Below are 56,780 nucleotides of genomic sequence, written 5' to 3'. Positions count from 1 at the left end.
GGCGGACGCCGACACCGTTCTCGCCCGCCCGGCCGGGGCCGACACCCTGATCTCCGACGTCCGGGCGCCCGGGCAGCCCGGGCCTGCGGCCGGCGCACGGGCCCGGGCCGCCGAGGCTCGCTTTGCGTTCCGGCTGCCGAACGGGGAGGAGATCCCGCTGGACCTTCCCTGCCGGCTCGGTCGCCGACCGCGAGCGCCGCGCATCAGTGCCACCGCGCCGGTGCGGCTGATCGAGGTTGCCTCGCCCACCTCCGCCGTCTCCGGAACCCACGTGGAAATACGACAGGAGGGCGGCTCTGTCGTTGTCACCGACCTCGGTTCCACGAACGGCACCGTGGTGGCTCCGCCACGCGGGCGCAGGCAACGGCTCCATTCCGGCCAATCGCTCGCAGTGCTGCCCGGTACGACGGTGCACTTAGGGGACGGTAATATCATCGAGATCCTCCCCGCAGCCGGCAACACGCCCGGTCAGTAATCGCACGGCAATTTCGGAAGGCACAACCGTGACCCAGATTGGTCAAGGCTCAACCGGTTCCATCGTCGTACTTCCATCGGTGCAGAAAACCGTGACGCTGGCCTGGGCGGCGATCACCGACACCGGGCACCGCCGCCAGATCAACGAAGACAGCCTCGTCGCCGAAATTCCCGTCTTCGCGGTCGCCGACGGCATGGGCGGTCACTCCGCCGGCGACGTCGCCAGCGCCGCCGTCGTGACCCGGCTGGCCGAGCTCGCCGGAACGGACCACGTCGAAGCGGAGGCGATCAACGACGCGCTCAGCCGTTCCGTCGTCGACATGGCCTCGGGCGAGGGTGTGACCGACCTTGGCACCGGAACGACCGTGACGGGCGCCGCGCTGGCCGTCGTCTCCGGCGAGCCGCAGTGGATCGTGTTCAACATCGGCGACTCCCGGGTGTACCAGCTCACCTCCGGCGTGCTGGAGCAGGTCACCACCGACCACTCCGTGGTCCAGGAACTCGTGGACGCGGGCCGGATCACCAGGGACGAAGCGGATGTGCACCCGCACGGCAACATCGTCACCCGCGCCGTGGGCTTCCACGAACCGCCCGTGCCCGACTATCGCATCCGCCCCCTGCAGGCCGGGATGCGGCTCCTGATCTGCTCCGACGGCCTGACCAAGGAGCTGACGGCGTACGGCATCCGTCATTTCTTGATCTCCAACCCGCGGGCGGATGACGCGGCCAGGGCTCTCTTGGAAGCCGCGCTCGACAACGGTGGCCGCGACAACGTCACGGTGATCGTGCTCGACGTGATCACCGTCGGCGATGTCGTACCCCCAGAGTTGGGGTAGCTTTCTACCGCCCGTCCGGCAGCGAGACACCTAAAATTAGGGAGCGCCTGTCGAGTCACCCGGTCGATATGCGCCTACTCACGCACGACCCGCACTGATGATGACACCGGGAGGCGACATGGCACGGCGCTTACCCTCCACGCCGCCGAACCTGCCGGGATTCTCCTATCTCCGTCCGCTCGGATCCGGCGGTTTCGCCGACGTGTTCCTCTACGAGCAGAACATGCCCAGGCGCCAGGTCGCGGTCAAGGTACTCCTGTCCGAGATCGTCAACGATCACGTGCGCCAGCTATTCCAGGCCGAGGCCAACCTGATGGCCCAGCTGAGCTCGCATCCGTCGATTCTCACGGTTTTCCAGGCGAGTGTCTCCGCGGACGGACGACCGTATCTCGTCATGGAGTACTGCTCCTCGACCCTCAGCCAGCGCTACCGCTTTGAACCGCTCTCGGTGCCGGATACCCTGCGGATCGGTGTGAAGATAGCGAGCGCTGTCGAGACCGCGCACCGGTCCGGGGTGCTCCACCGGGACCTGAAGCCGTCCAACATCCTGGTCACCGCGTATGGGCACCCGGTGCTGTCGGACTTCGGGATCGCTGCCACCCTCGGCGAGGCCGAGAGGAGCGACGCCATCGGGCTCTCCATTCCGTGGTCGGCCCCTGAGGTGCTGCTCGGCGAGATCTCCGGGTCGGTCGCCTCGGAGGTGTGGTCGCTCGGCGCCACCCTCTACTCGCTCCTGGCCGGTATGTCCCCGTTCGAAGTGGCCGGTACCGAGAACGGTTCGGCCCAGATGATGGCCCGCATCAACAAGGCCCGCGTGCCGCCGCTCGACCGCGCCGACGTGCCGGCCCGGCTCGGCGCCATCCTGAATCGCTCGATGTCGCGGCGGCCGGAACTGCGGCAGCCGAGCGTGCTGGAACTCATCCGAGAGCTTCAATCGGTGGAGGCCGAACTCGGTCTCGCGCAGACGCCCCTCGAGGTGGAGCAGGACGGCTGGGCCGTCGCTGCCCCCGCCGACCAGGAGGACCGGACCCGGATCACGGGCATCAACTCAGTCGACGCCTACGCCGGCCGCCGCCGCCGGAAGGCGTCGCCAACCGGCCTCGGCGCGCGCTCGGCGACCTCGGCACTGCTGAGTACAGGGCAGCTGACCACCGGCCCGCAGGGGGACACTGTGACCACCCGGCCCAAGAAGCGGAGGCGCACGCTTACGGTATGGGGACTCGTGTCTGCGGCGGTGATCATCGTGGGACTCGCGACCACGGCGGCGACCGTGCTGGTGACCCAGGCCGGCACCGACATCCCTCTGGTCAGTGATGTGGATGGCGCGCTCCGCTCTGGAACCATCGTGTTCAGCTGGGCCGACCCCGGGGTCCGGGACGGCGACACCTTCGTGGTGACCCTGCGCAGCGGTCAGAGCAGCATCCAGCGGGGAACGGAATTCCGGGTCGACCCGCAGGGACAATCTCGGGTCTGTGTGACCGTCACGGTCAACCGGGACGGCAAGCTCGGCGCTCCGAGCGGGGAAAAATGCGTCGACACCGGCCTTCCGGGCGCGTCCGGCGGCGCCGGGTGATCCGTCGCTGGCTCGCCCGCCACCGCTCGCTCTTCGCCACCGCGCTCAGCGGCACCGTGGTCGTGGCCGTCATTGCCACCGTGGCCATCGCCTCCGGTGGATACACCGCGCAGCGCCTCGACCTCGGAGACGCGGCCGTCTGGGTGAGTAACGAGGCGCGCCAGGTCGTCGGGCGAGCGAATACGGCCGTCTTCGAACTGAACACGGTGGTCAGCGCCGGAAGCACCAGCCTCGACGTGGTGCAACGGGGCGCCACCGTGCTGGTGCTGGACCGTGGCAACAGCGCCCTCGACATCCTCGACCCCGCGACCGCGGAGGTGGCCGACAGCGTGGCCCTGCCGCCGGACGCTGCTTCGGTCTTCTTGGCCGGCGACCGGGCGGTGGTCACCGCGAACGGCGACGTCTGGAGCGTGGCCGCGAGCCAGCTGTCCGAGTTCGACAGCACCACCGAGCCGACGCTGGCCTTCGGTGCCGGCTCCGTGGTCAGCCTCGACGAGGCCGGCGTGCTGTTCGCCTTCACGCCGGCGACGGGGGAACTCTCCCAGGTCGACCTGCTCACCGCGGACACCATTACCAGTACGGTCACGCTCACGGCCGGCGAAAAGGATGACCGCTACCAGCTGACCAGCGTCGACGGCCGGTGGGCGCTGCTCAACGCCTCGAGCCGGCGACTGTTCCAGGCGGAGGGGGTTGAAGACCTGTCCGGGAGCATCCGTTCCGGGGATGAGCCCGTCCTGTCGGAGCCGAGCGTGACGGGCGACCGCGTTCTCATCGCCCACCGTGAGGGGCTCATTGCGGTGCCCCGTGCCGGCGGACGCCTGACTCCGCTCGTCACCGGCCGGAGCGGGGACGCCGCCGCGCCCGTACAGGACGCCTACTGCGCCCATGCCGCCTGGTCGGACGGCACCGTCTGGCGCGACTGCGCGGCGGCCGGCGCGGAGGGCGGCACCGGAAGCGACGGCGCCACCGCCACCCTGTCCGGCGTCGCCGGGGACGCCCGGCTGGCCTTCCGCCGGAACGGAACCGGACTCGTGCTGAACGACGCCCGCAACGGCACGACCTGGGCAGTGCAGCAGGGCAACGAACTGATCGACAACTGGGCCGAACTGATCGACACCGACCCCGATCAGCAGCAGGTCGAGCAGGCGGCTGACGACACCCCGCCGGAGTTCGAGAAGTCCCAGGTGCCACCCGTCGCTGTCGATGACGCTTTCGGCGGCCGGCCGGGACGCACCGTCACCCTGCCCGTACTGCTCAACGACTTCGACCCCAACGGCGACGTGCTGGTGATCTCGGCGCTCACCCCCGTGCCCGAGTCGGCCGGGCGGCTCGAGCTCGTGGCGGACACTCAGCAGGTGCAGCTGACCCTCACGCCGGAGGCATCCGGATCACTGAGCTTCGACTACATCATCGACGACGGGCGCGGCGGGAGCGCCTCGGCGACGGTCACGGTCGCGGTGCGCTCCCCCGAGGAGAACGCCGCACCCGTGCAGGCCCGCACGACGAACACCACGGTGCGCGCCAATGGACGGGTGACCACGGCGGTGCTGGGCGACTGGGTCGACCCGGACGGCGACCCGTTCTATCTGGCGGCGGCGACCGCGCCCGCACCGGACCAGGTCAGCTTCACGCCGGCCGGGTCCGTCGTCTACACGGATGCCGGCGCGGGCGGGGGCGCGAAAACGGTGGGCCTCACCGTCTCCGACGGCCGTGCCGGCGGGGCCGGCGCGCTCTCGGTGATGGTGCGGCCGAGCGGCTCGGTGCCCATCGTCGCCGAGGCGTTCGTGGTGCTTGCGACCGCCGGCAGCGAGGCGACCGTGTCGCCGCTGGAGCATGTGCGCGGTGGATCGGCGCCGCTGCGCCTGAGCAGCGTGCCGGCCAAACCCGAGGTGAACATCACTGCGGACTTCGACGCCGGCACCTTCCGGTTGCAGAGCAGCGTGGTGGGGGTGCACGAGATCGAGTACGCGGTGACGGATGGCGAACTCACCGCCACCGGCCGCATCCGCGTGAACGTGACGGCCGCGCCCGACGTCAGCAGCGCCCCCGTCACCGTGCCGCACACCGCATTCATCCGCGGCCAGCAGGCCACCCTCGTGGACGTGCTCGCCACGGACTCCGATCCGGCCGGTGGGGTACTCCTGGTGACGGGCATCACGGATGTCCCCGCCGACAGCGGGCTTCGAATCGAGATCCTCGACCAGCGCATCCTGCGCGTGACCCTGACCAAACCCCTCGAGGGTGGTACGGCCGTGTTCGGCTACCGGGTCAGCAACGGCCTCGCCGACGCCGCGGGCACGGTGACCGTGATCGAGATCCCGCCGCCGGCCCAAAAGCAGGCCCCGATCGCCGTGCCGGACTCGATCTCCGTGCGCGTCGGCGACGCCATCGACATTCCCGTGCTCGCGAATGACGAGCATCCCGAGGGCGACACCCTCACCCTGGCGCCGGAGCTCGCGACCGAACTGCCCGCTGGCGGCGGTCTGCTCTTCGTCTCGGGCCGGGTGCTGCGGTTCCTGGCGCCGGACACGGCCGGCAACGTCACCGCCGTCTACCGAGTGAACGCCCCGGACGGCCAGTTCGCGAACGCCGAGGTCAGCATCGCGGTGCGGGAAGCCGATCCCACCTCGAACAGCGCCCCCGTGCCGAAAACCGTGACGGCCCGTGTGCTCGCCGGGGACACGGTGAGCATCCCGATCCCGCTGTCCGGCATCGACCCCGACGGCGACTCCGTGCAACTGGTCGGCCAGGAGACCAGTCCGGAGAAGGGGTCGGTCACGGTCACAGGCGTGGACTCGCTCGACTACACGGCCGGGGAGTACTCGGCCGGCACGGACACGTTCAGTTACTCGGTGGTCGACGCGCTCGGGGCCCGGGCCGTCGGCACCGTTCGGGTGGGGATCAGCCCGCGCCTCGACGGTGCCCGCAACCCGGTCGCCACTCCGGACGAAGTCGTGGTGCGCCCCGGCAGCACGATTGCCGTGCGGGTGCTCGGCAACGACTCCGACCCCGACGGCGGCACCCTGAGCATCACCGGCGTGGAGGCGAGCGGCCAGGCGAGCGGCGAGGCCGACTCGGGCACCGCCGTCGTCGACGGCGACACCGTGGCCGTGACCTCACCCGTGACACCGGGCCGCTACGGCTTCATCTATGAAATCCAGAACGTGCGGGGCGGAACGAGTTCCACCTTCCTCACGGTCGTGGTCCGCGAGGACGCCCCGCGCTCGCGTCCGGATGCACGCGACACTCACGTGCCGCTGTCCGACGTGCTCGAGGCCCGGACCGTCGACGTCGACGTGCTGGCCAACGTCTTCTTCGCGGAAGGGCCGGCCACCGCATTGGCTCTGACGGTGCCCGAGCGTTTCTCGGGAATCGCCGAGGTGACGCCGGCCCGGCGCATCCGGGTCACGGTGGGCTCGACCAGCCAGATCATCCCGTTCGCGGTGACGCACCCGGAGGACGCGAGCATCGTGTCCTACGCGTTCATCTGGGTTCCCGGGACCGACGACGCCCTACCCCAGGTGCGCCGCGGTGCCCCGCCGCTGACCGTGCAGAGCGAGGCGCTGCTCTCCATCGACATCAACGACTATGTCGTCGCGGTCGGCGGAAAAAAGGTGCGCCTCACCGACCGCAGCCTCGTGCGGGCGACGCATTCGGACGGGGCCGACCTGGCCCGGAACGACACCAGCCTCGCGTTCGCGAGCACCGACAAATACTTCGGGCCGGCGTCCATTTCGTTTGAGGTCACCGACGGTTCGGGGCCTGAAGACCCGGATGGGCGCACGGCGACCATCGTGCTGCCCATCGAGGTCACGCCCCGCGAGAATCAGCCGCCCGGTTTCAATGGAGCGGTGCTCGAGTTCGAGCCCGACCAGGAGAAGGTCATCGACCTGACCCGACTCACCAGTTACCCGTATCCGAACGACCAACCTGAGCTGGCGTACACCGTGCTCGACCCGCTTCCGACCGGTTTCAGCTACGCGCTCGACGGGCAGACGCTCACCCTGCGCGCCACGGAATCTACCCCGAAGGGCGCGCGGAGCACGATCACGATCGGCGTGCGCGACGGCGTTCAGGAGGGCCGAGCCGGCCGGGTCGACCTGCGCGTGGTCGCGTCAATGCGACCCGTCGCCATCCCCGTGACGGATGCCGCGGTCGCTCCCCGCGGTCGCACGACCGTCGTCGACGTGCTCGCGAACGACGGCGCCACCAATCCTTTCCCGTCCGTGCCGCTGCGCGTGCTCGCGGTGCGCGGCCTGGACGGCGGCGCCGTTCCGGCCGGGGTGAGCATCACGCCCAGCACGGACCGAAGCCGGCTGTCGGTCCGGGTGGCCTCGGACGCCGCGCCGACCGACCTGACCCTGCAGTACCAGGTGGCCGACGCGACGAACGACCCTGCCCGCTACGCCTGGGGCACCGTGCGCATCTCGGTGCAGGACAAACCTGACCCGGTGTCCAGCCTGCGCGTCATCGGCTTCTTCGATCGGGGCCTGTCCTTCTCGTTCAACGCCGGGGCCTTCAACAACTCGGCGATCACCGGGTATCAGATTTCCCTCCTCGACGCCGCGTCGGGGGCCGTGCTGTCCAACTCGCTCTGCTCAGCGACCTCCTGCCAGGTCGCGACGCCCGGCAACGGCCAGGGCAATGCTCTGCGAGTGTCGGTCGCCGCGCAGAACGGGATCGGGCTGTCCGAGGCGACCGTGCTGTCCGATCGGGTCTGGTCCGACTCGGTGCCGACCGCGCCGACCGGCCTGGTTGCGGAGCCGCTCGACGGCGGGCTGCGCCTGCGCTGGAACACCGTTGCCCCGGTGGGCGGCGGGACGGCGATTCGCGGCTATGTGGTGACCCGGAACGGCGCCGTCCAGGAGGAGGTCAGCGCTTCCGGATCGAGTTGCGCGGCGGGAACCTGCTCCGTCGACGTGATGGGCCTCGTCAACGGCGTGAACACTCCCTTTACGGTCAGCGCCCGCAACGACGCCTACCCGGCCCTGGCCGGTTGGAACAGCGCGGTGGGGAGTGCGACGCCGTTCGGCCCGGCCCGCGCCGGCGCGATCACGGCCAGCGCGGCCGACGCCGCCGGAGCGGTGACCGTGACGTGGGACGGGTTCGACGGCCGCGGCGCCCTCATCGGCGGCTACTTCGTGCAGCGGCTGCGCGAAGATCAGGTTCCGACGGGTGCGCAGGCGTGCACGGTGTCCGCGTCGGGGGAGCTTCAGCCACCGACAGAGGGCGGCACCGTCGCCCAGCAGAAGGCGCTCGGCGGCGACGCGACCAGCACCGTGTTCGACAGCCTCCTCGCGGACAACGGCCGCTACTACTTCGCCGTCTGGGGGTACAACAAGGGCGGCTGTGCCCCGACGGCGGTGGCGAGTGTTCTCGTGCGCCCGGCGCCCGGACCGGTCACCGATGTGCAGAGCACCATGGCGGCGCGGGGCGATGCTTGGGATTTGCGCGTCGACGGGATCAACCCGAGTGCGGGCATCCGGGACTACCGGCTGCGCGCGGTCGACGGCTCCGGCGGGGTCGTTCCGAGATCCGAGGTCGTCTTCGGCGGGGCCGGCTGGCCGCGCGAACTTCTGAGTCTCCCGTTCGGTGAGATCGTGCGTTATCAGGTTTCGGCCTGTACCGACTGGGGCTCGTGCGGGCCGTGGTCGGGCACGCTGACCGCGCCCGAGGCCTCCGTCAGCTTCACCGTGACCGGGCTTGCCTACGACCCGGCCACCGGAGTCATCAGCTGGACCAATGGGCCTCAGAACAACGGCCTTCCCGCCGCCTACAGCTGCTCGGTGCCCGGCGACGCCACGGTGACCCCGCGGGATGCCGACTCCCCGAACACCTGCAGGTTCGGCACCGGCGCGCCGCCCCCGCCGGCCGGTGCCGTGCTTCTGGCGGTGACCGTGAATAATCAGACCTATACCTATGCGCCGTGAACCAACGAAAGTGATCACCCCATGACGATGACCGCGGAGCAGGCGGCCCAGTTCGCCGACGTTTTCGACCGACTGGTGACCGGGGTCGAGCAGGTGCTGCTGGGCAAGCACCACGTCATCCGGATGTCGTTCACCGCGCTTCTCAGCGGCGGACACCTGCTGCTCGAGGATGTGCCCGGCACCGGCAAGACCTCGCTCGCGCGCGCCATCGCACAGAGCGTGCGCGGTACCAGCAACCGGGTGCAGTTCACCCCCGACCTGCTGCCGGGCGACATCACCGGGGTGAGCATCTACGACCAGCGCAGCGGGGCGTTCGAATTCCACCGCGGGCCGGTCTTCGCCAACATCGTTCTGGCCGACGAGATCAACCGGGCCAGCCCGAAGACCCAGGCCGCGCTGCTCGAGGTGATGGAGGAGGGTCAGATCACCGCCGACGGCGTCACCCACCCGGTGGCGGCCCCGTTCATGGTGATCGCCACCCAGAACCCGATCGAGCAGGCCGGCACATACCGGCTACCCGAGGCGCAGTTGGACCGATTCATCATGAAGGCCTCCATCGGCTACCCGGACCACGCCTCGACCATTCGCATCCTCGAAGGTGCCGGGCAGCGCGCGCACGAGGTGACCGTGCCTCCGGTGGTGTCCGCGGCGACCGTCGTCGAACTCGCCGCCCTGGCCCGCACCGTCTACGTCGACGCCACCATCAACGATTACGTGGCGCGACTGATCGACGGCACCCGCACGAGCTCCGAGGTACGTCTGGGCGTCAGCGTGCGCGGGGCGCTCGCGCTGATCCGCACCGCGAAGACCCTCGCCGCCGCGAACGGCCGCCATTACGTGGTGCCCGATGACATCAAGGAGCTGGCTCACGCCGTGCTCGGGCACCGGCTCGTGCTCGACCCCGAAGCCGAATTCGACGGTGTCACCGCCTCCAGTGTGATCGCCCGGGTGCTGATCGAGACTCCGCCGCCCAGCGACAGGCAGGCTGCGTGACGCAGATCGTGCCGGGTCCGGGCGCAGGCACAGCTACCGCGCCTGCGCTGCTCGCGCCCGCGCCGCCCGCTACTCTGCCGGTCGCAGTCTCCGGTGACGGCCGGCTGGCCGACTTCGTCGCGGCGGGAGTCCGGTTCGGGTGGGAATGCGGTGCTCGTGTCGCTGGCGCCCTGCGTGCGGTCTTGTCCGTGGTCACCCCGCTCGGCTGGGCCGTCCTGGCGGTCGTGGGGGTCTCGTTCCTGTTCGGCTATGCGCTGGGCTGGACCGAGCTGATCGTGATCGGCTGGGCCGGGCTCGTGCTCCTGGTGGCGGCATCCTGTTTCCTGATCGGTCGGAACGCGTTCGAGATCAACCTGCACCTGCCCGTGGATCGGGTGGTCGTGGGGGAGCGGGTGCCCGGCCAGGTGAGCGTGCGGAACCCGACCCGCCGGAGACTGCCGGGCGTGGGCGTCGAGGTGCGGGTCGGCTCCGGGCTGGCCGAATTCTCGATGCCGAGCCTCGCCCGCGGTGAGGATTTTTCGGACGTCTTCATCGTGCCGACCCGCAGACGCGGCGTGATGCCGATCGGTCCGGTGCGGACGGCGCGCGCCGACCCGATCGGGCTACTGCGCCGGGAGATCGTCTGGGCCGAACAGGTCTCGCTGTTCGTGCACCCGCGCACGGTCTCGATCCCGAGCATGAGCACGGGCTTCATCCGCGACCTTGAGGGCAATCCCACCCGTGACCTGACCAACAGCGACGTCTCGTTCCACGCGCTGCGCGAATACGTGCCCGGGGATGAGCGGCGCACCATCCACTGGAAGAGCACCGCGAAGACCGGCCGCTACATGGTGCGCCAGTTCGAGGAATCCCGCCGCAGCCACCTCATGGTCGCTCTCAGCCTGGCGCAGTCCGACTATGCCGGCGAGGACGAATTCGAGATGGCCGTCAGCGTCGCCGGCAGCCTGGGGGTGCGGGCCATCCGCGACGCGCGCACGGTCTCCGTTGTCGCCAGTGCGGTGCCGCCGGACTCCAGCCGACGACGGATGCCGGGACTCCGTCCGCTGAGCACCCTCACCCGCACCCGGCTGCTCGACGATCTCAGCGGCGTGGAACGCTCCCTGGCCGCCCTGCCGGTCAGCGAGCTGGCCAGGGCCGCAGCGGACACCGTGGCCGGCATCTCGGTGGCCTTCCTGGTGTGCGGGTCGGCCACCACCCTCACGCAGGTGCGCACGGCCGCCAGCCGTTTTCCGGCCGGCGTCGACGTGGTCGCCGTGATCTGCGCCCCGGAGACCGTCCCCAGCCTCCGCCGCGTGGCCGAGTTGAGCGTGCTCACCATCGGCTACCTCGACGACCTGCAGCACAGTCTCGCCCGAACGAAGGCGGCATGAGCGCGCGGTGGGTGAGGAGCGGAGGCGCGCGCCGAGGCGGCATGGCGGTCCGCGGCATCCGTCTGGACTGGCGCTTCATCGTCGGCAACACCGTCGGGCTGCTCCTGGCGACCCTGATCGCGAGCGCCTCGCTCTGGCCGGTCTATCAGAGCCGCGAGTTCATCGTGCTGGTCGGCGTCACCTTCGGGCTGGGTACCGTCGTCGCCATACTGGGGGCGCTGTTCCGCTGGGGCACCTGGCTGGTGGCGCTTTCCACCGTGGGGGTCTACCTACTCGCCGGGGTGCCACTGGCCGTTCCTGGTCGGGCGGTGCGCGGCATCCTGCCCACCCCGGACGGCCTGCTCGACCTGCTCGCCGCGACCGCGCTGAGCTGGAAACAGCTCGTCACCATCGTGCTTCCGGTCGGTTCCTATCAGGCGCTGCTCGTGCCCGCCTTCATTCTGGTGCTGCTCAGCACCGTGATCGGGCTGTCGGTCGCCCTCCGCGCCCCGGTCGGCGAGCTCGGCACACTGGCCCCCGCCATCCTGTTCGTCAGCGGCATCGTGCTGGGCCCGACGGTCGCGACCATGCCGATCGGAACCGGTCTCGGCCTCTTTGTCGTGCTCTTGTTCTGGCTGCTCTGGTTTCGCTGGATGCGCCGCCGTTCCGGCGTGCGGCTCGCCCTGCAGCAATCCCGCCGCAGCACGGCGTCGTCGTCCGACCGGCGGCTCGCGGCGGCCCGCGGGCTGGTCAGCGCAGCCGTGATCGTGGCGGTGGCGATCGCCGCGGGAACCGGGGCCGCGGTCGTGCTGCCGGCCGACGTGCCGCGCGACGTGCTGCGCGCTCGGGTGCAGCAGCCGTTCGACCCTCGGGCCTACCCGAGCCCGCTGAGCGAATTCCGCGGTTACCTGCAGGCCGGGCGGGCGGATGCGGTGCTCCTCGAGGTGACCGGCCTCCCGAGCGGCGGCCGCCTCCGCTTGGCCACCCTGGACAGCTACGACGGGATCGTCTACTCGGTCGGCAGCGACCAGGTCAGCAGCGCGTCCGGCTCCTTCACCCGGCTGCCGGACCGTCTCGACCAGTCCCTGGTCGACGGCGACCCGGCCACCCTCACGGTGACCGTCGAGGGCTACACCGGCGTCTGGGTGCCCGGCGCCGGCCAGCTCGAACGCATCACGTTCAACGGCCCCACCCGGATCCTGCGCTCCGACTCCTTCTATTACAACGACAACAGCGGCACGGCCGCGGTGCTCACCGGGCTGGTCCGGGGCGATGGTTACCAGAGCGTGGGCGTCATCCCGCGGTCACCGGACAGCCTGGCCGACCTGCGACCCGGCAGCGCCGTGCTGCCTGTGCCCGCTGTTCTGCCGGACGAGGTCGAACAGACGCTCGCCCGCTACGTGCAAGCCGGCGACCCGCCCGGTGTGCAGCTGCAGGCCATGCTCGACGGCCTGAAAACGGATGGTTACATCAGCCACGGCATCCTTCCGGACGAACCGGCGAGCCGGTCCGGGCACGGCGCCGACCGCATCAGCGAGCTGTTCACCGACCAGCCCATGCTCGGCGACGCCGAGCAGTACGCCGTGGCCGCGGCCCTGATGGCGCGCCGGCTCGGCTTCCCGGCCCGGGTCGTCATCGGCTTCGTGCCGCAGGCGGCCGCCGGCGCCGAGGCCGCCGCCGGGGCCGAGGCGGTCCCCGTCGTCGGTTCCGACATCTCGGCGTGGATTGAGGTTTCCTCTACCGAGGGCTGGGCCACGATCGATCCGAACCCGGCCGTGCGGGACATCCCGGCTCGGGCCCCCGATGACCCGTCGGTTGTTTCCCGGCCGCAGTCGGTTGTGCCCCCGGCCCTCCCCGACCCGGTGGAACTGCGCGAGCCGGCCCCGCCGGAGAGCACCAGCGACGACCCGCCGGAACCGCTCAACCCGCTGCTGGTCTTCCTGCTCGCCGCGGCGACCATCGCCGCCTGGACGCTCCTCGGTCTCGGCGTACTGATCTCGCCCCTCCTGCTGATCGCCCTGGCCAAAGCACGCAGGCGGCAACTGCGCCGCACCCGGTCCACACCGCTCGACCGGATTCGGGGCGGCTGGCGAGAATTCACCGACGCCGCCGTGGACCATGGCATCGATGTTCCGGTGGGGGCCACCCGCACGGAAGTGGCCGCGCTGGTGCCGGGAGCGGAACCTCTGACACTGGCCGTCGCCGTTGACCGTGCCGTGTTCTCCCCGGAACGGCCGGGCAATGCCGCCGCCGAGGACGTGTGGACCGCGGTCACCGACCTGCGTCGCTCGCTCAACGCGGGGAGCAGGCGCACCGACCGGCTTCGGGCCCTCGTGTCGTTGCGTTCGCTGGGTCGGTACGCTGGAGGGGCATCCGTTCGCCGATCTGCCCCGAGCGGGAACGGCCCTGCACCGGGAGGAGCCCGCCCATGAACTGTCTGATCTGCGGTGCGCAGCTTCCCGTCGGCGCCATGTTCTGCGGCGAATGCGGCAGCTCGAGCACGGCCACTCCGCTAACCCGGAAGCGACCGGACCCGCGGCCCAGCGACACAACGGTCATCCTGCCGCTCCGTCGGCGCTCCGTGATCTCGGTGCCGGTCGTGTCGGTGCCGGTCGTGGTGCCGGTCGTGTCGGCTCCGGTCGAGTCGGTGCCGGTCGTGGTGCCGGTTGTGTCGGTGCCGGTCGTGGTGCCGGTCGTGTCGGCTCCGGTCGAGGTGCCGGTCGTGTCCGCCCCGGTCGAGGCTCCCGGCCCAGTGCCGCTCCAGGCTCCGGAACCCGCCCCGGCCCCCGCCCCTACCGCGTCCCTGTTCGTGCTCCAGTTCAGCACGGGGGAGACGATCTCGGCCCTCGGCACCGGCCTGATCGGTCGCCGGCCGCTGCCCCAGCCGACCGAACGCGTCGACATCCTGGTGCAGATCAACGACCTCGGCCGTTCGGTGTCGAAGAGCCACCTCGAGTTCGGCCAGTACGACGGCGAGTTCTGGGTCAGTGACCGGTACTCGGGCAATGGCACCATCATCCGTCGCCCGGATGCGGTGGCGGTGCGCTGCGAACCCGGCCGGCGCTATCTGGTGCCGCGTGGTTCCCGGGTCGAGATCGCGGACCAGTTCTTCATCCTCAATTAGTCCCTCACCAACTGACCCCTCTCCGGCCAGATGAGTGTGCCCAATGACCGTGGGCGCTGAAGGTCCGCGGATTGGAGTGTTCCGAGGCGGTTATGCCCGGTGCCGGTGCCGGTGCCGCGCCGAGCCGCCGCCGAGCCGCCGCCGAGCCGCCGCCGAGCCGCCGCCGATGCGGACGCGATCGACCCGAACGAATTCGACGGAGATTTTGCCCAAAACAGCCCGAAATACTTTGCAAAAGCAGTCTTAAACGAGATTCTCCGTCGAATTCGTTCGACGCTGTGAGCGATGCAACCGATCGATCCGGACTCACTCAGCCGGCCCCTCCCCAACCCGGCCGGCCGTCATCCCGGGACCGATGCCGGCGCGCGCGGTGGCGCCTGCCTCCGGAGTGATGGACTGATGCGGTGATCCGAGCCGATGTCCCGCTGACCCTCCCCACCCGCCCGGCCGACCTGCCGCCGCCTGGCTTCCCACTCATCGCGAGCGTGGCGCCGCTGGCCGCGGCCGGGGCGATCTGGCTGATCACGGGCTCAGCCTTCGTGCTGATCTTCGCGGTGCTCGGCCCGGTCATCGCCGTGGCCGGCATGCTCGACGCGCGGCGCACGGGCCGCCGCACCCGGCGTACCAACGCCCTCGACCAGGGGCAGGCACTGGCGACACTGCGGGCCGAGGTGGCCCTGCGCCATGAGGAGCTGCTTCGCGCGCACTGGCGGCGCACGCCCTCGGCCAACAGCATCGTCGCCGCCCCGCACGCCGCCATCCGTTGGACCGGTTCGGGAGCAGACGTGAGCCTGGGCTCCGGTGCGGTGCCCAGCGGGCTACGCCTCGACGGTGGCGCCGCTCCCGACGAGCATCGCGACGTGCGCGACTGGGCGGCCACGCTCACCGAGGCACCGATCGACGCTGATGCCGGCGGTGGTATCGGCATCGTCGGACCGCTGTCGCTCGGGCAGGCGCTGGCCCGCGGGCTGCTGGTGCAGCTGGCCTGCTCCCTGGCTCCAGACCAGGTCGGACTCACCGTGCCTGATCGCGGTTGGGAATGGGCGGTCGCCCTCCCGCATGACACTGGGCAGTCCTGCGCCCGCCGCCTCGTGATCTGCCAGGCGCCGTCGGGCGGGGCACCCAAAGGGTCGGGGTTGGTCGTCGCCCTGGCCGGCACTCTTGCCGAATTGCCGTGGGGCTGCGACACCATCGTGCGGTTGCAGGGTCCCGGCCGGGCTGAGGTGCTGCGCTCCAGCGTGCACGCCTGGGGGAGTGGCTTCCGGCCCGAGCTGATTACCGTCGAACAGGCGATCGTGGTCGCCCGCGTGCTAAGCGCCCGGGCCTCGGCGGCTGGATTGGTCCAGAATGCGCGGCGAGTCCCCGCATCCGTTGCCCTTGGTGAGCTCTCTGGCTTCCAGCCCGGGTATCGGGCACCGCATGGGCAGCCCCAATCGCCGAACCTCCGTTGCGTCATCGGGGTGGGAGAAGCGGGGGAGGTGTCGCTCGACCTGGTCGGGGCAGGGCCGCACGCGGTCGTCGGCGGCACGACCGGCAGCGGCAAAAGCGAACTGCTGGTGACCTGGGTGGCGGCGATGGCGGCGGTGGCCGGCCCCGACGAGGTGACGTTCCTCCTGGTCGATTTCAAGGGTGGGGCCGCGTTCGCCCCGCTCTGCGCCCTTCCCCACTGCGTGGGTTTGATCACCGACCTGGACGTGCACCAGGCCGCCCGGGCGCTGGCCAGCCTGGCCGCCGAGCTGCGGTATCGCGAACGCGTACTCGGGCGTGCCGGCGCGCGTGACATCGTGGACCTGCGGAGGCAGGATGCCGGCGGGGCGCTTCCGCGGCTCGTGATCGTGGTCGACGAATTCGCGACCATGCTCACCGCATTCCCCGACCTGCACGCTCTGTTCGTCGACATAGCCGCGCGGGGCCGGTCGCTGGGCGTGCACCTGATCCTCTGCACCCAGCGGCCCACCGGTGTGGTGCGTGACGCCCTGCTCGCCAACTGCACGCTGCGGGTGTCGCTGCGGGTGAACAACCGCGCCGACAGCGTGGCGGTGCTGGGCACGGATGCGGCCGCGGCCCTCGGCGCGGACCAAGCCGGCCGCTGCCTGATCGCCGCGGACTCCTCGGGGCCCGTGCTCTGCCAGGTGGCGACGACCTCGCCGCGCGAGATCCGCTCCCTCGCAGTCGCGGATGCCGATGCGCCGAACCCTCGGCGCCCCTGGCTCGACCTGCTGCCTCAGACGGTAAGCCGCGAGGACCTCCTCGCCCTCGTCGCGGGCGGAACGGCGGCCGACGAGAGTGCGTTCGGCGGCGCCGCGGTGGCGGCCGGGCACGACCGTGCCGTTCCCGACGCTCGTGCCGCGCCCGGCGGTCTGCTGGGCTTGCTCGACGAGCCGGAACTGCAGCGCTACCGGGTGGCCCGCTACGAGCCGATCGCCGAGGGCAGCCTGCTCGTGATCGGCGGTCCCCGCTCGGGCAAGTCAACTGCGCTTGCGTCGGTCGCGGCGGGGTTCGCGCCCTTTGGAGATGCCGTGCTGCTCGGAGCGGACGTCGAGGCGGTGTGGGACTGCCTCGTCAAGGCGCGCCAATGCCTCGACGCCGGCGGGAGTCCGGCTGCCAGGCTGCTGCTTCTCGACGACTTCGATAGCGTGCATGCCCGCTGGGACCAGGAGCACCGTCCGGCGGCCCTCGAACTGCTCGCCGGGCTGCTCCGCGACGGCGCGGAGGGCGGCCTGCGGATCGTCATCGCCGCGCAAAGGCTCACCGGATCGCTGCAGTCCCTGCCTGCCCTGTGTCAGAGACGGCTGGTGCTGCGCCTGCCCGATGTCGCCGAGCACGTCGCGGCCGGAGGAGTGGCTGCCCTGTTCGACGACCGCCTTCCGCCCGGCGGCGGGAGCTGGCAGGACCATCGCATCCAGCTCCTCGCGCCGGAGCAGAGCGGTGCAATCCCGGATGTCGCGGCGCAGCGGGACATCGAGCCACGCACGGATGCCGCCGCGCTCCTGGGGCGGCCCGGGCAGACCCTTCTCGTCGTGTCGGACTCGCCGTCCCGCTCGGCCGCAGTGCTGGGAACGGTCCCCGGCGCGCGGGTCGTCGACCTCGCGGCGGTGTCCCACGGCGAGCTGGCGGAGGCCGCGCAGGCAGGCGCATCGCTCCGGCTGAGCGAGTCACAATCAGGCACCGCCTTCGTCGGAGACGTGGACGCGTGGCAGGCGCAGTGGTCCCTGCTGGGTGCCCTGCGCCCGCACGCGGACCTGGTCTTCGACGGCTGCAGCCTGGCCGACTACCGGGCCATCAGCCGACGCCGGGACCTGCCTCCGCCGTTGGCACCCAACCGAGGTCGGGTGTGGGTACTGCGCCCGGACGGCGCCGTGCACCGGGCCACGCTGCGGGCCCAGGTCGTGTAGCCGCCGGCCGCGAAGTCCCGGGGCGAAGTCCCGCAGCACAGTCCCGCAGCACAGTTCAGCGGTGCCGGCCCCGCCGCCGTCCCGCCGTGGATCAGGCCAGCGCGTCCACCAGACCGCGGAGCGGCAGCGAGTGCGCACTCGCGACCGGGCCGCTGGTGATGAGGCCGCCGACCGTGGACAGGCCGAAAGCGAGCGCGGCATCCGTTCGGAGCGCGTCCTTCCAGCCTCGGTTCGCGATCAGCCGAACATAGGGAAGCGTGGCGTTGGTGAGCGCATAGGTGGACGTGCTCGGCACGGCCCCGGGCATGTTCGCCACGCAGTAGAACAGGGACTGATGCACAGTGAACGTCGGATCGGCGTGCGTCGTCGGGTGGGAGTCGGCGAAGCAGCCGCCCTGATCCACAGCGATGTCCACGAGCACGCTGCCCGGCTTCATCCGGGACACGAGCTCGTTGCTGACCAGCTTGGGGGCCCTGGCCCCGGGGATCAGGACCGATCCGATCACCAGGTCGGACAACACCAGCGCCCGGTCGATCTCGTAGCTGTTCGAGGCGATGGTCTGCACCCGCCCGTAGTACAGCGCGTCGATTTCGCGCAGGCGGAACAGGTTGGTGTCGAGCACGGTCACCTGGGCGCCGAGCCCGAGGGCGACCTGCATGGCTGCCGTGCCGGCCACACCGCCGCCGAGCACGGTGACCCGAGCCGGATGCGTTCCGGGCACTCCGGGCACGAGCAGGCCCGGTCCGCCGTTGGGCTTGAGCATCGCGTTGGCGCCGACGATGGGTGCCAGGCGGCCCGCAACCTCGCTCATCGGCGCGAGCAGCGGCAGCGCCCGCGTCGGCAGCTGCACGGTCTCGTAGGCGATCGAGGTGACACCGCCCTCCAGCAGCGCACGGGTCAGGGCTGGTTCCGCGGCCAGGTGCAGGTAGGTGAACAGCAGCAGATCGGGGCGAAAATAACCGTACTCGCTGGCCACGGGCTCCTTCACCTTGAGCAGCAGGTCGGCGGCAGCCCAGGTTGACGCGGCATCCGGCATGATCGTCGCGCCCGCCGCCGCATAGCTCTCGTCGCTGAGCCCGGAGCCGAGCCCGGCCCCCGTTTCGATCAACACCTCGTGCCCGTGCGCCACGAGGTCGTGTACGCCGGCCGGGGTGATCGCCACCCGGAACTCGTTGTTCTTGATTTCTGCCGGAACTGCGACCTTCATGGCGCTCCCTTGTCTACCGAATTCGACGGAGATTTTGATTCAAAAACCGTTTTTGGGGCCAAAAACGGCCTTTATGGTGAAAATCTCCGTCAAATTGGTTCAAACCCTCAGCGGTGGACCTCCGGGCGGTGGACCACTCTGGCCTGAGCGAAATCCTACCGCCGCCGAACAGCTCATTTCGATTGAGAGTGTCGCCATAGAGTGCTGATTTCGTGCGTGATCTGACCAGAAATTAACGATTCGGTCACTCTTGGGTGCGCAGGGGGCGCTCCTGTGCAAGTATCTAGCAACTCGCAATGAAAGCTGTGAGAGCTCATCCGCTGAGAAGTGCAAGGAGACCCGACCATGAAGCCCAGGCCGTTGCCCGCAGATCCCATGATCGCTCAGCTGGTCCGTCAGGCCCGGGCGACCACGATGGGGCGCCGCGCTCTGCTCGCCGGAGCCGGTGGAGGGGCCGCAGCCCTGGCGCTCGCCGCATGCTCGACCGGAGGGGCCACGAAGCCCACCGCCGCCCCCGACGAGTCCGACAGCAGCAAGCTCGTGCGCTGGGACAACTGGGCGCTCTACATCGACGTCGATGACGCCGGCGACTACCCCACACTGGATGCGTTCACGACCGAAACCGGCATCAAGGTCGAGTACACCGAGGCCGTCGACGACAACAACACCTACTACGGCAAGGTCAAGGACCAGCTCGCCCTCGGCCAGGACATCGGCGCCGACACCGTCTGCCTGACCGACTGGATGGTCGGCCGTTGGATCCGGTTCGGCTACACCCAGGAACTCGACCAGGCCAACATCCCCAACTTGAAAAACCTGCTCCCGTCCCTGAAAGACGTGGGCTTCGACCCCGGCCGCAAGATGAGCGTGCCGTGGCAGGGCGGGTTCGCCGGCATCTGCTGGAACAAGGAGAAACTTCCGAACGGCATCGCCTCGGTCGAGGACCTGTGGAGCTCCGACCTCAAGGGCCGGGTCGGCGTTCTGTCCGAGATGCGCGACACCATGGGACTGATCATGCTCGACATGGGTGTCGACATCGCGGGCGACTGGGGCGACGACGAGTTCTTCGCCGCGATCGACGTGCTGGAGAAACAGGTCGGCGACGGCCAGGTTCGCAACATCAAGGGCAATGCGTACAAGGAAGACCTCATCAACGAGGACACCCTCGCCGCCATCGTCTGGTCCGGCGACATCGTGCAGCTCAACGCCGAGAACGGGGACAAATGGGAGTTTGTGGTCCCCGACAAGGGCGGCACCCTCTGGAACGACAACTTTCTGGTGCCGATCGGCTCCACGCACAAGAAGAATGTCGAGAAACTCATCGACTACTACTACGACCCGGCCGTCGCCGCCGAGGTCGCCGCCTACGTGAACTACATCACCCCCGTCGCCGGCGCCAAGGAAGCCGCGATGGCGATCGACCCCGAGCTCGCGAACAACCAGCTGATCTTCCCGGACGACACGACCCTGGCCAAGGCTCGCGTCTTCCGCACCCTGACCGGCGCGGAGGAGCAAAAGTACGACGCCGCCTTCCAGGGCATCCTGCTGGGCTCGTAGGGATGGCCAACGGAGAATTCGCCAGCGCGGGGGCCGACCTGGAGCTGGTGGGTATCCAGAAGAGGTTCCCGGGCTTCACCGCTATCGAGCATCTCGACCTGAAGATCCCCGCGGGGTCGTTCTTCGCGCTGCTCGGCCCGTCCGGCTGCGGCAAGACCACGACCCTGCGCTTGGTGGCCGGCCTCGAGGAACCGACGGCCGGGCGCATCCTGATCGGGGGCACGGATGTGACGAACCAGAAATCCTTCCAGCGTCCGGTCAACACGGTGTTCCAGAGTTATGCCCTCTTCCCGCACATGACAGTGTTGGAGAACGTCGCCTTCGGGCTGCGCCGCCGGCGGATGGACGACCCGGTCGCCAAGGCTCACGAGGCGCTCCGCCTGGTGGAACTGGACCACCTCGCCGCCCGCCGCCCGCAACAGCTCTCCGGCGGACAGCAGCAGCGCGTGGCCCTCGCCCGCGCGATCGTCAACCGGCCGGCCCTGTTGCTGCTCGACGAGCCCCTCGGGGCGCTCGACCTGAAGCTGCGGCGCCAGATGCAGCTCGAGCTCAAGACCATCCAGGAGGAGGTCGGCCTCACGTTTCTGCACGTCACCCACGACCAGGAGGAGGCCATGACCATGGCCGATACCGTCGCGGTCATGAACAAGGGCCGGATCGAGCAGATGGGCGCCCCCGAGGAACTCTACGAGCTGCCGCGCACGGCGTTCGTCGCTAACTTCCTCGGCCAGTCGAACCTGTTCACCGGCCCCGTGGTCGGTAGCACGAGCGAGGCCATCTCCGTGGCCGTGGCCGGCCAGAAAATCGTGGTTCCGGCGGCGCGCGCGCACCGGCACACCGGCGAGGTCACGATCGGCGTCCGCCCGGAGAAGCTGACCCTGCACGTGACCGAGCCCGTCGCCGACGTCGCCCGCAACCTGATGGGTCCCGGCCGGGTGATCGACGTCTCGTTCAGCGGGGTCAGCACCCAGTACCTGGTCGAGGTCGTCGGCGTCGGCACCCTCATCGTCTTCGCGCAGAACATGGCGTTCGGCCCCGTCGCCCATGAGGGGTCCGAGGTCTGGCTGGACTGGAACATCGAACACGGCTTCGGGCTCGAGGACGACGCCTCGGCGGAGCCCCGTTTCGAGGCGGACGACAGCACCCGGAGCATCGCGACCCAGAAACGCTCCTCCCTGCTCACGGAGCTTGAGGGAGCCTAGGGTGGCGTTCGCGGCATTCTCCACCAGCACCACCGCGCCCGAACCGGCGCCGCGCCGAAAGAGCCCGATCGCGCTGCTCCTGCTGTTGCCGGGCATCCTCTACCTGGTGCTGTTCTTTCTGGCCCCCCTCGTCTCGCTGCTGCTGACGTCGTTCCAGGCCCCCTCGGAATTCGGCGACGTCGGCCAGTACTCCTACGCCTTCCGCTGGGAGAACTACGTCGACGTCATCACGGCCTACTGGCCGCACATCATGCGCTCCTTCGGCTACGCGCTGATCGCCACGCTGCTCGCCCTGGTGTTCAGCTACCCGCTGGCGTACTTTATCGGCGTGAAGGCGCGGCCCTGGCCGTTGCTGCAGAGCCTCATGCTGGTGCTGGTGATCGCCCCGTTCTTCATCAGCTTCCTGCTGCGCACCCTGGCCTGGAAGCAGCTCCTGTCCGACGAGTCGTTCGTGATCACCTCGCTCAAGGCTCTGTCGTTGCTGGCACCGGATGCCCATTTCACGGGCACTGCTTTCGCCGTCATCTTCGGGCTCACCTACAACTTCATCCCGTTCATGACCCTGCCGCTCTACACGACGCTCGAACGGCTCGACCTGCGCTACCTCGAGGCCGGCAGCGACCTCTACGCGCATCCGTTCGACGTGTTCCGCAAGATCACGATCCCGCTGTCGATGCCCGGCATCGTGGCCGGAACCCTGCTGACCTTCATCCCGGCGGCCGGCGACTACATCAACGCGAGCCGGGACTTCCTCGGCGGACCGGACACCCAGATGATCGGTAACGTGATCGAGGCCAACTTCCTGGTGCTGCAGAATTATCCGGCGGCGGCCGCGCTGTCGATCATCCTGATGTCGGTGATCCTGGTGATCGTGAGCGTCTACGTCAAACGGTCGGGCACGGAGGAGCTGCTGTGAAAATCTCCCTGGGCAAGTGGTTGCTGCCGCTTTACACGGTGCTGGCGCTGATCTTCCTGATGGTGCCGATCGTCTACACGTTCGTGTTCTCGTTCAACGACTCGCTCAAGTCCAACATCACCTGGCGCGGGTTCACCTTCGACAAGTGGCTGAACGTGTGCCAAGTGCAGAACGGCGCCGTCTGCGAGGCGTTCGGCAACAGCATCCTGATCGGCGTGGTGGCCACGGTGGCCGCGACCACGCTCGGCACCATGATCGCGATCGCCCTCGTGCGGTACCGGTTCCGGTTCCGGTCGCAGACGAGCCTGCTCCTGTTCCTGCCGATGGCCACGCCGGAAGTCGTGCTCGGCGCCGGCCTGGCCGCGCAGTTCCTGTCGCTCGGCGTTCCGAAGGACATGTCTACGATCATTCTGGCTCACACTATGTTCTGCATCAGCTTCGTGGTGGTGACGGTCAAGGCGCGTGTCGCGAGCCTCGACCCCGCGCTCGAGGAGGCCGGTCGAGACCTCTACGGCTCGGCAACCCAGGTGTTCGCGCGGATCACCTTTCCGCTCCTGCTGCCCGGCATCCTGGCGGCCGCGCTGCTCTCCTTCGCGCTGAGCTTCGATGACTTCATCATCACCAACTTCAACTCCGGCGCCGTCACCACGTTCCCCAAGTACATCTACGTGTCCGCAGCCCGGGGGATCCCGGCCGAGGCGAACGTGATCGCGTCGGCGGTGTTCATTTTCGCCCTGGTGATCGTGGTCACCGCCCAGGTATCCCGGGCGGCCAAGGAGAAGCGGCTGGCAAAACTGGGCTGACTCCCGGCCCGCGCCCTACACGTAGCTGGCGCGGATCTCCCCGACCGGGAGCCCACCGCCCAGCACCATCAGGTGCAGCTCGGGCAGAATGGCCTCGACGTCGCTGTGTGCGATCGCACCGGAGTCCGCGAGCAGACGCAGGGCCACGATGGTGGTTGCCCGCAGGCTGCCGTCGAGAATCTTGAGGGCGACCGTCGTGCCGTTGGCGGCGGAGGCGACGCAGATGCCCTCCGCGCCGGTCTTCACGAACAGTCCGAGGCGGTCGATCACGACCGTGTCGGGCATGCCGGGTCCGGCGATGACCCAGCCGTTCTGCCGTATTGCCTCGCCGAGGAAGCCGGCCTCGCGGTAGATCGCGAACGGCGAGTTTGACTTGGACGTGGCGATGCGGGCGATGCCGCGTGCCAGAGCGGTGAGGGACAGCGCGTGAACCGGCGCGCCACATCCGTCGATGCCCGACGCCGACGGCCGCTCGCCGGTGAAGCGCTCCACCACGTCGAGAATGCGCTTCTGCAACGGATGCGCCGGCTCCAAGTATCCAGACAGCGCCCAGCCGTTCTGCTGGCAGGCCACGAGCATCGCGGCGTGCTTGCCCGAGCAGTTCATGTAGATCGGGGCCTTGGCGGCCCCCAGTCGCACCAGGGCGTCGCGGGTGGGGGAGTCGTCCGGCCAGGCCGCCGGGCAGGCGAGCGCCGTCTCGGGGATGCCGGCGCGGGCGAGGAGCCCGCGCACGAGGTCGGCGTGGCGCTGCGTTCCGGTGTGGCTGGCGGTCGCGATGGCGGCGTCTTCCCCGCGCAGGGTGACCCCGCTGGCCATCACGGCGATGGCCTGGAAGGGCTTCATCGACGACCGCGGGAAGATCGGGGTGGTCACATCGCCGAGGGCGCGTAGGACCGCGCCCTCGCTGGTGAGCACGACCGCGCTGCCGGCATGCCTCGATTCGATGAAGCCGCTGCGCTCGACCACGGCCAGTTCGACCGCATCGGGGACGAAGAACGTCTGCCCGGCGTGGATTGGCACCTCGAATGTCGTTGTCACGGTGTGTGCTTCGCGCCTAAAGCGCGGCGATGGCGTCGTCGATGACCGAGAGGGCATCGTTCAGGAGGGCATCACTCACGGCCAGGCTCGGGAGGAAGCGCAGCACGTTGCCGTAGGTTCCGGCGGTGAGCAGCAACACGCCGTGCTGGGCGGCGTAGGCGGCGATGGAGGACACTGCGGCGGCGTTCGGCGCCTTCTCCGTGTCACCGGTGCCCGGCTGCACGAGTTCGATGGCGATCATGGCGCCGCGACCGCGGATCTCGCCGATGATGTCGTACTTCTCCTTGAGAGAACCGAGGCCGGCGCGCAGGGTGTTCTCGATACGCACACCCTCGGCGAGCAGATCGCCTCGCTCAATCGACTCGAAGACCGCTATGGCCGCTGCGCAGGAGACCGGGTTACCGCCGAAGGTTCCGCCGAGGCCGCCGGGCTGCGAGGAATCCATGATCTCGGCGCGGCCGGTGACGGCGGCCAGCGGCATGCCGCCGGCGATGCCCTTGGCGGTGAGCACGAGGTCGGGGGTCCAGCCGAAGTGCTCGCTGGCGTAGTACTTGCCGGTGCGGGCCATGCCGCTCTGGATCTCGTCTGCGATCATGACGACGCCGTTCGCGGTGCACCAGGTCTGCAGGGCGTTGAAGTAGCCCTCGGCCGGAACCATGAAGCCACCCTCACCCTGGATGGGCTCGACGACCAGGCAAGCCAGGTCGGTGGGTCCGACGACCTTCTCGAGGTACGCGATCGTGCGCGCCGCGGCATCCGCCCCGCTCAGACCGTCGTGATACGGGTAGGAGCTGGGGGCGTGGTAGACATCGCTGGCGAGGGGGCCGTAGCCGGTGGCGTAGGGCATGGCCTTGTAGTTCATGGCCATGGTCAGCACCGTGCGACCGTGGTAAGCGTGGTCGAGCACGGCGACGGCGCGGCGGCCGGTGTGCTTGCGGGCGATCTTGACACCGTTCTCGACGGCCTCGGCGCCCGAGTTGATCAGCACCGACTTCTTCGGCCAGGAGCCGGGGGTGTGCTCGGCGAGAAGCTCGCAGACGCGCACATACTCCTCGTAGGGCGTGATGGTGAAGAGGGTGTGGATGAAGTCCTGGGTCTGTTCGACGGCGGCCGCGACCACGCTGGTCTCGGTGTGGCCGATCGTGGTCACACCGATGCCGGCGCCCAAGTCGATGAACTGGTTGCCGTCGACGTCGACGAGGATGGCGCCGTTCGCCTTGGCGATGTAGACGGGCAAAGCGGATGCGACGCCGCCGGAGACGACGGCGAGCCTGCGCTGCTGGAGTTCTTTCGAGCGCGGACCCGGGATCGCGGTCACGATCTTGCGTTCCTGCGGCACGGTGTAAACCAGTGCGGCGGGGGTGGACGGGGAGGTCGAAGGCGTCAGCGTGTCAGTCATGATCTGACCAGTTTACCGATCGATGCGACGGGAGGCGCGGCGAATTGCTGCGACAATCGGTTCCCTGGCCGTGTTACGGCCCGTTGTCGGCCGCGAATCGGCCCGCAGAGCCGCGCAAATCGAAGGAGGCGCCGTGATCGGTGCACACCACCACTACTCCGTGAACATCGCCTGGACAGGCAACCGAGGCACCGGCACGAGCAGCTACCGGGACTACGGCCGGGATCACCTGATCACCGCCCCCGGCAAGGAGCCGATAAGTGCATCGGCCGATCCGACCTTCCACGGGGACGCCGACCGTTGGAACCCGGAGGAACTGCTGCTGGCCGCCCTCAGCGAATGCCACCTGATGAGCTACCTGCACGTCGCCGTGAAGCACGGCGTGCAGGTCGTCGACTATACCGACGACGCGACCGGGTCGATGGCCCAGACGACGGATGGTGGCGGCCACTTCACCGAGGTGACTCTGCGACCGCGCGTCACGGTTGCCGACCCCGGCCAGGTCGAACTCGCGCAGTCCCTGCACGCGGAGGCCGCCGGCCTCTGTTTCATCGGCGCATCCGTGAACTTCCCCGTCATTCACCAGCCGCAGACGGTGGCGCTCGCCGATACTGAGGTGTGACGCCGACCCGGTCACCGCAACGTGCGGTCGGTGGCCGTGCTCCCTGCGGCGGCGGCGATCAGACGGCTTCCGCCGCACGCTCGCCGCCACATACCCGGGGTTCTATCGGTACTACGGGCCGGACAAGGCGGCGAGGGTTTCCTCGATAACGGAGGCGGCATCGTCGATCAGCGCCTCGGAGATGACGACCGACGGCATGATGCGCAGCACCGAGTCCCAGCTGCCGGCATCCAGCACGATGACGCCGTTGGTGGTCGCGTGCTTGATGATCGCGGTGAGAGCCTCGGGGTACGGTGTGTTCGTGCCCGGGTGAACGAGCTCCACCCCGAACATCGCACCCTTGCCGCGCACGTCGCCCACGACCGCGAACCGCTTCGGCCAGTCACCGATGCGCGCCCAGAGGGCCTTCTCGACGCGCCGCGCCTCGCCGAGGAGGTCGTCCCGCTCGATCAGGTCGAAGACGGCTAGGGCGGCCGCGGTCGAGACCGGGTTGCCGCCGAAGGTTCCGCCGATGCCGCCGGGCTGCACAGAGTCCATGATGTCGGCGCGGCCGGTGACGGCGGCGAGCGGGAATCCGCCGGCGATGCCCTTGGCGGTGGTGACGAGGTCCGGCACCACGTTGTGGTGCTCGATGCCGTACCAGGCGCCGGTGCGGGCGATGCCGGCCTGGATCTCGTCGGAGACGAAGACGATGCCGTGCTCGGCGCAGAATTCGCTCAGGCGCTTGAAGAATCCGGGGGCGGGGATGACGATGCCGCCGTCGCCCTGGATCGGCTCGATGAAGAAGGCCGCGATCTCGGTGGCGCCGATATGGGTGTTGATGTAGTCGATGGTCTTCTCGGCGGCTTCTTCGCCGGTCAGGCCGTCACGGTAGGGGTAGCTGGTCGGCACGCTGTAGATCTCGCCGGGGAACGGTCCCATTCCGGCGCGCTCGGGCCAGGGGCGGTAAGTCATCGCCATGGTCAGGTTGGTGCGACCGTGGAACGCGTGGTCGAGCGCAACGATGGCGCGCCGGCCGGTGAACTTGCGGGCGATCTTCACGGCGTTCTCGACGGCTTCCGCGCCGGTGTTCACCAGGATGGAGCGCTTCTCGAAGTCGCCGGGGGTGATCTCGGCGAGCTTCTCCGCGACGGCCACGTAGTTCTCGTACGGGGTGACGGTGAACAGGGTGTGGGTGAGCTTGGCGGCCTGCGCCGCGGCGGCCGCGGCCACCTCGTCGTTCGCGTGACCGATGGTGGTCACGCCGATGCCGCAGCCGAGGTCGATGATCTGGTTGCCGTCGACGTCGACGAGGATCGCTCCCGCTCCGTGATCCATATAGATGTTCGCCAGCGTGCCCGCACCGCGGGAAACCGCGCGCAGGCGGCGTTCCTGCAATTCGACCGACTTGGGGCCGGGAAGGGCGGTGACGAGCTTGCGCTCCTGGGGTACCGAATACGTGTCAGACATGACCCCAGCTTAGGTCGCGCCCGTTTCCGCGGTGTTTCCGGGCGACGGATGCTCGGCTCGGCCGGTCCGAAAGCGGCTAGACGCGTTCGCGCGGGAAGACCCGGTCGGCGATCTTTTGCAGGGTTCCCGAGGGCGGCGACTCGTTGTACCGGCCGGCCAATTCCTGACGGGACAGGGCGTGGATCGCGGCCATGATCTCGTCGGTCGCGCCGCGCCGTGCCTTGCCGGACTCGGCGGAACCGTGGCGGCTCAGGTCGAGGGGCTCGCCGAAGGTGACCGTGACCTTGCGGATGCGCGGGAATTTCGCTCCCACCGGCTGGATCTCCTGTGTGCCGATCAGCCCGACCGGAACCACGACGGCCCCCGTGGTGAGGGCGAGCCATGCCACGCCCGTGCGGCCCTTGTACAGGCGGCCGTCGAGGGAACGGGTTCCCTCCGGGTAGATCGCGAACGCGCTGTCGGATTCGAGGATGTTGCGGCCGGCGTCGAGAGCGTCCTGGGCGGCCTGCCCCGCGCCGCGTTCGACCCCGACCGCTCCGATCGAGGTGAAGAAGGTGCGCGAGACGAAACCCGTGAACCCGGTGCCGGTGAAGTAGGTGGACTTGGCCAGGAACTGCACGCGCCGAGGTGCGACCAGCGGAATCACGATGCTGTCGATGAACGACAGGTGGTTGCTGGCCAGGATGACGCGGCCGTTGCGCGGGATGTTATCCCGGCCGATGATGGTGGGGCGGAATACCAGCCGGGCGATCGGCGCCATGATGCCGTAACCGAGAAAGTAGACGAATCCGGGGCGCTTCGTGCGCTCCGATTCCTCCGCCGACAGGTCGACGGGAGTTGCATCCTGGGAATCTTCTTTGGAACCGGTCATCCTTGGACCCTACCGCCACGGCCCGCCCCGCCACGAAAGGCGGCGGCGCCACCTAAAATTGCAGGATGCGCAGACGAGTTGTAATTCTCGGGTCGACCGGCTCGATCGGAACCCAGGCCCTCGATGTGATCAAGGCCAACCCCACCCGGTTCGAGGTGGTCGGGCTCTCCGCCGGCAACAACAGGACGATGCTCGAGGCGCAGGCCGCCGAGTTCGAGGTCGAGCACACGGCGCTCGGCGCGGACGAGGCCGAAGAGCTCGTGCGCGACGTCGAGGCCGACGTGGTGCTCAACGGCATCACGGGCTCGGTGGGCCTCGGGCCGACTCTCGCCGCCCTGCGAGCCGGTCGCACGCTGGCCCTGGCCAACAAGGAATCGCTCATCGTCGGCGGCGACCTGGTGAAGTCGCTGGCGGCGCCGGGACAGATCGTGCCCGTCGACTCCGAGCACTCCGCCATCGCGCAGGCGCTCCGCTCGGGAACGGCCGGCGAGGTGCGACGCCTGGTGCTGACGGCATCCGGGGGCCCGTTCCGTGGCCGACGACGCGGGCAGCTCGCCGACGTCACGCCGGCCGAGGCGCTCGCGCACCCTACCTGGGAGATGGGGCTCGTCGTCACGACCAACTCGTCCACCCTCGTCAACAAGGGCCTCGAGGTGATCGAAGCGCACCTGCTCTTCGACGTGGAATACGAGCGCATCGATGTGGTCGTGCACCCGCAGTCCGTCGTGCACTCCATGGTGGAATTCATCGACGGATCGACGATCGCCCAGGCGTCCCCGCCGGATATGCGTCTGCCGATCTCGCTCGGGCTGGACTGGCCGAACCGCGTCGCGGCGGTCGGCACCCCGATCGACTGGACCATCCCGCAGGACTGGACCTTCGAGCCCCTCGACACGACGGCTTTCCCGGCCGTCGACCTGGCCAAGCAGGTCGGGCGCGCGGGCGGCACCTACCCCGCGGTGTTCAACGCGGCGAACGAGCAGGCCGTGGCAGCTTTCCACGCCGGCACCATCGGGTTTCTGGACATCGTCGACACCATCCAGCGTGTCGTCGAACGGCACGAGCAGGACGGCCCGCTCACACGCGAGTCGCTCGTCGGCGCCGAGGCGTGGGCCCGCGCCGCGGCGGACAAGCTCCTCGCCCGCTGAGAAAGCCGGCCACGCAGCTTAGGCCGTGTCGCCTGAGCTGCGGTAACTGTCCGCGGTGGCGGCGAGGGCATCCGGCCACGGGGTCTTGCCGACGCCGAGCTCGCGCTCGGTTTCGGCGGAATCGATGATGTACGGCACCCTGAGCTGATAGCTCGAGGCCCAGATCTCGTGCATCATCGGGTTCAGCGCGCCGAGCGATTTGAGCAGCCACTGCGGGTAGCCCGCCACCGTGCCGTGCGTGCCGTAGCGGCGGTTGAGCTGGGCGGCGATGTCGTCACGGGTGATGGCCGTGCTCGGCACATGCCAGAGGCGGCCCCAGTCGCCCCGGTAGTCGGCGGCGGCCACGAGAGTTGTCACGATGTCGGGCAGGTAGCTCCAGCTGTGCACGCGCCCGGGCCGGCCCACGACCCGGGCGGTCTTCGATTCCAGGATGGCTCTGAAGAACCGGTCGTCGAGATGCGCAGTGCCGACGACGCCCGGCCCGAAATAATCGCTCGCCCGCACCTCGACGGCCCGAATCTCGCCGCGGTCGTGCGCGTCCCTCACCCGGTGCCAGAGCTCCTTGCGCACGAGCCCCTTCGTCTCGGTGGTCGTTTCCGGCGAATGCTCGGTCATCGGCCCGGTCGGAGACCCGTACGGGTAGAGATTGCCCATCATCACCAGGCGGGCGCCGGTGACGGATGCCGCCGTCAGCGCCGCGTCGATGACCGGCGGCCACTGGGTGGGCCAGTCGGTGTACCGCGGGTTGATGCACAGAAAGATCGTCGACATGCCGGTTGCCGCCCGGGTGAAGGTCTGGGCGTCGCTCGCGTTCAGCACGACAGATTCTACCCCGGGTGCCGCCGCGCCGGAGCGTGTTCCGACGGTCACCTGGTCTCCTCGAATCATCAGACGCTCGGCGAGCGGTCGTCCGACCATGCCGGCGCCGACGATCAGTTGCTGGGGCATGTATCCTCCTGAATTGAGGCCGACGCTAGTCCTCGTCGTCGCAGCCGTCGTCGTTCTTCTTGCATTTACCGTCGTCCTTGTCGTTGCCGTTGTCAACGGACGTCGGGCTCGGGGCTGGAACCGGGGCCACGGTCGGCTCCGGCTTGCTCGCCTCGATCGCAGCGGTCAGGTCCGCGGACACCAGGTTGAGGGCTGACTGGATGTCGGCAGCACGGGCGGCGCTCACCCCGTCCGCCGCGGCCGCGGTCAGCAGGTCGGCCTGGACGGCCTCGAGCGAGGCCTGGGCGGCCTCGAAGTCGCCGGCCGCGGCGGCCGCTGTGACGTTCCGCACACCGGCCTGCAACTCGGTTGCGGTGCTCTGCTGCAGGTCGGGAGGTGTGCTCCCGCACCCGGTCAGGGTGGACGCGACGAGCGTGACCGCGGCCAGTGCGAGTGTTAGGCGGGCCCGAGGCATCATGGCGTCACGCTTTCCTGGAGTCGCTTCAGATTGGTGCCGAGGGAGCCGTCGACGGCCGGGTAGGTAGCGGCGGGCGTGGCCGGTTCAGCCACCCGCGGGGTGAAGACCACCACGGCGAGCAGAATGAGCGCGGCCAGGACTCCGAGCGAGGCGAGCACTCGGGGCCGGCGCCACGCGGGAGCGATGGTGGTGCCACGGGCGCTACCCGGGGACCGTTCCGCCGCGCGGCCCGGTGAGCGGGCCGGAGCGCCGGCCGGCGTCAGAAACTCGGTGGGGGAATCCGCGCCGGGTTTCGGGGCAGTGATGACCTTCGTGACGGCCAGAACCGCAGTCGGCTCGAGGGTCGCGGCCCTGAGGACCGCGGTGGGCTCGAGGGTTTCGGTGGCGCCCAGGACGGCAGTGGGCTCCAACAGCTCGTTGGCGCCCAGATCGGCGGTGGGTTCCAGAAGCTCGGTGGCCCCCGGAGCCCCCATTGCCACGGTGACTGCGGTGACATCGGCGACGTTCTCCCCGCTGACCAGGCGTCGCAGCTGCACGGCTGCGTCACCCGCGCTGAGTCGGTCGGCCGGCTCGCGGATGGTCATGCCGCCCAGAACAGCGGCCCAGCGCTGGCCGAGATGGGCCGGGATGTGCGGCTGCCGCTGCAGCCTGGCCATTGCCGATTCGATCGCCGTTCCGGTGAAGGCGCGCTCGCCAGTGAGGCATTCGAGCAGCACGAGTCCGAGCGAGTAGACGTCGCTGGGCGGGCCGATGGTGTTGCCGAGTGCCTGTTCGGGGCTGAGGTAGCCGGCCGTGCCGAGCAGAGACCCGGTCGCCGTGAGGCGGGTCGCGTCGAAGAGACGGGCAATGCCGAAGTCGGCGAGTTTGGCATGCATGGCGCGGCCGGGGAAGCCCGACGGTGCGAGCAGCACGTTCGCGGGCTTGATGTCGCGGTGGATGATGCCCCGCGCGTGCACGTAGTGCAGCGCCTCCGCGAGGTCGGCGCCCATGGCTGCCACCTCGTCGGGGTGCAGGGCCCCGTCGGCGATCTTGCTGCGCAGGTCCGTGCCGTCCACGAGCTCCATCACGATGTAAGTGCGCGAGACTCCGTCGATCACGGCCGTGCCGGCGTCGAACAGGGTGACCAGGGCGAAGTGGTTGAGGCTCGCGAGCACCGTGACCTCGCCGCTCTGGCGCTCGGGCCCGGCGTCGTCGGCCGTGTCGAGACGGAACAGCTTCACGGCGACCGTACGCCCCAGAAAGAGGTCGGTGGCCCGGTAAACGGATGCCATCCCGCCCGTTCCGAGCAGAGCGTCGATACGAAAACGGTCGGCCAGGCTGATGCCGATGGGACCGACGGCGTGTGGCTTGGACAGAGGGAACCTCCTCGTGGATCCGTAAAGTCAAGCAAACCACACCTTGCAGGGGGAACAGCCAGCGCCCTCGCAGGGTGGAGTGGGTAATCTACGACTGTGGAAACCGTGCTGCTGTATATTCTGGGCGTTCTGATCGTCGTGGTCGGCCTTGCCCTGTCCATCGGCCTGCACGAGATCGGGCACCTGCTTCCCGCCAAGCTCTTCGGCGTCAAGGTCACCCAGTACATGATCGGTTTCGGGCCCACCCTATGGTCCCGTCGCAAGGGCGAGACCGAGTACGGCGTGAAGGCCATCCCGCTCGGCGGCTACATCGCCATGATCGGCATGTTCCCGCCCGCCAAAAAGGGCGGCAGAGTGCAGGCATCCAGCACTGGCTTCTTCAACCAGCTGGTGCAGGAGGGTGAACCGGAGAAGAAGCCCGGCGCCATGGCCACCATGGTCGACGACGCCCGCCAGTCCAGCGCCGACACCATCGGTGAGGGCGAGGAGCACCGCGCGTTCTACCGCCTGCCCGTCTTCAAGCGTGTCATCATCATGCTCGGCGGGCCCACGATGAATCTCCTCATCGCGGTCGTGCTCTTCGCCGTGCTCCTGATGGGCTTCGGAACGGCCCAGGCCAGCACCAGCGTCGGCAGCGTGTCCGAGTGCGTGCTGCCGGCCACGAGCACCCGGCAGACCTGCGAACCGACCGACGAGAAGGCGCCCGGCGCCGCGGCCGGCCTGCAGCCGGGCGACCGCCTGGTCAGCATGAACGGCACCCCGATCGACAGCTGGGACCAGTCCACCGAGATCATTCGCGAGTCGCCGGGCATCCCGCTTGCCACCGTCGTCGAACGCAACGGCACCCAGCAGACCCTGACCATCACCCCGAAACTCACCGAACGCTACGTGAGCGATGCCGACGGCGAGATCGAAGAGGATGCCGCCGGCGAGCCGAGGACTCAGGAGGTCGGCTTCGTCGGAATCGGCCCGGCTGGCGAGTTCGTGCCGCAGCCGGCGACCGCCGTGCTGCCCGCGGTGGGCGAGAACATCGGCGCGGTCGTGCACATGATCGCGAACCTGCCGCAGCGCATGATCGATATCGCCAACGCGGCCTTCGGACCGGGGGAGCGCGACCCCAACGGCCCGATCAGTGTGGTCGGGGTCGGCCGCGTCGCCGGCGAGATCGCCAGCATCGACGCTATCCCGGTGAACAGCAAGATCGCGAGCATGCTGGGGCTCCTGGCCTCGCTCAACGTGGCCCTGTTCGTGTTCAACCTGGTGCCGCTGATGCCGCTCGACGGCGGACACGTCGCCGGCGCGCTCTGGGAAGGGTTGCGGCGTCAGATCGCCAAGCTGTTCAGACGCCCCGACCCGGGCCCCGTCGACACGGCGAAACTGATGCCGCTCACCTTCGCCGTCGTGGTGGTGCTCGGCGCCATGAGCCTGCTGCTGATCTACGCGGACATCGTCAAACCGATCAACATCTTCGGCTGATCCGCGGCGCGTCCCGGCGCAGCTCCCCGCGGCTCTGCCCGGCGAGATTCGCCGAGATTCGCCGAAAATGCCGAGAGTCGCCGTTCCGCCAGGTCAACTGGGCAAAAACGGCGACTCTCGGCGTCTGCGAGCGGCGTCCGGTACGGGCGTTAGCGCGAGAGCAGCAGCGCCTCACCCTGGCCGCCGCCGCCGCAGAGGGCGACGGCGGCCTTACCGGTGCCGCGCCGGGCCAGCTCAAGCGCCGCGTGCAGCGCGAGGCGGCCGCCCGAGGCCCCGATCGGATGCCCGAGGGCGATCGCGCCGCCGTGGATGTTGACCTGCTCGGGGGAGAGGCCGAGCTCCCGGGTCGATTCGAGCGACACCGCGGCGAAGGCCTCATTGATCTCGACCAGGTCGAGCTCGTTGGCCGCCCAGCCCTGGCGCTCCAACGCGCGGTGGATCGCGTTCGCCGGCTGTGAGTGCAGCGAGTTGTCGGGTCCGGCGACCTGGCCGGAGGACTCCACCACCGCCAGCCAGCTGAGCTCATTGTCGTCGGCGAAGCGGCGGCTGCACAGCACGAGGGCGCTGGCACCGTCGCTCAGCGGCGACGAGTTGCCGGCCGTGACGGTGCCGTCCTCGGTGAAGGCCGGGCGCAGCCGGCCCAGCGTCTGCGTGGTGCTGTCGCCGCGCACACCCTCGTCCGTGGCGACCAGGAGCGGCTCGCCCTTCCGCTGCGGAACGCTGATCGGGGTGATCTCGTCGTCGAAGACGCCGTTCTCGACGGCGGCGGCGGCGCGCTGGTGCGAGGCGGCCGCGATGGCATCCTGGTCCGCCCGAAGCAGGCCGAGCCGCCCGTTGACATGCTCGGTGGAAAGGCCCATAGAGAGGCCGTCGAAAGCATCCGTCAGCCCGTCGCTGGCGGCGTGGTCAAGCATGGTGACGCTGCCGTAGGCCCAGCCCGTGCGCGAGCCGGGCAGCAGGTGCGGGGCGTTCGACATCGATTCCTGGCCGCCGGCCACGACGACATCCGCTTCACCGAGACGGATGATCCGGGCCGCGTCGATCACGGCGGCCAACCCCGAGAGGCACACCTTGTTCAGTGTCATTGCCGGAACGTTCCACGGGATGCCGGCGCCGATCGCGCTCTGCCGGGCCGGGTTCTGGCCGGAGCCGGCCTGCAGGACCTGGCCCATAAGCACGAACTGCACCTGATCGGGTGTCACGCCGGCGCGGGCGAGCGCCCCGGTGATGGCAGCGGTTCCCAGCTGCACGGCGGTGAGGCCTGAGAGCTGCCCGTTCACCCGACCCTGCGGTGTGCGCGAGCCCGCGAGGATGACGACGTCGCTGCTGTTCACGGCACTGTGGTTCATAGCGGATCTCCTTCAGAAGACCGATCGGGCCGGGGGTCGATCGGGTAGGGGTGGCGATGCGTTCCGGCGGTGGCCCCGACCGTCGGGAGTCATCCGGCATCCGTTCAGATTTCGCCCGGTCTCGCCGCGTAAGCTGTCGCCGTGGCTGCAATCAACCTGGGAATGCCCAAAGTACCTGAAGTTCTCGCTCCGCGTCGCAAGACGCGTCAGATCAAGGTCGGCAAGGTACTCGTCGGCGGCGACGCGCGGGTGAGCGTGCAGTCGATGACGACGACACCGACCACGAACATCAACGCGACCCTGCAGCAGATTGCCGAGCTGACGGCATCCGGCTGCGACATCGTGCGCGTCGCCGTGCCCAGCCGCGACGACGCCGAGGTGCTGCCGATCATCGCGATGAAGAGCCAGATCCCGGTCATCGCCGACATCCACTTCCAGCCGAGCTACGTGTTCGCCGCGATAGACGCCGGCTGTGCCGCCGTGCGCGTCAACCCGGGAAACATCCGCAAGTTCGACGACCAGGTCGGCAAGATCGCCGCCGCGGCCAAAGCAGCCGGCGTCTCCCTCCGCATCGGCGTCAACGCCGGCTCGCTCGAGCCGAGCCTGCTGCAGAAGTACGGCAAGGCCACTCCGGAGGCGCTCGTCGAGAGCGCCGTCTGGGAAGCCAGCCTGTTCGAGGAACACGACTTCCACGACTTCAAGATCTCCGTCAAGCACAACGACCCGGTGATCATGGTCAAGGCCTACCGGCTGCTCGCCGAACGCGGCGACTGGCCCCTGCACCTCGGCGTCACCGAGGCCGGACCGTCGTTCCAAGGCACCATCAAGAGCGCCACGGCGTTCGGTATCCTGCTCGGCGAAGGCATCGGTGACACCATCCGGGTGTCGCTGAGCGCGCCCCCGGCCGAGGAGATCAAGGTGGGCCTGCAGATCCTGCAGTCGCTGAACCTGCGCGAGCGCAAGCTGGAGATCGTGTCCTGCCCGAGTTGCGGTCGCGCCCAAGTCGACGTGTACAAGCTCGCCAACGACGTCACCGACGGCCTCGAGGGCATGACCGTGCCGCTCCGGGTTGCCGTGATGGGTTGTGTCGTTAACGGACCGGGCGAGGCCCGCGACGCCGACCTCGGCGTGGCGTCGGGTAACGGCAAGGGCCAGATCTTTGTGCGCGGCGAGGTCATCAAGACCGTGCCGGAGTCGGAGATCGTCGCGACCCTGATCGAGGAGGCCAACCGGATGGCCGCCGAGATGCCGCCGAGCGAAGACTCCCTCGGCGCCCCCGTCGTGACGGTCGGCTCCAACTAGTCGAGATCCAACGAGTCCAGCGAGTCCCATTCGCTGGGTCGCGTCGCGTCGCGTCCGGGAGATCAGATCTCAGGCGCCGCGTGCATGACGTTCATCACAGGTGGAGCACCGTACCAGCGTTGAACCAATTCGACGGAGATTTTCACGTAGTGGGGACTTTTCGCGGGCTCTAGGGCCGATTCCGGCAGAATCTCCGTCGAATTCGTTCGGGAGACGGAAGCTGCCGGGGCTCTGATGGGAAGGACTCGTCGGCCGGAACGTGCGGTCATTCGGCGTCGCGGTGCGTCGCTGGGCCAGCCGCGCACACTCGTCATGGGCATCCGTTGTCACGTAAACGCGGGAATTTTTGAGACACACCGGTTTTCGCGCGTGGGGTGTGCGGCGTGTTGCGAAAATCTCCGAGGTTAGCGACCGGCCGTAACGGATGCCCGGGGCGGGAGCCTCCGCACGTCGGGTCGCCAGGTCTCGGCGAGCGCGACCGCCGCGAGCGCGACCGCCGCTGGTGCGACCGCCGCTGGTGCGACCGCCGCTGGTGCGACCGCCGCTGGCGGCACCTCGGTCAAGACGGTTCGCGGCGCGGGTTGTGGAATCCCGCGGACCGCGGAACAGGTGCCGGCGTCCACCGGGTGCGCCGCGACGTCTGTCCGCGCGCCGTAAAGTGGGTGAGTGCCTATTCGTATGTCCAACTACTTCCTCCGTACCCTCCGCGAAGACCCCTCGGACGCCGAGGTCACCAGCCACCGCCTGCTGGTGCGCGCCGGCTACATCCGCCGCCAAGCCCCCGGAATCTTCGCGTGGCTGCCGATCGGTCTGCGCGTCAAGGCCAAGATCGAGACGATCGTGCGCGAGGAGATGGCCGCGGCCGGCGCCTTCGAGGTGCACTTCCCGGCCCTGCTGCCGCGGGAACCCTACGAGATCACGGGCCGCTGGGACGAATACGGCGACGGCCTCTTCCGGCTCACGGACCGCAAGGGCAGCGACTTGCTCCTCGCCCCCACCCACGAAGAGGTCTTCACACTCCTCGTGAAGGACCTCTACAGTTCCTACAAGGACCTGCCCCTGTCGATCTTCCAGATCCAGGACAAGTACCGCGACGAGGCCCGGTCCCGCGGCGGGCTGCTGCGCGGCCGCGAATTCACGATGAAGGATGCCTACTCCTTCGACTACACGGATGCCGGCCTCGACACGAGCTACCAGGCTCAGCGCGACGCCTACGAGCGCATCTTCACCCGGCTCGGCCTCGAGTACGTCATCGTTCAGGCGGATGCCGGCGCAATGGGCGGCTCCAAGAGCGAAGAGTTCCTGCACCCGACCCCGGTCGGTGAAGACACCTTCGTACGCTCGGCCGGCGGCTACGCGGCCAACATCGAGGCGTTCCGCACGGTCGTCCCGCCATCGATCGACTGGGCTGGCTTCCCCGCCGCCGAGGTCTTCGACACCCCGGGCACCCCCACCATCCAGACCCTGGTCGACCGGGCCAACAGCGATCATCCGCGTCCCGACGGCCGCGCCTGGACCGCCGCGGACACCCTCAAGAACGTCGTCCTCGCGCTCATCCAACCCGACGGCACCCGTGAACTCCTCGTGATCGGCCTCCCCGGCGACCGCGAGGTGGACCTCAAGCGCGTCGAGGTGGCCGTCACCCCCGCCGAGGTCGAGGCCGCGAACGAAACGGACTTTGCCAAGTTCCCCGGGCTGGTCAAGGGCTACATCGGACCCTGGAGCGCGAACGGAGCGGTGTTTGGTGAGAAGTCGACCACCGGCATCCGTTTTCTGGTTGACCCGCGCGTCGTGGAGGGCACCGAGTGGATCACGGGCGCGAACGAGCCCGACCGCCACGTCTTCGGTCTCGTCGCCGGCCGGGATTTCGCGCTGGGCGGCACCATCGAGGCCGCCGAGGTTCGCGTCGGCGATCCCGCGCCCGACGGCTCCGGCCCGGTGGAGCTGGCCCGCGGCATGGAGATCGGCCACGTTTTCCAACTCGGCCGAAAGTACGCTGAGGCGCTCGGCCTCAAGGTTCTCGACGAGAACGGCAAGCTCGTCACGGTCACGATGGGTTCCTACGGCATCGGCGTCACCCGCATCCTCGCCACCATCGCCGAACTCAACAACGACCCGAAGGGGCTGATCTGGCCCGAGACGGTCGCGCCGTTCGACGTGCACGTGATCGCCACCGGCCGGGACGATGTCGTCTTCGAGACTGCCGAAACCGTTGTCGCCATGCTGGAGAGCACCCAGCGCGACGTGCTCTACGACGACCGCCGCAAGGTGTCGCCGGGCGTCAAGTTCGGCGACGCGGAACTGATCGGCATCCCCGTCATCGTCATCGTGGGCCGTGGCGCCGCCGACGGCATCGTGGAACTCTGGGACCGTCGCACCGGTGGGCGCACCCAGGTGGCCATTGCCGAACTGGCCGCCAGCTTCGCCTGAGCGCCCGGCCCGGCTGAAGGTTCAGAGGCGGGCGAGCCGCGCCTGGGCGAAGCAGTACACGCCATAAGCGATCACTCCGGCGCCGACCAGCACCAGGATCGCCACCCCGAACGGCAGCGCCACGAGTGATTTCAGCGCACCGTCCATGCCGGTGGCCTTCTCCGGGTCGAGCGTGAAAGCCGCCACGGTGAAGAGGATGCCCACGGCGGCCAGCGCGATGCCCTCCGCTATGTAGCCCACGGTTCCGAGGATGACGACCACCGTGCCGGCCGGGCCGCCGGGCACCGTGATGCTGTCGGTGAAGCCATGGCTGGCGCCGCGGTGAACGAAGACGCCGCCGATCACGACCACGGCCAGGCCGGCGACGAAGAGCAGCACGACGCCCCCGGGAATCGACAGCAGTCTCGCGGTCGAGTCGCTGGCTGTTTCCGACGAGCTTGCCGAGGCTCCGCGGGCGAACGTGAACGCCGTCCCCGCGATGAACAGGAAGACGACACCCTTGCCGATCAGGACGGCGCGGTGGGCCCACTTGCGTTTCGGATCTTGGGCGGGTTCAAGGAACACCTGTACCAGATACCAGAGGCCGAGCGAGGCCAGGCCGAGAACCACCGTCCAGAGCACGAACACGCCGCCGGGGGTTTGGGCCAGCTGCCCGAGCGCGCCAGACTGGTCTGCCGACTCGCCACCGGCGCCCGTTGCCACGCTGATTGCGATGGCGCCGATCATGATGTGAAGCAGGCCGTTCACCGCATAACCGGCGCGGGCCAGAAGTTGGAAGGTGCGGCTGCCCTCGACGGTGCGTGCAGCGTGGTGAGCGTTGTCGGATACGGAATCGGCGGCCATCCGCCCAGCGTAGCGCCGCGCTCGGGCCGAGGGGAAGGCAGTTTCGGCGCGGGACGGGCCTGGGTCGGGTGACGGGCGTCCGGGGATTCGGCTAATCTAGGACGAGCCCGCTGCGCAGTTTCGCGGCGGCAAGATCTGAATAGAGGAGGCCGGCCATGGACATCGACCTCAGCGTGTTGCGGCAGTTGGAGCGCGAGAAAGAGATTCCCTTCGAGGAACTCGTGCGGATCATTGAGCAAGCAATTCTGACGGCCTACGTGAAGCACACCCAGCAGGGTGAAGTCTCCACGAAGCAGGTCGTCGAGGAAGAGCCGGAAGCGCGCGTCGTCCTCGACCGCAAGACCGGCCACGTCGATATTTTTGCGCCCGAACACGACGAAGAGGGCAACGTCGTCGGCGAAGCCGTCGACAACCCCACCGACTTCGGTCGCATCGCGGCCTTCGCGGCCAAGCAGGTCATCAACCAGCGTCTGCGCGACCTGGCCGATGACGCTGTGCTCGGTGAATTCAAGGGCCGCGAGGGTGAGATCGTCGCCGGGATCATCCAGCAGGGTCCGAACCCGCGCATGATCCACGTCGACTTGGGCACGATCGAGGCGATCCTGCCGCCCGAAGAGCAGGTGCCGAGCGAGAGCTACGTGCACGGACAGCGCATTCGCGTCTATGTCACTGCCGTCGGCAAGGGCCTCAAAGGCCCGCAGATCACGGTGTCCCGCACGCACCCTTCGCTGGTGCGTCGCCTCTTCGCCCTCGAGGTGCCGGAGATCGCCAGCGGCGTCGTCGAAATCGTCTCGCTTGCCCGTGAGGCCGGTCACCGCACCAAAATGGCCGTTCGCGCCACGGAGCCCGGCGTCAATGCCAAGGGCGCCTGCATCGGCGAACTCGGCCAGCGCGTGCGCGCCGTCACCGTGGAGCTCAACAACGAGAAGATCGACATCGTCGACTACTCGCCAGACCTGGCCACCTTCGTCGCCAGCGCACTGTCGCCGGCCAAGGTCACCAGTTCCTACGTGATCGACGAATCGATCAAGGCCGTCCGAGCCCTCGTTCCCGACTACCAGCTGTCGCTGGCGATCGGCAAGGAAGGTCAGAATGCGCGCCTCGCGGCCAAGCTCACGGGTGCGAAAATCGACATTCAGCCGGACAGCATTCTGGAGGACACGGAATAGGGGGTACGATGAATCCCGTTAGAACGTGCATTGGATGCCGTTTGCGCGCTCCGCAATCCTCACTTCTGAGAGTTGTAGCCCGAGAATCGGAACTCGTGGTGGATGAAACCGCCACTCTGCCTGGGCGAGGCGCGTGGCTGCATCCCACTACCGCGTGCTTCCAGGACGCACTGCGGCGACACGCTTTCGGGCGTGCCCTTCGCGTGACCAGTTCAATGGACGCGAATCAACTAGAGAACAGGCTGAACAGGCTTATGGATAACTAATGAGCGGCTCGAAATGAGACCCGTCCGTTACTAACGGTCTGCCCCTTTCCGGGTGCAGACCCGGAACAGGAGAATTGTGGCTGCGAAACCACGCGTACACGAGATCGCTAGCGAGCTCGGCGTCGACAGCAAGGTTGCCCTTGCTAAATTGAAAGAGATGGGCGAGTTCGTCAAGGGCCCGTCCAGTAGCGTTGAACCCCCGGTAGCGCGCCGTCTGCGCGCCGCCCTGGCGGCCGATGGCTCCAGCACCGCGGCTCCCGCCGCCACTGCCACAGCTCCAGCCGGCGCCACCCCCATCGCCGCGACAACCCCCGCAAAGCCGGGCGGCGCGCGTCCGTCCCCGGCCAAGTTGGCCGTCAAGCCGGGTGTACGTCCCGTCGTCGAGGTCCCCGCAGCGGTTGCTCCCACCGCGGACGCCCCGCCGATGCCGACTGCCCCGCTCACAGTCGCCGAGCGTCAGGCTCAGGCTGCCGAGAAGGCTGCGGCTGCCGCGAAGGCTGCGGCTGCCGCGATCGTCACCGAGACCGTGTCCGCGACGGATGCCCCGGTCGCCAAGACCGCGGGTGGCGCCTCGGGCGCAGCCAAGCCCGGTGCGTCCGTGCCGAAGCCGCCCGCGGCTCGTCCGGGCAACAATCCGTTCGCCAGCAACCAGGGCATGGGCAAGACCCCGAGTCCGCGTCCCGGCAACAACCCGTTTGCGAGCGCGCAGGGCATGGGTCAGCGCCCGCCGTCCACGTCTTCGCCCAGTAACATTCCGCGCCCCGCGGCCCCGCGCCCCGGTGCACCTCGTCCGGGTGGACCCGGGCAGGCCCCGCGCCCGACTGGTTTCGGTCAGCGTCCGGGTGCGTTCCAGCGTCCCGGTGGCGCTCCGGGTGGTGCCGGCGGCGCACGCCCCGGCTTCCAGCGTCCTGGTGGCGCCCCGGCCGGGGCCCCCGGCTTCGGCCCGCCCCGTCCTGCCGGTGGTGGCGGCGCCGGAGGTCGCGGTCGCGGCCCCGGCGGCGGAACCGCTGGTGCGTTCGGTCGCGGTGGCGGCAAGAACAAGGCCCGCAAGTCCAAGCGGACGAAGAGAGCAGAGTTTGAGCTGCGCGAGGCTCCGTCGCTGGGTGGCGTGAGCGTACCCCGCGGCGACGGCGGAACCGTGGTGCGTCTGCGCCGCGGTGCGTCCATCACGGACTTCGCCGACAAGATCGACGCGAGCCCCGGAAACCTGGTCACGGTCCTGTTCCACCTCGGTGAGATGGCCACGGCAACCGAGTCGCTCGACGAGGCCACGTTCGACGTTCTCGGCTCCGAGCTCGGTTACAAGATTCAGATGGTCTCTCCGGACGACGAAGACCGCGAGCTGCTGCTCGCCTTCGACATCGACATCGACCAGGAGCTGGAAGACGAGACGGATGACGAGCTTGTCGCCCGTCCCCCCGTCGTCACCGTCATGGGTCACGTCGACCACGGCAAGACCGCGCTCCTGGACGCCATTCGTAACGCGAAGGTGGCCGCGGGCGAAGCCGGCGGAATCACGCAGCACATCGGTGCCTACCAGGTCATCACCGAACACGAGGGCATTGAACGCGCCATCACCTTCATCGACACACCGGGCCATGAGGCGTTCACCGCCATGCGTGCCCGTGGTGCCCAGGTGACGGACATTGCGATCCTCGTGGTCGCGGCGGACGACGGCATCATGCCGCAGACGATTGAGGCGCTCAACCACGCCCAGGCCGCCAACGTGCCGATCGTGGTTGCAGTCAACAAGATCGACAAGCCCGGCGCCAACCCGCAGAAAGTGCGCCAGCAGCTCACCGAGTTCGGTCTCGTCGCCGAAGAATACGGTGGAGACGTCATGTTCGTCGACGTGTCGGCGAAGCAGGGCACCGGCATCCAGGAAGTCCTGAACGCCGTGCTCCTCACCGCTGACGCCGGTCTCGACATGCGGGCCAACCCGGACAAGGACGCTCGCGGCGTGGCCATCGAGGCTCGCCTCGACAAGGGGCGTGGCGCCGTGGCGACCGTGCTCATCCAGTCGGGAACACTGAACGTCGGGGACTCCATCGTGGCGGGAACGGCCTACGGCCGCGTTCGTGCGATGGCAGACGAGAACGGCGTGCCCGTGCTCGCCGCAACCCCGTCCCGTGCCGTCCAGGTTCAGGGCCTCTCCAGCGTGCCGCGTGCAGGCGACACCTTCCTGGTGATTCAGGAAGACCGCACGGCTCGTCAGATCGCCGAGAAGCGCGAAGCCGCCGAGCGCAACGCCCTGCTGGCCAAGGCCCGCAAGCGGATCAGCCTCGAAGACTTCACCCGTGCACTCGAAGAGGGCAAGGTTGAATCACTCAACCTCATCATCAAGGGTGACGTTTCCGGTGCTGTTGAAGCCCTGGAAGAGTCGCTGCTCAAGATCGAGGTCGACGATTCGGTTCAGCTGCGCATCATCCACCGCGGAGTCGGTGCGGTCACGGAAAGCGACGTCAACCTCGCCACCGTCGACAACGCCATCATCATCGGCTTCAACGTGCGCCCCGACACGAAGGCACGCGAACGCGCAGCCCGTGAAGGCGTGGATGTGCGCTTTTACTCGGTCATCTACAACGCACTCGAGGACATCGAGAACTCCCTCAAGGGAATGCTCAAGCCCGAGTTCGAAGAGGTGCAGAGTGGTGTCGCCGAGATCCGCGAGGTGTTCAGCTCCTCCAAGTTCGGAAACGTCGCCGGCGTCATCGTACGGTCGGGCGTCATCACGAGAAACGCCAAGGCGCGGGTAATCCGCAATGGTGTCGTCGTGGGAGACAACCTGGGCATCGAGTCACTGCGCCGGTTCAAGGACGATGTCACCGAGGTCCGTACGGACTTCGAGTGTGGTATCGGCCTGGGCAAGTTCAACGACATCCAGATCGGTGACGAAATCGAGACGATCGAAATGAAGGAAAAGCCGCGGGTCTAAGGACGTACGGATGATGGGTGTGGGTTTCGCTGGGTTCCTGAACTCGGACGCGGCGGGGCCCGCACCTTCGGTAATATTTCGACAATAGGAGTTAGACCATGGCAGATCCGGCACGCGCCAGGAAAATGGCCGACCGCATCAAGGTCATCGTGGCCAAGCGCATCGAACGCGGACTCCGCGATCCGAGGCTCGGTTTCGTGACCATCACCGACGTGAAGGTGACCGGTGACCTGCAGCACGCCTCGGTGTTCTACACGGTTTACGGTTCGGCGGAGGAACGAGCCGACAGCGCGACAGCGCTCAAGGCGGCTACCGGCATGCTGAGAAGCGAGGTCGGTAGGAACATCACCGCCCGGCTGACGCCGTCGCTCGAATTCATCGCGGACGCCATCCCGGAGAACGCGGCCCTGATCGACGACCTGCTGCGTGAGGCGCGCGAGCGCGACACGCAGGTCGAGGAGCAGGCTCGCACGGCGAAGTATGCCGGCGACGAGGACCCCTACGTCAAGGCGCGCGAATACGACGACGGCGACGACGAAGACGAAGGCGACGACGAGGAAGACGACGAGGTGCAGCCCGGGGGCGGCCAACACGCCGAAGTTCCCGCCGGGTCGGATTTGCAGAAGTAAGGAAGCAACACCTGCCGGTCAGTGACCGGCCGGCCGTGCCGGCCCGCATCACCCGTCAGCGGTGTGCGGGCCGGTTCGGCTTTTCTCGCGCCCGAAGAGGCTTATTCCTGCGGCAGGGTGTACTCGCCGGGCGCCGTGGCAATGGCGAGGCCGTCGGACAGCAAGCCCGCCAAGGCCCGGTCACGCTGGGGTGAGTCGGCCCACAGGTCGGTGATCTCGGCATCCGTCACCGGGTGCCGGGTGGCGCGAAGCTCGGCCATGATCAAGCCGCGCACCTTTCGGTCGCTGCCCTCGAACTTCTTCTGCACGGCTTTGCGCGGGCCGGAATAGGGCGGGTAGTCCGCCAGGCGCCAGGCGCAGGCGGCGCGGATGGGGCAGTCATCGCACCGGGGGATCCTGGCGGTGCAGACCACGGCGCCCAGCTCCATCATGCCGGCGTTGAATACGGCGGCGTCGCTCACGGGAAGTGGGAGCAGCGCGCTCATGGCGTCAAGGTCGCGGGTGCGGCTGGGTGGGGCCGGTTCGGCCTGGCCGGCCACGGCGCGCGCGATGACGCGCCGGGTGTTGGTGTCGACGACCGGATGCCGCAGGCCGTAAGCGAACGCGGCGACCGCTCTGGCCGTGTAGTCGCCGATCCCGCTGAGGGCCAGCAAGGCGTCGACGTCGGCGGGGACCACCCCATCGTGCCGCTCGGTGATCTCCACCGCGGCCGCGTGGAGCCACAGAGCGCGGCGAGGGTAGCCCAGGTTTGCCCAGGCCCGCACCGCCTCGCCGGGCGGGACCGCCGCGAGGTCCCCCGGGGTCGGCCAGCGCTCGAGCCACTCCGCGAGGCGGGGAATCACCCGGTTCACCGGGGTCTGCTGCAGCATGAACTCGCTCACCAGCACGCCCCAGGCGCCGAAGCCGTGCCGGCGCCAGGGCAGGTCGCGAGCATTGCCCCGGAACCAGGCGTTGATGGCGAGGCTGAGGGCAGGGGAGCCGGCTGCAGGAGCAAGCGTGAGCGTGAGCGTGGCATTCACCATTCTAATCTAGGCTCGAAAGATGAAGCTTGCCTCCACTCCGCGGATCGAGTTCCTGCGGGAACTCGCGACCGAGATCCTTGGCGTCTACGGTCTCGGTCGCACGGTCGTCGCCATCGACGGCACGGATGCCGCGGAGCGCGCCGCTTTCGCCGACGACCTGGCCGCCGTGTTCGATGAGCGGGAGCATCCGGTGTTCTCAGCCTCCCTGCGCGATTTCCGGCGATCGCGCGCAGAGCAGGAGCGCTTCGGCCCGGAATCTCCCGAGCGGCTGCTGCGCCACCTGTACGACTTCTCGCTGCTGCGGCGCGTGCTGCTCGACCCGTTCCGGCTGGGTGGCAGCACCGGTTTCGTCACCCGGGCGTTCGACGCCGACCGGGATGCCTGGATCCAGCCCACCTGGCTGACCGGGCCGTCCGACGCCACGCTGATTCTCGACGGCGAGTACCTGAACCGCAAGGAGTTGCGCGACCTGTGGTCGTACAGCGTTCTGGTGGAGACCGAGGCGGACGCGGTGCGCTTCGGACCAGGCGGTGCCGAGGATACCGGCATGGTCACCGAGCACGAGGTCGCCGACCGGCTGTACCGCGGCGAGGTGCGTCCGCGCAGCCGGGCCACGGCCATCGTCGACGTGAGCAACCCGGCCGACCCGCGCCGTGTGTTCCTCGACAGCTGCTGATCGGGGTCTTGGGTCACGGGTCGTGACGGTCATCGGCGGAGCGCCGCGAACCGCTCGAGCACGTCGTACGGGGCCAGCGACACCCCGCGTGCCTCAACCTCGTGCACGAGAGTTGTCAGCAGCTCGTTCACGGGCGCCTGCACGCCGGCCAGGGCGGCTTCCCGCACCACCGCGCCGTTGAGAAAGTCGACCTCGGTGAGCTGCCCGCGCTTCAGGCTCTGCTGCGTCGAACCCAGGTTCGGCACGTCGCCCATGCGGGCCTTCAGCCTCAGCGGCAGCACCTGGCCGAGGGCCGGCGGCAGCCGCGAGAAGGCTCTCAACGGCCGGTCGCCGAGCCCCTGCAGGCTGCCGTAACGCACCCCGCGCTTCATCCCCACCTCCACGGTCTCGCGCATGCTCTCGGTCATCACGCGGCGCAGTCCGGCGTGGTCGATGACATTCTGAACGCTCATCCCGGTGATCGCGGGTAGTGCGTTGAGCATGTTGACGACGAGTTTGGTCCACTGGGCACCGACGAAGTTGTCGAGGGCGACGGTGGGCACGGCGCCGGCGAGCACGTCCCGCCAGGCGAGCGTGGCGGCATCCGCGGCGCCGGTTCCCCGGCCCAGATAGGTGGGCGCGGCGGTTGTGATCGTCACCTGGCCGGGTGCCGCGTAATTCGCCGCGATGATCGACAGGGCGCCGAAGCAGTCCGAGCGGGGCAGCAGAGAGCCCGCCGTGAGCACCCCGTCGAGGCCGTTCTGCACGACGATCACGGGGGAGCCGTCGAGCACCCGGGCGTTCTCGCCGATGGCCGCAGCCGCATCCTGGGCCTTGGTGCAGACGAGCGTCAGCTGCGGGGTCCGGGCCAGACGTTCGAGCGCGAGCGGATGCTGGCGTACGGTTCCGAAGGCCCCGGTAAGTGAAATCCCCTCGGCCCGGATGGCCGCCAGCGCCGGTCCGCGCGCCGTCACGGTCACCGTATGACCGGCCCGGGCGAGCAGGGTCGCGAACGTGCCGCCGAGGGCGCCGGCTCCGATCACCGCAATATTCATCCCCCCAGCCTAGGTCGCGCCCGATGGGTCAGCGCCGGACCGGGGCCGGATACCATGTCAAGAATGAACGAAGCATCCGGCGGGCCAGCCAGCGAACCGACAGTCGAACGGACGCCCGTGCAGCGGTCGATGAAGGTCGGCACCACCGTCAGCGGACTCCTCCTGGTCGACAAGCCCCAGGGCTGGACCAGCCACGACGCCGTCGCCCGCACCCGCCGCCTGGCCGGCACCCGCAAGGTCGGCCATGCCGGCACGCTGGACCCGATGGCCACCGGCCTGCTGATCCTCGGCATCAACAGTTCCACCCGCCTGCTGACGTACGTCGTCGGCCTCGACAAGGAATACCTGGCAACAATTCGACTGGGTACGTCGACGACGACCGACGACGCCGAGGGTGAAGAGCTGGCGCGGGCATCCGTCGACGCCGTGGCCGCCGTCACGCCGAAAGCCGTCGCGGCCGGAATCGGCGCCCTCACCGGCGCCATCGCGCAGCAGCCCAGCTCCGTCAGCGCCATCAAGATCGACGGCAAGCGCGCCTACGCCCGGGTGCGCGCCGGCGAGGAAGTGGACCTGCCGGCCCGCCCCGTCACCGTGAGCGCGTTCGAGCTGCTCTCCCTGACCCCGGGCGACGGCTTCCTCGACCTCGAGGTGCGGGTGGAGTGCTCCTCCGGCACGTACATCCGGGCGCTGGCCCGCGACCTCGGCGCCGCCCTCGATGTCGGCGGCCACCTCACCAGCTTGCGCCGAACCCGGATCGGCCCGTTCGGCATCGACATGGCCCAGCCGCTCGCCGAACTCGACGTCGCTGCCGGACTGATCGGCCCGACGGATGCCGCCACGCGCATCCTGGGACGCCTCGACCTGACAGAGCAGCAGGCCATCGACCTCGGACACGGCAAGCGCATCGCGGTGGACGGCGCAGTCGGCACCGACGCCGAAGCCGGCACGGCGGTGCCGGTCGGCCCGGTGGCCGCGGTCGCGCCGGACGGCCGGTTGGTCGGCCTGGTCGAGTACCGCGGCGACCACGCCAAGTCCCTGCTCAACTTCCCGCCCGATCAGGTCGCCGATGCCCCGCAAACCGCGGCAGCCCCGAAGGCCACCGCATGATCGAGTGGTTCATGTGGCTCCAGTTGGCCGTGGCCACCCTCGCCGGCCTACTCTGCATCGCCCTCGGCCTGGCCGGGCGCAAACCCAGCGACCTCACCATGGGTGCCACCGCGCTCGTGGAGCTACTGCTGATCGTGCAACTCGTCGTCGCGATCGTCGCCCCGCTCACGGGCAACACCGCGACCGGCAGTCTGCTCGAGTTCTACACCTACCTGATCAGCGCAATTCTCGTGCCCGTGGCCGCCGCAGCCTGGGCGCTGATCGAACGTAGCCGCTGGAGCACGGTCATCTTGGGCGTCGCCGGGCTGGGCGTCGCCGTGATGGTCTACCGCATGTGGCAGATCTGGACCGTCCAGGGCCTGTGAGATTCAGGGCCGAGAAGTCCGGCGCCCGTGAAATGAGATCCACGGATGCTGCGATAATTAGGAAGCCATGACCGCAGAGCAGAGCAACGCCGCAGGGACGCCCGCCGAGAGCGCTCGGTCGACCCCGGTGACCGGCATCGGGCGCGTGCTGATCGCCGTCTACGGCCTCCTCGCGCTCGCCGCCACGGGCCGCTCCTTCGTGCAGATCGCCTCCAAATTCGCCGAGGCACCGTTGTCCTACTCATTGTCAGCGCTGGCCGCGGTCGTCTACATCGTCGCCACGGTGGCCCTGATCAGGAGCGGCGGACGCTGGCGCCGCGTGGCTTGGATCACGATCGGCTTCGAGTTCGCCGGCGTGCTGGTGGTCGGCACCCTCAGCCTCGTCGACCCGGCCCTGTTTCCGCACGACTCGGTCTGGTCGTTGTACGGCCGCGGCTACCTCTTCATCCCGCTCGTGCTGCCGGTCCTGGGCATGTGGTGGCTGTCCCGGAGCGGTAAGGTGCGCGAGTGAAGGTGCTGCGCGGCGTCGCCGATATCCCGGCCGACTGGCCGGCCTCCGCGGTCAGCATCGGCAAGTTCGATGGCGTGCACGCGGGGCACCGTGCGGTCATCGCCGAGTTGCAGGCACTCGCCGACAGCGACGGATTGGCCTCCGTGGTGGTGACCTTCGACCGGCATCCGCTCGCCGTGCTTGCCCCCCAGGAGTGCCCACAGACCCTGATCAGCACCGAACAGAAGCTTGCCTTGCTCGCCGAGACCGGCGTGCGCGCCACCCTTCTGCTCGAGTTCACCGCGGCGTTGGCCGCTCTTTCGCCCGAGGATTTCATTGAGAGCATCGTGGTGCAGGGGCTTCACGCGCGCACCGTGCTGGTCGGCCGCGACTTCCGGTTCGGCGCTCGCGGCGCCGGCGATGTGCACCTATTGCAGGAGCTGGGGGACCGGTTCGGGTTCACCGTGCGCCTGATCGACGACGTGAAACCAGACCGGATGCGCCGGGTCTCGTCGACCTGGATCCGCGAGCTGCTCTCTCGCGGCGAGGTCGGCGCGGCCACCACCCTGCTCGGGCACAACCCGACCGTGCGCGGGGAGGTCGTGCACGGCGCGAAGCGAGGACGCGAACTCGGCTTTCCCACGGCCAACCTGTCACCGGCGTCCGAGGGGCTGATCCCCGCGGACGGGGTCTACGCGGGCTGGCTGACGGATGCCGGTATCCGCTACCCGGCGGCCATCTCGGTGGGCAACAACCCCACCTTCGACGGTGTGGCGCAGAAGCAGGTCGAGGCCTTTGTGCTCGACCAGGACATCGACCTGTACGACCATGTGGTGGAGGTGTCCTTCGTCGAACGTATCCGCGGCATGGTCGCGTTCACCGGAATCGAACCGTTGATCGTGCAGATGCACGATGACGTGGAAAAGGTCCGCGGCATCCTGGCCTGACGCGGGCATCCTGGCCGGACCGGGCATCTCGCTGTTGAGAGTCGGCTACTTGGTCGCGCCGCTGCTTGTCGGGCTGCTGCTTTTCGGGCTGCTGCACCAGCTGGCCGGCGGCTGGACCTGGCCGCTCGCCTTCCTGATCGGCGCCGCCCTGGCCGCTACGCTGGCCGGCGCCGTGCTGTCCTGCCCGCCCAGTGTCCTGCTGCCTGCCTAATGCCCTGCTGCCTGCCTAGCGCCCTGCTGCCTGCCTAGCGCCCTGCTGCCCGCCCAGTGCCCCGTGCGGCCTCACGAATTCGACGAAGATTCTGGCAAAAAACCGGGTGAGACCGGTCTCAATGCCGGTTGAGAGCAAAATCTCCGTCGAATTGGTTCAGGGGCGGGCGGGCAGGCGGGCCAAGGGCGCGCGGGCGGGCGAAGAGCGCGCGGGCGGGCGAAGGGCGCGCGGGCGCGAAAGTGGGTGACTCAGGCGACCAGATCGGCGCGGTGGATGAGCGCCGCGGCGCCGATCAGTGGGCCGTCGCCGGAGAGAGCGGATGCGACGACGCGCACCCGGGTCGCGAAGGAGAACACCGTGCGCTCGGCGACGGCCGCTCGCACGTAGTCGAACAGGTCCGGCGTGACGTGTGAGAAGCCGCCGCCGATCGCCACCACGTCGAGGTCCACGAGGTTCGTCGCGGAGGCGATCGCCTGGCCGATGGCCTGGCCGCAGCGCTTGACCGCACTGATCGCGATCGGGTCTCCCGCGGCGTACGCGGCCGAGAGGTCTTCGCCGGTGAGGCCCGACCAGCCCTCGGCGCGCGCCCAGGCCACGGTGCGCGGTCCGGATGCGACGGCCTCGAGGCATCCGGTGCCGCCGCAGGCGCAGGCGTCGTCGAACCCGCCGACTTCGATGTGACCGATGTGCCCGGCGTTGCCGGTCGGCCCGGAAACGGTGGACCCACCCAGGATCAGGCCGCCGCCGATGCCGGTGGACACGACCATGCCCATCAGGCTGTCGGCGCCCCTCCCGGCGCCGAGCCAGTGCTCGGCGAGCGTGATGCAGAGGCCGTCCAGGCGCAGGCGCACGGGCGCCTCGGGCACGAGGGCCGCGACACAATCCCGTAAGGGGTAATCCCGCCAGGCCGGCAGATTCAACGGAGAGACTGTGCCCGTGTCCACGGTGATCGGTCCGGCGGTGCCGATGCCGACGCCGAGGAGGGCGTCTCCGGCCGGCAGGCTCGCTCGGGCGCGGGTGACGACGGTCCGTACACTGTCCGCGAGTTCCTCGGCGGTTTTGACCGGGCCGGTGGGGGCGCGGTGCCGGCTGGCGGCGAGCACGACCCCCTGCTCGTCGACGAGTGCGGCTTCAACCTTGGTGCCGCCGAGGTCGACGGCGAGAGCGTAGCTGGTGGGCATGACATCAGCCTAGGGCGTGCAGAGTTGCAGGGTCGATGCTCGAATGCGCAGATGAGCAACATGACCAACAGGCGTTGATCGGGGGAGACCGGCGACTTAGGCTGGACCCGAACGGAACGGAGCACCATGACGGACACCGACGAACTCTTATCCATTCGCGCGGCCGAGCTCTACTATGAGGAAAACAAGACGCAGGACGAAATCGGCACCGTTCTCCGCCTCACCCGCTGGAAGGTGGGCCGGCTCCTCGCCCAGGCCAAGGCCAGTGGCTTCATCCGCATCGAAATCGTTCACCCGCGCGCCCGTCGTCTCTCCATCGAACGCCGGCTGCGCGAGACCACGCAGCTGACGGATGCCATCGTCGTCTCCTCTGCCGGCGTCTCCACTGACGAGGAACTCCAGTCCCGCACCGCCCAAGCTGCCGCCGACTACCTCACGGGCCTCCGCCCGGTGCCGCGAACGCTCGGCATCAGCTGGGGCCGCACCCTGCACGAGGTGTCGCTGCACCTGGCCCAGGGCTGGGCCAGCGGCGTCAACGTCGTGCAGATCAACGGCGGAGTCAGCCTCAACCGGCGCGCCGGCACCGCAGCCGCGACGGCCGTCACCATTGCTCACAAGGCCTCGGGGGCGGCGACGCTGCTGCCGAGCCCCGCCATCCTCGAGCGCCTCGACACCAAGACCGCGATCGAAGCCGACCGCTCCGTCGCCGCCGTGCTGAACCTCGGCGCCGCGGCATCCGCCTACCTGTTCAGCGCCGGCCAAGCCGACCAAAACTCGGCTCTCGTCGACAGCGGCTACCTCACCGCGGAACAGGTCGCCGAGCTCGTACGCAAGGGCGCGGTCGGCGACATCGTCGGCCGGTACATCGACAGCAACGGCAACATCGTCGACCCGGAACTCAACGGCCGGACCGTCGGCATCCAGCTCGAAGCGCTGCGTCACGCGAAGACCGCCATCGCCGTGATCACCGGCGGCTCCAAACACTCCATCGCCCGCGCCGTCGTCGGCAGCGGCCTGTGCACAGTGCTCGTCACCGACGAAGACACCGCACTCGCCATCCTCGGCGAAAACGCATGACCGCACCCCGACCGCAAGGACAATTCATGACTACCAGCCAAACGGCCATGGCCCAGCTGAACACCGGGGAACGCGCCCTGGCGCTCATCGGCGGCGAAGCCACGGATGCGAATCTGCGGCGTTACCTGCACGGCATCCCCGGCATCGACGCCGTCGGCTTGGAGCAGCGTGCCTCCGACCTCGGCACCCGCTCGATCAAGACCAGCTCGAAGAAGTGGGCGATCGACAAGATCATCAGCCTGATCGACCTCACCACCCTCGAGGGGGCCGATACCCCCGGCAAGGTGAAGTCCCTGGTCGGCAAGGCCCTCACGCCCGACGCCGGTGACCTCAGCTGCCCTCGCGTGGCCGCGGTCTGCGTCTACGGCGACATGGTGCCGCACGCCGTCGCCGCTCTCGGCTCCGCGCACTCCGCGGGCACGGATGCCGGCGTGAACGTCGCCGCCGTCGCGACCGCGTTCCCGAGTGGGCGCGCGTCCCTCGCGATCAAGCTGGCCGACGTGCACGACGCCGTCGCGGCCGGCGCCGACGAGATCGACATGGTCATCGACCGTGGTGCGTTCCTGTCCGGCAGGTTCGGCCAGGTCTACGACGAGATCGTGGCGGTCAAGCAGAGCTGCCGCCGCCCCGACGGCAGTTTCGCCCACCTCAAGGTGATCCTCGAGACCGGGGAGCTCAGTACCTACGACAACGTGCGCCGCGCGTCGTGGCTGGCCATCCTGGCCGGCGGCGACTTCATCAAGACCTCCACCGGCAAAGTGCCCGTCGCGGCCACCCTGCCCGTGACCCTCTCCATGCTCGAGGTCGTGCGCGACTGGCATCGCCTCACCGGGGCGAAGGTCGGTGTGAAGCCGGCCGGCGGCATTCGCACGTCTAAAGACGCCACCAAGTACATCGTGACCGTCGCCGAAACCGTGGGCGAGGAATGGCTCACGCCGAGCCTGTTCCGGTTCGGGGCGTCGAGCCTGCTGAACGACGTGCTGATGCAGCGCCAGAAGATGACCTCCGGACACTACTCCGGCCTTGACTACGTGACGATCGATTGAATCTCGACAAGCTCGATCACCGACAACTCGATCAACCTTGATTGGAATAACCATGAGCTTTCTTGACTACGCTCCCGCCCCGGAGTCCCAGGCCGTGCTGAACCTTCGGGGGGACTACGGACTCTTCATCGACGGGGAGTTCGTCGCCGGTCGGGGTGAGCCGTTCCAGAGCATCAACCCGGCCACCGAGAAGCAGATCGCAATGATCGCCCACGCCGACGCGGCGGATGTCGACGCGGCGGTGGCCGCCGCCCGTCGCGCCTACGACAAGACCTGGTCGAAGCTCTCCGGCAGCGATCGCGGCAAGTACCTGTTCCGCATCGCCCGCCTTGTGCAGGAGCGGGCCCGTGAGCTTGCCGTCGCCGAGACCCTCGACAACGGCAAGCCGATCAAGGAAAGCCGCGACGTCGACGTGCCTCTGGTTGCCGCCTGGTTTTTCTACTACGCCGGCTGGGCCGACAAGCTCGACCACGCCGGGGTCGGCCCCACGCCGTCCGCGCGGGGCGTCGCCGCCCAGGTGATCCCGTGGAACTTCCCCCTGCTGATGCTGGCTTGGAAGATCGCCCCGGCCCTCGCCGCCGGCAACACGGTCGTGCTCAAGCCGGCTGAGACCACCTCCCTGACCGCGCTGTTGTTCGCCGAGATCCTGCAGCAGGCCGACCTGCCCGCCGGCGTTGTCAACATCGTCACGGGCGGCCGCGACACCGGCAAGGCCCTCGTCGGGCACCCCGGCGTCAACCTCGTCGCGTTCACCGGCTCCACCGGCGCCGGCCGGGCCATCGCCCGCTCGGTCGCCGGAACCGACAAGAAGGTCATCCTCGAGCTCGGCGGCAAGGCCGCGAACATCGTCTTCGACGACGCGCCCATAGACCAGGCGATCGAGGGCATCGTCAACGGCATCTTCTTCAACCAGGGCCACGTCTGCTGCGCGGGCAGCCGCCTGCTCGTGCAGGAGTCGATCCACGACGATGTCATCGACCGCCTCAAGGCGCGCCTGTCCACGCTGCGCCTCGGCGACCCGATGGACAAGAACACCGACATCGGCGCCATCAACAGCGCCGAGCAGCTGGCGCGCATCCGGGAGCTCACCGACATCGGCGAGCAGGAAGGCGCCGAGCGCTGGAGTCCGGACTGCGTGCTGCCCGAGGCCGGCTTCTGGTTCAGGCCGACCATCTTCACCAACGTCTCCACCAGCCACCGCATCGCCCGTGACGAGGTATTCGGCCCGGTGCTCTCCGTGCTGACCTTCCGCACCCCGGCCGAGGCCATCGCCAAGGCGAACAACACGCCGTACGGACTGTCCGCCGGAATCTGGACCGAGAAGGGCAGCCGGATGCTGGCCGTCGCCGACAAGTTGCGTGCCGGCGTGATCTGGGCGAACACGTTCAACCGCTTCGACCCGGCCAGTCCATTCGGCGGCTACAAAGAGTCCGGCTACGGGCGCGAGGGCGGCCGCCACGGGCTTGCCGCATACCTCAAGCCCGCCGCCGGTCGCGCGGCCGCGCGCACCGTGACGGCCGCGCCCGCGGCATCCATCGCACCGGCCGTTGCTTCGCCGGCCGCGGAGAAGACTCCCGTTTCCCGAAAGAAGGCAGCCAAGTGACCCGCCTCGCCGTTCCCAAGACCTACAAGCTCTACCTCGGCGGCAAGTTCCCGCGCAGTGAGTCGGGCCGGGTCTACGAGATCCGTTCCCACGACGGGGAATTCCTCGCCAACGCCGCGAAGGCCAGCCGCAAGGATGCCCGGGACGCCGTCGTCGCCGCCCGCTCGGCCCTCGGCGGCTGGGCCGGCGCCACGGCCTACAACCGCGGCCAGGTGCTTTACCGCATCGCGGAGTTGCTCGAGGGGCGCCGGGCCCAGTTCGTCACCGAAATCGTGCAGTCGGAAGGCGTGAGCACCGCGGCAGCATTCGCCCAGGTCGACGAGGCCATCGACCGCTGGGTCTGGTACGCCGGCTGGGCCGACAAGTACCTGCAGGTGGCCGGCAACGCCAACCCGGTTTCGGGTCCCTACTTCAACCTCTCGGTGCCGGAGCCCACGGGCGTCGTCGCCATCATCGCGCCGCAGACCGGGGGTTCCCTCCTCGGTCTCGTCAGCGCGGTCGCCCCGGCGCTGGTCTCAGGCAACACCGTGGTCGTCGTCGCGAACGAGGTCATGCCGCTCTCGGCGATCAGCCTGGGCGAGGTGCTCGCCACTAGTGACGTGCCCGGCGGCGTAGTCAACATCCTCACCGGGTCTCCCGCCGAGATGGCGCCGTGGCTGGCCAGCCACGCCGACGTCAACGCCCTCGACCTGGTTGGCGCCGGCGATCTCGACTGGATCCACCTCGAGATCGACGCGGCCGAGACCCTCACCCGGGTGCTGCAGCCCGAGAACGGTCCGGATGCCGCGAGTCCCTCCCTGGCGCGCGTCCTGGCGTTTACCGAAACGAAGACGATCTGGCACACGAAGGGCCTGATCTAGCCCGCGCCCGCCTGACGAATTCGACGGAGATTTTGGCTCTCCTGCTTCATCTGTGGGTGTTTCGGAGCGCCTTAACGGCCGCACGCCGCTTCCTGTCTAGGTTTCTGACTGTCTAG

46 protein-coding genes are annotated in these 56,780 nt (G+C 68.9%); 33 read left to right on the top strand and 13 right to left on the bottom strand.

All coding sequences use genetic code 11. The annotated features are described in order from the left end of the window. The 10 genes from E3T34_RS13780 to E3T34_RS13735 all read left to right on the top strand — a co-directional run. A partial coding sequence (locus E3T34_RS13780; protein WP_134343317.1) for an FHA domain-containing protein occupies positions 1-475 on the top strand: 475 nt, incomplete at its 5' end. A gap of 28 nt (positions 476-503) precedes the next feature. Further along, positions 504-1,310, top strand: a complete 807-nt coding sequence (locus tag E3T34_RS13775) for a PP2C family serine/threonine-protein phosphatase (RefSeq protein WP_104099634.1) — start codon at positions 504-506, stop codon at positions 1,308-1,310. A gap of 118 nt (positions 1,311-1,428) precedes the next feature. Further along, positions 1,429-2,883: a serine/threonine-protein kinase gene (locus tag E3T34_RS13770; protein ID WP_134343316.1), complete on the top strand. Its 1,455-nt coding sequence runs from the start codon at positions 1,429-1,431 to the stop codon at positions 2,881-2,883. Beyond that, positions 2,880-8,813, top strand: coding sequence for an Ig-like domain-containing protein (locus tag E3T34_RS13765; protein ID WP_134343315.1), 5,934 nt, complete (start codon positions 2,880-2,882; stop codon positions 8,811-8,813). The genes E3T34_RS13770 and E3T34_RS13765 overlap by 4 nt, the downstream gene beginning before the upstream one ends. A gap of 21 nt (positions 8,814-8,834) precedes the next feature. Then, positions 8,835-9,806: a MoxR family ATPase gene (locus E3T34_RS13760; protein ID WP_104099631.1), complete on the top strand. Its 972-nt coding sequence runs from the start codon at positions 8,835-8,837 to the stop codon at positions 9,804-9,806. Beyond that, the gene (locus E3T34_RS13755; protein ID WP_233191182.1) at positions 9,803-11,176 is read left to right on the top strand and encodes a DUF58 domain-containing protein; all 1,374 of its coding nucleotides are present in this window, start codon (positions 9,803-9,805) and stop codon (positions 11,174-11,176) included. Before E3T34_RS13760 ends, E3T34_RS13755 begins: the two co-directional genes overlap by 4 nt. Continuing rightward, positions 11,173-13,587 carry a transglutaminase-like domain-containing protein gene (locus tag E3T34_RS13750; protein WP_241977415.1) on the top strand — a complete coding sequence of 805 codons (2,415 nt, stop codon included), beginning with the start codon at positions 11,173-11,175 and terminating at the stop codon, positions 13,585-13,587. The genes E3T34_RS13755 and E3T34_RS13750 overlap by 4 nt, the downstream gene beginning before the upstream one ends. Then, positions 13,584-14,279: an FHA domain-containing protein gene (locus E3T34_RS15920; protein WP_166785907.1), complete on the top strand. Its 696-nt coding sequence runs from the start codon at positions 13,584-13,586 to the stop codon at positions 14,277-14,279. Before E3T34_RS13750 ends, E3T34_RS15920 begins: the two co-directional genes overlap by 4 nt. Positions 14,280-14,378: 99 nt before the next feature. Continuing rightward, a complete protein-coding gene (locus tag E3T34_RS13740; protein ID WP_134343313.1) occupies positions 14,379-14,561 on the top strand; it encodes a hypothetical protein in 183 nt (60 codons plus the stop codon). Positions 14,562-14,683: 122 nt separating this feature from the next. Further along, on the top strand, positions 14,684-17,674 hold the full coding sequence (locus tag E3T34_RS13735) for an FtsK/SpoIIIE domain-containing protein (RefSeq protein ID WP_134343312.1): 2,991 nt from the start codon (positions 14,684-14,686) through the stop codon (positions 17,672-17,674). Positions 17,675-17,765: 91 nt separating this feature from the next. On the opposite strand, the gene ald is transcribed toward E3T34_RS13735, so the two are convergent. Beyond that, positions 17,766-18,881: an alanine dehydrogenase gene (ald, locus tag E3T34_RS13730; RefSeq protein WP_104100281.1), complete on the bottom strand. Its 1,116-nt coding sequence runs from the start codon at positions 18,879-18,881 to the stop codon at positions 17,766-17,768. A 345-nt stretch (positions 18,882-19,226) separates the two neighbouring features. Between ald and E3T34_RS13725 the strand changes: the two genes are divergently transcribed. Genes E3T34_RS13725 through E3T34_RS13710 form a run of 4 tightly spaced genes read left to right on the top strand, consistent with a single transcriptional unit; the run spans position 19,227 to position 23,359 of the window. Then, complete coding sequence (locus E3T34_RS13725; RefSeq protein WP_104100280.1) at positions 19,227-20,438, top strand: spermidine/putrescine ABC transporter substrate-binding protein; 1,212 nt, start codon at positions 19,227-19,229, stop codon at positions 20,436-20,438. A 2-nt stretch (positions 20,439-20,440) separates the two neighbouring features. After that, complete coding sequence (locus E3T34_RS13720; protein WP_134343311.1) at positions 20,441-21,640, top strand: ABC transporter ATP-binding protein; 1,200 nt, start codon at positions 20,441-20,443, stop codon at positions 21,638-21,640. Position 21,641: 1 nt separating this feature from the next. Further along, a complete protein-coding gene (locus tag E3T34_RS13715) occupies positions 21,642-22,556 on the top strand; it encodes an ABC transporter permease (RefSeq protein WP_104100278.1) in 915 nt (304 codons plus the stop codon). Then, positions 22,553-23,359 (top strand): ABC transporter permease, encoded by an 807-nt coding sequence (locus E3T34_RS13710; RefSeq protein ID WP_174720187.1) that lies wholly within the window; start codon positions 22,553-22,555, stop codon positions 23,357-23,359. Before E3T34_RS13715 ends, E3T34_RS13710 begins: the two co-directional genes overlap by 4 nt. 15 nt (positions 23,360-23,374) lie before the next feature. On the opposite strand, the gene E3T34_RS13705 is transcribed toward E3T34_RS13710, so the two are convergent. Both E3T34_RS13705 and gabT read right to left on the bottom strand, forming a co-directional pair. Beyond that, complete coding sequence (locus tag E3T34_RS13705) at positions 23,375-24,397, bottom strand: asparaginase (protein ID WP_233191307.1); 1,023 nt, start codon at positions 24,395-24,397, stop codon at positions 23,375-23,377. 16 nt (positions 24,398-24,413) lie between these two features. Beyond that, positions 24,414-25,796 (bottom strand): 4-aminobutyrate--2-oxoglutarate transaminase, encoded by a 1,383-nt coding sequence (gabT, locus tag E3T34_RS13700; RefSeq protein ID WP_104100276.1) that lies wholly within the window; start codon positions 25,794-25,796, stop codon positions 24,414-24,416. Positions 25,797-25,932: 136 nt separating this feature from the next. Between gabT and E3T34_RS13695 the strand changes: the two genes are divergently transcribed. Then, positions 25,933-26,418: an OsmC family protein gene (locus E3T34_RS13695; protein ID WP_134343321.1), complete on the top strand. Its 486-nt coding sequence runs from the start codon at positions 25,933-25,935 to the stop codon at positions 26,416-26,418. A 111-nt stretch (positions 26,419-26,529) separates the two neighbouring features. Here the strand turns inward: E3T34_RS13695 and E3T34_RS13690 are convergent, their stop codons facing one another. Beyond that, a complete protein-coding gene (locus tag E3T34_RS13690; protein WP_134343310.1) occupies positions 26,530-27,867 on the bottom strand; it encodes an aminotransferase class III-fold pyridoxal phosphate-dependent enzyme in 1,338 nt (445 codons plus the stop codon). Between the two features lie 76 nt (positions 27,868-27,943). Further along, positions 27,944-28,738 (bottom strand): 1-acyl-sn-glycerol-3-phosphate acyltransferase, encoded by a 795-nt coding sequence (locus tag E3T34_RS13685; protein ID WP_134343309.1) that lies wholly within the window; start codon positions 28,736-28,738, stop codon positions 27,944-27,946. Positions 28,739-28,803: 65 nt separating this feature from the next. Here E3T34_RS13685 and dxr point away from each other — a divergent pair, with 65 nt between their 5' ends. Beyond that, complete coding sequence (dxr, locus tag E3T34_RS13680; RefSeq protein WP_104100273.1) at positions 28,804-29,886, top strand: 1-deoxy-D-xylulose-5-phosphate reductoisomerase; 1,083 nt, start codon at positions 28,804-28,806, stop codon at positions 29,884-29,886. An 18-nt stretch (positions 29,887-29,904) separates the two neighbouring features. Here the strand turns inward: dxr and E3T34_RS13675 are convergent, their stop codons facing one another. The 3 genes from E3T34_RS13675 to E3T34_RS13665 are packed head-to-tail and all read right to left on the bottom strand — an operon-like array spanning position 29,905 to position 32,589. Next, complete coding sequence (locus E3T34_RS13675) at positions 29,905-30,834, bottom strand: hypothetical protein (protein WP_104100272.1); 930 nt, start codon at positions 30,832-30,834, stop codon at positions 29,905-29,907. A 25-nt stretch (positions 30,835-30,859) separates the two neighbouring features. Beyond that, positions 30,860-31,291: a hypothetical protein gene (locus tag E3T34_RS13670; protein WP_104100271.1), complete on the bottom strand. Its 432-nt coding sequence runs from the start codon at positions 31,289-31,291 to the stop codon at positions 30,860-30,862. After that, positions 31,288-32,589, bottom strand: coding sequence for a serine/threonine-protein kinase (locus E3T34_RS13665; protein WP_255570942.1), 1,302 nt, complete (start codon positions 32,587-32,589; stop codon positions 31,288-31,290). Before E3T34_RS13665 ends, E3T34_RS13670 begins: the two co-directional genes overlap by 4 nt. 153 nt (positions 32,590-32,742) lie before the next feature. Between E3T34_RS13665 and E3T34_RS13660 the strand changes: the two genes are divergently transcribed. Then, a complete protein-coding gene (locus tag E3T34_RS13660) occupies positions 32,743-34,122 on the top strand; it encodes an RIP metalloprotease (RefSeq protein WP_166784821.1) in 1,380 nt (459 codons plus the stop codon). A gap of 149 nt (positions 34,123-34,271) precedes the next feature. On the opposite strand, the gene E3T34_RS13655 is transcribed toward E3T34_RS13660, so the two are convergent. Continuing rightward, a complete protein-coding gene (locus E3T34_RS13655; protein ID WP_104100269.1) occupies positions 34,272-35,471 on the bottom strand; it encodes an acetyl-CoA C-acetyltransferase in 1,200 nt (399 codons plus the stop codon). Between the two features lie 141 nt (positions 35,472-35,612). Here E3T34_RS13655 and ispG point away from each other — a divergent pair, with 141 nt between their 5' ends. Together ispG and E3T34_RS13645 are read left to right on the top strand one after the other, a co-directional pair. After that, entirely contained in the window at positions 35,613-36,773 is a 1,161-nt protein-coding gene (gene ispG / locus E3T34_RS13650; RefSeq protein ID WP_174720143.1) for a flavodoxin-dependent (E)-4-hydroxy-3-methylbut-2-enyl-diphosphate synthase, read from the top strand. A 678-nt stretch (positions 36,774-37,451) separates the two neighbouring features. After that, positions 37,452-39,203 (top strand): proline--tRNA ligase, encoded by a 1,752-nt coding sequence (locus E3T34_RS13645; RefSeq protein ID WP_134343319.1) that lies wholly within the window; start codon positions 37,452-37,454, stop codon positions 39,201-39,203. Between the two features lie 21 nt (positions 39,204-39,224). On the opposite strand, the gene E3T34_RS13640 is transcribed toward E3T34_RS13645, so the two are convergent. Continuing rightward, positions 39,225-40,046, bottom strand: a complete 822-nt coding sequence (locus tag E3T34_RS13640; protein WP_134343307.1) for a DUF1206 domain-containing protein — start codon at positions 40,044-40,046, stop codon at positions 39,225-39,227. A gap of 155 nt (positions 40,047-40,201) precedes the next feature. On the opposite strand from E3T34_RS13640, the gene nusA reads away from it, so the two are divergent. The 4 genes from nusA (at position 40,202) to rbfA (ending at position 45,045) form a co-directional block, all read left to right on the top strand. Further along, positions 40,202-41,215 carry a transcription termination factor NusA gene (gene nusA / locus E3T34_RS13635; RefSeq protein ID WP_134343306.1) on the top strand — a complete coding sequence of 338 codons (1,014 nt, stop codon included), beginning with the start codon at positions 40,202-40,204 and terminating at the stop codon, positions 41,213-41,215. An 8-nt stretch (positions 41,216-41,223) separates the two neighbouring features. Beyond that, entirely contained in the window at positions 41,224-41,481 is a 258-nt protein-coding gene (locus tag E3T34_RS13630) for a YlxR family protein (RefSeq protein ID WP_134343305.1), read from the top strand. Between the two features lie 76 nt (positions 41,482-41,557). Then, positions 41,558-44,416: a translation initiation factor IF-2 gene (infB, locus tag E3T34_RS13625; protein WP_134343304.1), complete on the top strand. Its 2,859-nt coding sequence runs from the start codon at positions 41,558-41,560 to the stop codon at positions 44,414-44,416. A 98-nt stretch (positions 44,417-44,514) separates the two neighbouring features. Further along, positions 44,515-45,045 (top strand): 30S ribosome-binding factor RbfA, encoded by a 531-nt coding sequence (gene rbfA, locus E3T34_RS13620; protein WP_134343303.1) that lies wholly within the window; start codon positions 44,515-44,517, stop codon positions 45,043-45,045. Positions 45,046-45,146: 101 nt separating this feature from the next. On the opposite strand, the gene E3T34_RS13615 is transcribed toward rbfA, so the two are convergent. Beyond that, positions 45,147-46,067 carry an A/G-specific adenine glycosylase gene (locus E3T34_RS13615; protein WP_134343302.1) on the bottom strand — a complete coding sequence of 307 codons (921 nt, stop codon included), beginning with the start codon at positions 46,065-46,067 and terminating at the stop codon, positions 45,147-45,149. Positions 46,068-46,086: 19 nt separating this feature from the next. Here E3T34_RS13615 and E3T34_RS13610 point away from each other — a divergent pair, with 19 nt between their 5' ends. Then, positions 46,087-46,743 (top strand): hypothetical protein, encoded by a 657-nt coding sequence (locus E3T34_RS13610; RefSeq protein ID WP_134343301.1) that lies wholly within the window; start codon positions 46,087-46,089, stop codon positions 46,741-46,743. A 29-nt stretch (positions 46,744-46,772) separates the two neighbouring features. Here the strand turns inward: E3T34_RS13610 and E3T34_RS13605 are convergent, their stop codons facing one another. Further along, positions 46,773-47,777 (bottom strand): ketopantoate reductase family protein, encoded by a 1,005-nt coding sequence (locus tag E3T34_RS13605; protein ID WP_134343300.1) that lies wholly within the window; start codon positions 47,775-47,777, stop codon positions 46,773-46,775. Between the two features lie 129 nt (positions 47,778-47,906). Here E3T34_RS13605 and truB point away from each other — a divergent pair, with 129 nt between their 5' ends. The 5 genes from truB (at position 47,907) to E3T34_RS13580 (ending at position 50,897) form a co-directional block, all read left to right on the top strand. Further along, on the top strand, positions 47,907-48,884 hold the full coding sequence (truB, locus tag E3T34_RS13600) for a tRNA pseudouridine(55) synthase TruB (RefSeq protein ID WP_134343318.1): 978 nt from the start codon (positions 47,907-47,909) through the stop codon (positions 48,882-48,884). After that, positions 48,881-49,249: a hypothetical protein gene (locus tag E3T34_RS13595; RefSeq protein WP_104100259.1), complete on the top strand. Its 369-nt coding sequence runs from the start codon at positions 48,881-48,883 to the stop codon at positions 49,247-49,249. Before truB ends, E3T34_RS13595 begins: the two co-directional genes overlap by 4 nt. 67 nt (positions 49,250-49,316) lie before the next feature. Further along, the gene (locus E3T34_RS13590) at positions 49,317-49,760 is read left to right on the top strand and encodes a hypothetical protein (protein WP_104100258.1); all 444 of its coding nucleotides are present in this window, start codon (positions 49,317-49,319) and stop codon (positions 49,758-49,760) included. Further along, positions 49,757-50,686, top strand: a complete 930-nt coding sequence (locus E3T34_RS13585) for a bifunctional riboflavin kinase/FAD synthetase (RefSeq protein WP_104100257.1) — start codon at positions 49,757-49,759, stop codon at positions 50,684-50,686. The genes E3T34_RS13590 and E3T34_RS13585 overlap by 4 nt, the downstream gene beginning before the upstream one ends. Then, on the top strand, positions 50,652-50,897 hold the full coding sequence (locus E3T34_RS13580) for a hypothetical protein (RefSeq protein WP_134343299.1): 246 nt from the start codon (positions 50,652-50,654) through the stop codon (positions 50,895-50,897). Before E3T34_RS13585 ends, E3T34_RS13580 begins: the two co-directional genes overlap by 35 nt. 248 nt (positions 50,898-51,145) lie before the next feature. Here the strand turns inward: E3T34_RS13580 and E3T34_RS13575 are convergent, their stop codons facing one another. Continuing rightward, a complete protein-coding gene (locus E3T34_RS13575; RefSeq protein WP_104100255.1) occupies positions 51,146-52,078 on the bottom strand; it encodes an ROK family protein in 933 nt (310 codons plus the stop codon). Between the two features lie 126 nt (positions 52,079-52,204). On the opposite strand from E3T34_RS13575, the gene E3T34_RS13570 reads away from it, so the two are divergent. The 4 genes from E3T34_RS13570 to E3T34_RS13555 are packed head-to-tail and all read left to right on the top strand — an operon-like array spanning position 52,205 to position 56,664. Next, complete coding sequence (locus E3T34_RS13570; RefSeq protein WP_104100254.1) at positions 52,205-53,155, top strand: sugar-binding transcriptional regulator; 951 nt, start codon at positions 52,205-52,207, stop codon at positions 53,153-53,155. A 26-nt stretch (positions 53,156-53,181) separates the two neighbouring features. Next, entirely contained in the window at positions 53,182-54,201 is a 1,020-nt protein-coding gene (gene deoC, locus E3T34_RS13565; protein WP_134343298.1) for a deoxyribose-phosphate aldolase, read from the top strand. A 52-nt stretch (positions 54,202-54,253) separates the two neighbouring features. Continuing rightward, entirely contained in the window at positions 54,254-55,804 is a 1,551-nt protein-coding gene (locus E3T34_RS13560; protein WP_104100252.1) for an aldehyde dehydrogenase family protein, read from the top strand. Beyond that, a complete protein-coding gene (locus E3T34_RS13555; RefSeq protein ID WP_134343297.1) occupies positions 55,801-56,664 on the top strand; it encodes an aldehyde dehydrogenase family protein in 864 nt (287 codons plus the stop codon). Before E3T34_RS13560 ends, E3T34_RS13555 begins: the two co-directional genes overlap by 4 nt. The last annotated feature ends 116 nt before the right edge of the window (positions 56,665-56,780 follow it).

The sequence above is a fragment of the Cryobacterium sp. TMT1-62 genome (assembly GCF_004403145.1).
Classification (GTDB): domain Bacteria; phylum Actinomycetota; class Actinomycetes; order Actinomycetales; family Microbacteriaceae; genus Cryobacterium; species Cryobacterium sandaracinum.
Note: the sequence above shows the minus strand (reverse complement) of the source record. Positions and strands in the feature narration are given on the sequence as shown.

What these genes read in the sequence shown, in the direction of transcription:
- E3T34_RS13770 (WP_134343316.1), top strand. Translation starts at nt 1,429, where the DNA reads ATGGCACGGCGCTTACCCTCCACGCCGCCGAACCTGCCGGGATTCTCC.
- E3T34_RS13760 (WP_104099631.1), top strand. Translation starts at nt 8,835, where the DNA reads ATGACGATGACCGCGGAGCAGGCGGCCCAGTTCGCCGACGTTTTCGAC.
- E3T34_RS13750 (WP_241977415.1), top strand. Translation starts at nt 11,173, where the DNA reads ATGAGCGCGCGGTGGGTGAGGAGCGGAGGCGCGCGCCGAGGCGGCATG.
- E3T34_RS15920 (WP_166785907.1), top strand. Translation starts at nt 13,584, where the DNA reads ATGAACTGTCTGATCTGCGGTGCGCAGCTTCCCGTCGGCGCCATGTTC.
- ald (WP_104100281.1), bottom strand. Translation starts at nt 18,881, where the DNA reads ATGAAGGTCGCAGTTCCGGCAGAAATCAAGAACAACGAGTTCCGGGTG.
- E3T34_RS13725 (WP_104100280.1), top strand. Translation starts at nt 19,227, where the DNA reads ATGAAGCCCAGGCCGTTGCCCGCAGATCCCATGATCGCTCAGCTGGTC.
- E3T34_RS13720 (WP_134343311.1), top strand. Translation starts at nt 20,441, where the DNA reads ATGGCCAACGGAGAATTCGCCAGCGCGGGGGCCGACCTGGAGCTGGTG.
- gabT (WP_104100276.1), bottom strand. Translation starts at nt 25,796, where the DNA reads ATGACTGACACGCTGACGCCTTCGACCTCCCCGTCCACCCCCGCCGCA.
- E3T34_RS13690 (WP_134343310.1), bottom strand. Translation starts at nt 27,867, where the DNA reads ATGTCTGACACGTATTCGGTACCCCAGGAGCGCAAGCTCGTCACCGCC.
- E3T34_RS13685 (WP_134343309.1), bottom strand. Translation starts at nt 28,738, where the DNA reads ATGACCGGTTCCAAAGAAGATTCCCAGGATGCAACTCCCGTCGACCTG.
- dxr (WP_104100273.1), top strand. Translation starts at nt 28,804, where the DNA reads ATGCGCAGACGAGTTGTAATTCTCGGGTCGACCGGCTCGATCGGAACC.
- E3T34_RS13675 (WP_104100272.1), bottom strand. Translation starts at nt 30,834, where the DNA reads ATGCCCCAGCAACTGATCGTCGGCGCCGGCATGGTCGGACGACCGCTC.
- E3T34_RS13670 (WP_104100271.1), bottom strand. Translation starts at nt 31,291, where the DNA reads ATGATGCCTCGGGCCCGCCTAACACTCGCACTGGCCGCGGTCACGCTC.
- E3T34_RS13655 (WP_104100269.1), bottom strand. Translation starts at nt 35,471, where the DNA reads ATGAACCACAGTGCCGTGAACAGCAGCGACGTCGTCATCCTCGCGGGC.
- E3T34_RS13645 (WP_134343319.1), top strand. Translation starts at nt 37,452, where the DNA reads ATGTCCAACTACTTCCTCCGTACCCTCCGCGAAGACCCCTCGGACGCC.
- E3T34_RS13640 (WP_134343307.1), bottom strand. Translation starts at nt 40,046, where the DNA reads ATGGCCGCCGATTCCGTATCCGACAACGCTCACCACGCTGCACGCACC.
- nusA (WP_134343306.1), top strand. Translation starts at nt 40,202, where the DNA reads ATGGACATCGACCTCAGCGTGTTGCGGCAGTTGGAGCGCGAGAAAGAG.
- E3T34_RS13630 (WP_134343305.1), top strand. Translation starts at nt 41,224, where the DNA reads ATGAATCCCGTTAGAACGTGCATTGGATGCCGTTTGCGCGCTCCGCAA.
- rbfA (WP_134343303.1), top strand. Translation starts at nt 44,515, where the DNA reads ATGGCAGATCCGGCACGCGCCAGGAAAATGGCCGACCGCATCAAGGTC.
- E3T34_RS13615 (WP_134343302.1), bottom strand. Translation starts at nt 46,067, where the DNA reads ATGGTGAATGCCACGCTCACGCTCACGCTTGCTCCTGCAGCCGGCTCC.
- E3T34_RS13610 (WP_134343301.1), top strand. Translation starts at nt 46,087, where the DNA reads ATGAAGCTTGCCTCCACTCCGCGGATCGAGTTCCTGCGGGAACTCGCG.
- E3T34_RS13605 (WP_134343300.1), bottom strand. Translation starts at nt 47,777, where the DNA reads ATGAATATTGCGGTGATCGGAGCCGGCGCCCTCGGCGGCACGTTCGCG.
- truB (WP_134343318.1), top strand. Translation starts at nt 47,907, where the DNA reads ATGAAGGTCGGCACCACCGTCAGCGGACTCCTCCTGGTCGACAAGCCC.
- E3T34_RS13595 (WP_104100259.1), top strand. Translation starts at nt 48,881, where the DNA reads ATGATCGAGTGGTTCATGTGGCTCCAGTTGGCCGTGGCCACCCTCGCC.
- E3T34_RS13590 (WP_104100258.1), top strand. Translation starts at nt 49,317, where the DNA reads ATGACCGCAGAGCAGAGCAACGCCGCAGGGACGCCCGCCGAGAGCGCT.
- E3T34_RS13580 (WP_134343299.1), top strand. Translation starts at nt 50,652, where the DNA reads ATGACGTGGAAAAGGTCCGCGGCATCCTGGCCTGACGCGGGCATCCTG.
- E3T34_RS13575 (WP_104100255.1), bottom strand. Translation starts at nt 52,078, where the DNA reads ATGCCCACCAGCTACGCTCTCGCCGTCGACCTCGGCGGCACCAAGGTT.
- E3T34_RS13570 (WP_104100254.1), top strand. Translation starts at nt 52,205, where the DNA reads ATGACGGACACCGACGAACTCTTATCCATTCGCGCGGCCGAGCTCTAC.
- deoC (WP_134343298.1), top strand. Translation starts at nt 53,182, where the DNA reads ATGACTACCAGCCAAACGGCCATGGCCCAGCTGAACACCGGGGAACGC.
- E3T34_RS13560 (WP_104100252.1), top strand. Translation starts at nt 54,254, where the DNA reads ATGAGCTTTCTTGACTACGCTCCCGCCCCGGAGTCCCAGGCCGTGCTG.